This is a genomic window from Colwellia sp. BRX10-1 (assembly GCF_014077545.1).
In the GTDB taxonomy this organism is placed as follows: Bacteria; Pseudomonadota; Gammaproteobacteria; order Enterobacterales; family Alteromonadaceae; genus Colwellia_A.
Genome location: NZ_JACGWC010000006.1, coordinates 115,343 through 173,013 on the forward strand (window position 1 = coordinate 115,343; position 57,671 = coordinate 173,013).

A 57,671-nucleotide genomic window follows, 5' to 3' on the forward strand; every position below is an offset into this window, starting at 1 on the left:
CACCTGACAAGGCAGGGTGCGCTAACATCGTTGATAAGTGGCGTAAACGTGCAACCTGAAAAACACCTTCATCAGCACCCGTTGAGAGGAACTTGTCTCTAAAGGCGATGGCTTCATCATAATACAAATCAGAAACAACACTAACAACGGTATTACCGGTAGCCAACGCCGTTACAATAGATAGTACCCAGAAGTGAAAGCTCACTGTCGCATCGGCAAAACAAATAATATTACCGCGGTTTTCCAAATACAACACATTAGACTCACCCGTTGGTCCTGGTAAGAATGTTGGCTTTTTCAAACGCTTTTCAATATCAATCAACTGTGAACGAGCGCCTTTTAAGGTCAGATTTAAATCGTCGGCTAAATCATCAACAATATCAATATGCGCAATTTTGGCTAACAGCTGACGAACACAAGAAAGACGGGTATTTAACTCAGTTAAGCGCCAGCCTTTTTCTGCTGCATTTGCTTTGTCCATAAACAAAGTTGAGGCTTTATCTGATTCTGCATCACCGTCTAAGGCTTCTACCTGCGAAGGTAGCAAGTTAAATTGTTCGGCATCTGGCGTAGCTTTTTCAATAACTAAACGTGTTAAGTAATTGGGTCCACCTGCTTTTGGTCCCGTACCGGACAGACCACGACCACCAAAAGGTTGTACGCCAACAATGGCGCCAATCATATTACGGTTAATATAAACATTACCTGCGCGTGACAGCTTAGCTAAATCTAAGGCACGGTGTTCAATACGCGTATGAATACCCATAGTTAAACCAAAACCTGTACCATTAATTTTATCGATAACCGCTTCTATTTCATTGCCTTTAAAACGTACAATGTGCACACAAGGGCCAAAGACTTCTTTTTTAAGGACGCTAATATCTTTAATTTCATAAAGACGAGGCGCAAAAAAGAAATGCTCGTTACCTGCCACTTCAGCTGATATCTCACACTGATATAACAATTGACCATGGGTTTGCATATAGTCACTGTGTGCATTGAGCGCGCTGAGGGCTTTGTCATCAATTACTGGGCCGATATCTGTGCTTAAATATTCTGGGTTACCGACATGCAATTCTGCTAAGGCACCCTTAAGCATAGTAATGACATTATCAGCGATGTCTTCTTGTAAAAATAATACGCGAAGCGCAGAACAGCGCTGACCTGCCGATTGAAATCCTGAAGAAATAACATCGTCAACAACTTGCTCAGGCAAGGCTGTTGAGTCAACTATCATACAATTTTGTCCACCGGTTTCAGCGATGAAAGGGACTTGATCGCCACCTCTATCAGCCAACGTTTGTGAAATTATTGTGCCGGTTTCAGTAGAACCTGTAAACATAACGGTTTGAATACGAGCGTCAGGCACAATAACACTGCCCACTTCGCTTCCGCGAGCAATAACCGCTTGAACAACACCTTCAGGTAGTCCAACCGACTCCATTAGTTCAATGGTGCGCAAGGCAATTAAACTTGTTTGTTCAGCAGGTTTTGCTAATACGGTATTACCGGTAGCGATTGCCGCAGCAACTTGCCCTAAAAATATCGCTAATGGAAAATTCCATGGGCTGATACATAGTACAACACCACGAGCTTCTAAGCGTTCATCTTCTTCGAGTTCAATCGCTTGGTTAGCATAATAACGACAAAAATCGACGGCTTCTCTGACTTCATCAATACCATCTTGCGCAATTTTACCCGCTTCTTTAATACATAAGGCGATAAGTTCGTCCATATGGCGTTCAAGAATATCGGCAACGCGACATAACAAATCGGCACGTTCAGATACCGGTGTTTTCGACCACGAAGCAAATGTTGCTTGTGCGGTGTCGATCATTGCCAGCATGTCATCTTTAGTGTGGTGTTGATGGAAACCTATGACTTCACTATGGTTGGCGGGGTTTTTAACCGCTACCGAGCCTGAAGGCACATCATTTTCATTGATGTGATGATCGGTAAACCAGTTATCTAATGATAATTTTAACGGCGCTATAGCATTAATATCGGTTAAGTCTAGCCCTTTAGAATTATCACGGCCCAGACCTTTCGCATCATGATACAAGGCGATAGGTTTAACTATTTGGTGGTTATATTTATCTTTTAAACGCTGGGTTTTTTCAACGGGATCGCCCAATAAAGACTCGACTGGCTGAGACTCATCAACGATAGCATTAACAAAAGAAGAGTTAGCGCCGTTTTCTAATAAACGACGCACTAAGTAAGCTAATAACTCTTCATGATGACCAACAGGAGCGTAAATTCGACATTGAATATTTTCACTTGAGACAATTTGGTCATATAAAGAATCGCCCATGCCATGTAAACATTGAAACTCAAAACCTTCTTTATCATCGCCAGCTAGCTCAACAATGGTTGCCGCTGTGTAAGCATTATGCGTAGCAAATTGTGGATAGATACTATCTCTATATTCTAGTAATTTATTAGCACAGGCGTGGTAAGAAACATCGGTAGAAGACTTACGCGTGAAAACAGGGAAATGCTGAAGACCATCTTTTTGAGCATTCTTAATTTCAGTATCCCAATAAGCGCCTTTAACCAAACGGATCATCATTTTTCGGTTAGTACGTAGGGTTAAATCACGTAACCAATCGACGACAAAAAGCGCACGTTTTTGATAAGCTTGTAAAGCCATGCCAAAACCTGTCCAATCGCCTAACTCGCTATCGCTAAAAACCGCTTCAATAATATCAAGTGATATATCTAAGCGTTCAGACTCTTCGGCATCAACGGTTAAGCCAATGTTATAACTTTTTGCTTGTAAGCAAAGTGCTTTAAGTTTTGGCACAATTTCGGCCATAACGCGGGCTTTGTGGGTAAACTCGTAGCGAGGATGAATGGCTGAAAGCTTAACCGATATACCGGGCACTCGGCGAGGATCATTTTTACCTGAGGCGCGAGCAACAGCGCCGATGGCATCGATTGCAACTTGATAAGATTTAAAGTAACGATCAGCATCCGCCATGGTGCGAGCACCTTCACCGAGCATATCGTAGGAATAGACATAACCTTGCTGTTCTTTAGTGGCAGCACGCGCTGTTGCCGCTTGAATAGTTTCGCCCATTACAAACTGCTTACCCATTATTTTCATGGCGTAGTTCATTGATTTACGAATAACTGGCTCGCCTAAGCGACCAATGACTTTTTTCAATAAACCAAAGCTGTCTTTTTTACGTTTATCGGCATAATTAACCATAGTGCCGGTAATTAATAAGCCCCATGATGAAGCATTAACAAACAGTGAATCACTGCTGCCTAAATGACTGCTCCACTGGCCTTGAGAAATTTTGTCACGAATTAAGGCATCTTGAGTATGTTTGTCTGGCACACGTAATAAGGCTTCTGCCAAACACATCAATACCACACCTTCTTCACTGGAGAGTGAGTACTCTTTTAATAGGGAATCAATTGCGCCATTCCCAGATTGGTCTTCACGAATTTGTAAAACCATTTTGCGAGCTCTTTCCCAAGCTCTACTTCTAGCACTAACATTAACTTCTGCCACAGGTAGAATATGATCTACTGCTATATTTTCATCAATACGATAAAATTCACGGATTTTCTGACGAATTGGGCAGTCTGTGCTAAACGAACCATTAAAAAGCATATACTCTTCCTCAAAATGACTACATAACAGCTTGGTGCTATATAGCGATAGTTACAATAGAATTTGTTTGTTTAATTCTGATTTGCCTAATTATAAATGTCGCTATAGTACAATACCACCATAGAATGTATTTCCTGGTCAAATAAGATATAAAATATACGGTATAATATATATAGTTGCCTAAAAATACTGCTGTTTACGCTAAGTTGCCATGGCATTTACTTAGCATTTACTTGCTATGGTTTAGTCAATATTTAGTGAGTGTTTTGTATTGCTAAGTCATTTCTTAATGCTGAAATTAAACCAACCCCTAACGCTTGCTACCGAGCGGCAAACCGCCTTATATTTGTATCATTTTTATGTAAAAAAAAGCCCAGACATGCTGGGCTTTATCAATATTAACGCTAAATTTTTAAAGGTTATTCACCTTTTGGGTTATAAATCCACAGGGCGTTGTTAACATGCTTACTGGTGTCTTCACCAATTAAAACACGACCATCATCCATCACCGCTAAATTATCAGGGTTGGATATACCATTAACATCGCATTTGTTGCCATTGGCATCGCCGTCTGAATTATAAGCGCCACCGACAACGACTGGTTCCATGCGATTAACGTTAAAGTCTGTTTGGACACCAAAGCGATATACCGCGCCACAGTAAGCTGATGAATCAAGCTGAATATCACCTTCATTATCAACCATACCTTTTCCTACTTCAGACATAGCAACATACATGTAAGGTACGGCACCACTGGCAACACCATCATAATTAATCACCACACCTTCCATTTTACGAAATTCAGTGGTCGCGCCTTTGGCTTTAGCTGCTCGTAACGTTTCTAAAAATGCGTAACGGTCGTCGCCAGCTCCATTTATTGCCCAATCATCTATTTCTGTTTGAGTGATATAGCTGGTTTCACCTTCAATATAATCAGCTTCAGTAATACCGTTATATGAATTTATCCAGGTTTTTATTTCGGTATTATTACTGCTACCTAACTCAATCCACTGAATATCAAAGCCGGCTTTTGCTGGCGCACTTGTTGCGTCTTGCGTTAATTTAGCGGCATATAAAGTGCCGGCGCTTAAATCGCCTGCGTTAGTGGCAACAAATTTATAAAAGGCTTTATTTGAACCATCATCAGTGGTGTAAACTGTTTTCCAATCAGGCATTACCACCGAATTTTCATGGGCAACACGACCTAAGGTAAAATGCTTTACTGGCGTTGGGCTCGTTGAAGTTGGGTCTGTAATTTCAACTATATAGCCGTAATCATAGGGGTTGGGTAATGTTGAACTTGCTAAATAGCTTTGTAAGTTTTTAACATCTGGGTAGCTAGGATAGCCATCTAAGTAAGCGGTGTTATTCCATTGCTCGGTATTTTCAGCTTCGTAGTTTTCTTCTGACGTTAAAGGGGTATTCCATGGTGATAGCGTACCAAAACAATTAATGATTGTGCCTAATACCGCTGAAAAATCAACGTTAATCGCATCACCTATTGTCCAAGTTCCACTGTCTTCTTTAGATAGTTCTATACGGCTCATTGCACCTGGGCGATCTTCCCATGCGGTGAATAAAAAACCTGTGTCACCACTGGCAGAAGTTGGAACGAAGGCATTAAAATCAGGATCTTGAGATTGCTTAATCTTAGTGGCTTGATCAGCACTAGCAATCGCGCCTAAACCATGAGGCAATTGGTTATTCAAGGTATCACCCGCTTGCCCCAAAACTTGGTAGGTTCCGGCAACGACCCGTACTGCCATTTTTTCTGTATCGGTTGTTGGCACTGATAAACTCTCAGTCATAGGGTCAAGCGTACCCCAGTCAAATCCCGTTACTACGCCAACTTTTGCTGGTGTTTCGTTACCTGACAGATCTGAAGGGTGTTGTACATTAAAGAAAAGTTCATCGTTATCCGTTAAAAACATACCCGTAATTTCTGCACCTACTGGCACGGTTGCTAAGCGGGTTAGTTTTGCTGCAGCTGTCAGGTTTTGCCCATTAGCCCCATCACTCCCGTTAGCGCCATCAGTACCATCAGCACCGTTGACACCATCATTGCCATTGCTACCATCTAATCCAATGACCCCATTAGAACCGTTTGTACCATTTTTACCGTCATCACCACCACACGCTGTTAACATTGACGAACCGAGAATCACTGCTATGAGTGTCGCTATTTTTCTTTTTTTTAGATTCAGCATTTTATCTTCCTAGAGTTATGTGTAAAAACGCTATTAAAGTAATATCGGGGTGTGACATTTAGGTGACGTCTTTTTGACTTTATTGTTAAGAAAATATGAAAGTGCGCTTCAAATAACTGTAATAAAAGCCTTGTATAATTTACTGAATATATAAATGAGGGGCTATTAAAGCTTATGAAAAATTACGTATTAATATTTAGTTTACTAGTGACGATTTCCTTTATTGGTTTTTCGAGTTTATCAAAAAGTGAAAAAATGACTCAGGGCTTATTACCCGAAGTAGACATGAGTGAAATAATCACGCCAACAGCGAATGGCAGCATTAATGAAGAAGCACCTATTCCATCGCAGTGTTACACCAAAACTGCAGGGAGTAACAATCCCTGTTACACCTGCCATCAAACCTATAGCCATACTGAAACTGATAGTTACCGCAATAATTTACGTAATGACGGGGTTAATCAGGGTCTTTACAATTTTTCGGATGAAGGTGAAGGTAATAGCTGGAAAAACTTATTTGTTAACCGCGAATCCTGGATAGCAAAAATATCTGATGAACAAATAGCACAATACATAGATCAAGATAACTACAGTCAATTGTCGACGACATTAAAAGATAATAACTGGCAAGGTTTTATTCCCGACTTGGAAAACTATAATTTAGCCGGTGAAGCCTTTAATGATAAAGGTATTGCTAAAGATGGCACAGGTTGGGTGGCGTTTAATTACAAACCCTTTCCGGGAACCTTTTGGCCAACGAATGGCGCCACAGATGATGTATTAATTCGCTTATCAGCAGAGTTTAGGCAACTTAATGGCGAATATAATGAAGATGTCTATTTAATTAATCTTTCGTTAGTTGAAATGAGTATTAAGGCTTTACCACAAATAGATATTTTCCCAGCCGATGAAGTAAAGCTTAATAGCGACTTAAATATAGATGGTCAATTCACCAGACAAGTTGAATTATTGTTAGCTCAAGAATACTTTGTTGGCGATGCCAAGCAGATTAAAGTGCCTCGTCAACAATACCCGGTTAACACCGAAATTATGCATTCAGTTCGTTATGTTGGGGTTGATACAAAGGGTGAAACCACTATTCCGCAACGGATGAAAGAGTTGCGCTATATGACTAAAACGCAATTATTAAATGACTCGGCAATAGACAGTGCTTATCGGCGAGAGCGAAAAGAGAAACTTGATGAACAATTACCCAGTTATATCCGTGTTAAAGACCGTGGTTTTAATAACAAATTTGGCTGGCTTATTCAAGGCTACATAGAAGATTATAATGGTGAGTTACGACCTCAGTCTTATGAAGAAACTTTCTACTGCATGGGTTGTCACTCCGCTATAGGTACCACGATTGATCAAACGTTTGCTTTTCCAAGAAAAGTAACTGGACGAGCAGGTTGGGGCTATATCAATTTAAAAGGCATGAAAGATGCACCATCGAAAGGACAGCAAGAGGGAGAAATTTTACAATATCTGCAAATTAATGGTGGCGGTAATGAGTTTCGAGAAAACATGGAAATGCACAGCAAGTGGTATAAAAAAGATGGCTCTGTTGATAAGGAGAAAGTAAAGCAAGCGGATGTTTATGCGTTAATTACCCCGTCCAAGCAACGTGCTTATGCGATGAATAAAGCCTATACCCAAATTGTCAGAACGCAGAGTTTTATTCATGGCCGCGATGTCAATATTACGCCTGCAATTAACGTTCATAAGACGATCGATGAATCAGTTGCACCATTAGAGCCAGAGCATCGAGTAGAAGGGTGGGATATTCGTTTAGATTGGTCAGATAAAGCTATAAATTAAAAAATAGTCCTATAATTCATTATTGTTTTGTGTCGCTTAAATTGACTTTTAATTAATGGAAACTCACCTTTGTAAAGGGCTATTTTATTTAACATCTAGCCCTTTTATAAGAGTTAAGCGTAATTTATAGCGGGCTTTTCAATAATTTTTATAATGTTTTTTTTGATCTGTTATCGAATCTCAATGCGTATAAAACTAAAACTAACCAGATAAAATAATTTAGCTTAATGACCACCTTGTTGGTTGAATAGTGTTCGATATAAGGCTTTTATTTGAGTTATTGTGTTAGCTATTCAAACAGTTGTTTGGAGTTTGAGCTCTAAAATAGTACTTGGAAAATCAGCCTAGCTGATCTATCTTCTCTTTACAAAATGTGTTTTTTTTGGTATTTTTACACCACTTTTTTGATTGGTAAGACCAATTTACCTCTTGGTTTTTTAGAAGATTTACAAAGAAAGTTTAATCACTTTTTAGTTTTATCTAACTCTAGGCCAATAAAACTATAGGTTAAGCTGTTAGTTATGACATTGTCAGGTATCCAAAAGCCAGTTAAGCAAGCAAAATTGTCGGATGTAATTTTACGACAATTAGAAGCCTTGATTCTTGAAGGTAGCTTGCAAGCAGGTGAAAAATTACCACCTGAACGAGAGTTAGCAAAACAATTTGATGTTTCTCGACCCTCATTACGCGAAGCTATTCAAAAGTTAGAAGCTAAAGGCTTAGTAAATCGTCGCCAAGGTGGTGGCACATTTGTTAGTGACCAAATTTTATCAGGCTTGTCTGATCCGTTATTTGAGTTAATGTCGAAAAGTAAAGAGTCGCAATTTGATCTCTTAGAGTTTCGTCATGGTATTGAAGGTATGTCGTCATATTATGCGGCGATGCGAGGCACGGAAAATGATTTTGCTGAAATACAGAAAAAGCATGACGGTATCGGCAATGCCCAGTTAGAAAATGATTTACGTTTAGAGGCTGAAGCTATATTCGACTTTTATCTTGCTATATGTGCTGCGTCACACAATGCGGTCACCCTGCACTTAGCGCGAAGTATGTCGAGTTTGTTGATTGATAATATTGAGCAAAATCTTACTGTTTTAGCTAAGCGCCCAGATATATTTGCGCAAATGGCTGAATTTAGAAAACGCTTGTTAGACGCAATTATTAGTGGTCAGCCACAAAAAGCTTGGGGGGCAAGCCACCGTCACCTCGCTTTTATAGAAGAAGTGCTACTAAAAATGTCACAAGAAGATAGTCGCATGGAAAGATCAATGCGCAGAATGCAACGTAGTGAATATTAATAGCTATTACGTTGCAAAATAAAATTTAGAAAATAACTGTTTAACGTTAATCAAAGCATGTAAATATGCAAAAGTTGACTATCTTTAAACACAGAAATTTAACTTATAGCTATCATAATTTAAGATGTTGAAGTTTAGTGTGAGTGCAAAATTATAGATACAAGGCATTCGTTTGCAGCAATGGTTCGCTATTGCAACAATGAGTAACGCCGTAGTGCTAGTTTTGAAACGCAATAAACCTGCATATAGAGTAATGATGACTATATATACTTACTAACTATTGGAAACTAAGTAATTATGTCTGAGCTCCCAAAAATTGATTTAGATTCATTGGAAACCCAAGAGTGGTTGGAATCTATGGATTCTATTCTGGAAAATGAAGGTCCAGATCGTGCACATTTCATTTTAGAAAAACTTATTGACCGCGCTCGTCGCAGTGGCACACATTTACCTTTTGAAGCAAAAACAGCTTATGTAAATACCATACCTCCTGGGCAAGAGCCTAATATGCCAGGTGATCAAACGATTGAAGCACGCATTCGTGCAGCTATTCGTTGGAACGCTTTAGTGCTGGTACTTCGTGCGTCGAAAAAAGATTTAGACTTAGGTGGACATATAGGCAGTTTTGCTTCTTCTGCGATGTTATACGATGTCGGTTTTAATCACTTCTTCAGAGCGGCTTCTGAAAAAGACGGTGGTGACTTTATTTTCGCACAAGGACATATCTCTCCAGGTATTTATGCGCGTGCCTTTATGGAAGGTCGTTTAACTGAATCTCAAATGGATAACTTTCGTCAAGAATGTGATGGTAAAGGGTTATCTTCTTATCCTCATCCTCATTTGATGAAAGATTTCTGGCAGTTCCCAACTGTTTCTATGGGGCTAGGTCCATTACAAGCAATTTATACTGCGCGTTTTCTTAAATATTTAACCGATCGTGGTATCAAAGATTGTTCAGCACAACGCGTTTACTGTTATTTAGGTGATGGCGAGACCGATGAGCCAGAATCATTAGGTGCTATTGGTTTAGCTTCGCGTGAAGGTTTAGATAACTTAACATTTGTTATTAACTGTAACTTACAGCGTTTAGATGGCCCTGTTCGTGGTAATGGCAAAATTATTCAAGAGCTTGAAGGTACTTTCCGTGGCGCTGGCTGGGAAGTCGTTAAAGTTATTTGGGGTTCTTACTGGGATGCCCTTATTGCCCGTGACACTTCAGGTAAACTTTTACAACTTATGGAAGAAACGGTTGACGGTGAATACCAAAACTGTAAAGCCAAGGGTGGTAAATATACCCGTGAGAACTTTTTCAATAAATACCCTGAGACAGCGGCATTGGTTGCCAATATGTCTGATGAAGATATTTATCGTTTGAATCGTGGTGGCCATGATCCTGTTAAAGTTTACGCCGCTTATAAAAAAGCGATAGAAACTAAAGGTCGTCCAACTGTCATTCTAGCAAAAACAGTAAAAGGTTTTGGTTTAGGTGCCTCAGGCGAAGCATTGAATGTTGCTCATAACGTGAAGAAAATGGATGTTGAGTCTATTAAGCTTTACCGTGATCGTTTCAATATGCCGATCAATGATGATGAAATTGCTGATTTGCCTTTCTATCGATTCCCTGAAGACAGCGAAGAGTTCAAGTACATGAAAGCGCGTCGTGAAGCGTTAGGGGGTTCTTTACCTGCTCGTCGTGTACAAGCAGATGAAACGTTAGAAATCCCATCTCTTAAAGTCTTTGACGCAATATTGAAAGGCTCTGGTGATCGTGAAGTTTCTTCAACAATGACCTTTGTTCGTGTATTGAATGCACTATTAAAAGATAAAAAAATAGGCAAGCGTATCGTGCCTATTATCCCTGATGAAGCGCGTACTTTTGGTATGGAAGGTTTATTCCGCCAAGTGGGTATTTACGCAAACGAAGGGCAAAAATACATTCCTCAAGATGCTGATCAAGTTGCTTATTATCGTGAAGATAAAAAAGGTCAGGTTTTACAAGAAGGTATTAATGAATTAGGTGCTATGGCGTCTTGGGTTGCAGCGGGTACGTCTTACTCTACTTGTAATGCGACAACAATCCCATTTTACATCTACTACTCTATGTTTGGTTTCCAACGTGTTGGTGACTTAGCTTGGGCAGCAGGTGATAGCCAAGCAAAAGGCTTTTTACTAGGCGCTACTGCCGGTCGAACAACCTTGAATGGTGAAGGTTTACAACATCAAGATGGTCACTCACATGTGCAAGCAGGTTTGATCCCTAATTGTGTGACGTACGATCCTACTTATGGTTATGAAATATCGGTTATTGTGCGTGAAGGTTTACGTCGCATGTATGAAGAAAATGAAAATATTTTCTTTTACTTAACCTTGATGAACGAAAACTATAAACATCCGGCGATGCCTGAAAATAAAAATGTTGAAGAGCAAATAATTAAAGGTATTTACAAGCTTGAAACGGTAGCAGCGAAGAAAGCTTCGAAAAAACCAAAAGTTAACGTGCAGTTGATGGGCTCAGGCACTATCTTGGAAAAGGTACGTGAAGCGGCACAAATTTTAAGTGCTGATTACGGTATTTCAAGTGATGTTTACTCAGTAACTTCATTCAATGAATTAGCCCGTGACGGTCAAGATGTTGCACGCTGGAATATGCTTCACCCAGAAAGTAAGCAAAAACAAGCGTACATTTCTAACGTTATTACCAAAGAAAATGGTCCTGCAATTGCAGCAACTGATTATATTAAAAACTATTCAGAGCAAGTGCGTGCCTACATAGACACCGAATACCGCTGTTTAGGTACCGATGGTTTTGGTCGCAGTGACAGTCGCGCTAATTTACGTACTCACTTTGAAGTGAATGCTGCTTATATTGTTGTTGCGGCGTTATTTGAGTTAGCTAACCGTGGTGATGTTGAGCGTTCAGTAGTTACTGAAGCGATTAAACGCTTTGATATTGATACTGAAAAACTTAACCCACTTTACGCATAAGCAGACTAGGAGAATTAATATGTCAGATAGTCAAAAAATTCTAGTCCCTGATGTTGGTGGCGACGAAGTAGAAATTATTGAAATTTGTTTTGCTGTTGGCGATTCAATCGAAGCAGACGAAGGAATTGTTACCGTTGAAACTGATAAGGCATCAATGGATATCCCGGCACCATTTGCTGGAAAGTTATCAGCATTATTGGTCAGTGTTGGCGATAAAATTAAAGAAGGTGATGTGATTGCTGAAATGACATCATCGCAAGCAGCACCTGAAACGGCTGAAACTACAGACGAAGCGCCAGCAGAAGCTGTAGAAGAAACTGTTGCAGAAGTTGAGTCAACTCCTGCACCTGCTGAGGCTCCAGCTAAAGCGGCGGTATCAGCACAAAGTGAAATTATTGATATTGCAGTTCCTGATATTGGTGAAGACGGTGAAGTTGAAATTATCGACGTTTTAGTGAGTGTTGGTGATGTTATTGAAGTTGAAGATGGTTTAATCACCTTAGAAACAGATAAAGCTACAATGGACGTGCCTTCGTCACATGCGGGTACCGTTAAAGAAGTATTGGTTAGCGTTGGTGGCAAAGTAAAGCAGGGCGCTATTGTTATTAAGCTTGAAACATCAAGTGGCTCACCGGTTGAGGTCGCTGCTCCTGCTCCTGTTGCTGAAGAAGTTGCTGAAGCACCGAAAGCTAAACCCGCACCACAAAAGGCTGCTCCTGTTCCGCATCACCCACAAGCGGGTAAAGTGGCTTCATCGGGCAGTATCTATACTTCGCCATCGATTCGCCGTATTGCACGTGAATATGGTGTTGATTTAACCTTAGTTAAAGGAACGGGCAGAAAAAATCGTATTTTAAAAGAAGACGTACAGTCTTACGTGAAATACGAACTGTCTCGACCTAAAGCTAACGCGGGTAGCTCTGTTGCTGCGGGTGAGGGTGGATTACAGGTCGTCAGTGCTAAGGCTATCGATTTCTCGAAATTTGGCGAAATTGAAACGAAAGCACTTACGCGTATTCAAAAAATATCAGGTCCATTTCTTCATCGTAATTGGGTAACTATTCCACATGTTACTCAATTTGATGAAGCTGATATCACTAATGTTGAAGCGTTTCGTAAAGAACAAAATGTTATTTGTGAAAAGAAAAAGCTAGGCTTTAAGATCACGCCATTAGTCTTTATTTTAAAAGCGGTTGCTGATGCTTTACGTGAATTCCCTGCGTTTAACTCAAGTTTGAGTGAAGACGGAGAAAGCTTAATTCTCAAGAAATACATTCACATCGGTGTTGCTGTTGATACGCCTAATGGTTTAGTCGTCCCGGTAGTACGTGATGTCGACCAAAAAGGTATTCATCAACTCTCTCGTGAACTTCTAGAAATTAGCATGAAAGCACGAGATGGCAAATTGAAAGCGACCGATATGCAAGGTGGATGTTTTACTATTTCTAGTCTTGGTGGTATTGGTGGTACAGCATTCACGCCGATTGTTAATGCTCCAGAAGTGGCAATTTTAGGTGTTTCAAAATCAGAAATAAAACCTAAGTGGAATGGTAAGGATTTTGAGCCTAAACTTATGTTGCCATTATCAATGTCGTACGACCATCGTGTTATTGACGGTGCCTTAGCCGCGCGCTTTACGGTACACTTAGCCAGTGTAATGTCTGATATTCGTCAATTGATCTTATAATTGATAGAGTCTTTGACGCTAAGATAAAAGTGAGCAGGCAGAAGTGCCTCTCACTTTTTACTACTTTGGTCAAAGAAGGTGCGATTAAAGATGGTACTTTGGTAGGAGTTTAAGTAAAATTCCGCCCAGTAAAGTATAAATAATATTATATTTGTGGCTTTCCATATTGGCAAAGCGATAAATGACAAAACAACAAGTTAATTGAGGTAAACATGAGTAACGAAATTAAAACTCAAGTAGTAGTATTAGGTTCAGGCCCTGGTGGTTATTCAGCGGCATTCCGTGCTGCAGATTTAGGTTTAGATGTAGTCTTAATTGAAAGCCGAAAAACATTAGGTGGTGTTTGTTTGAATGTGGGTTGTATCCCATCAAAAGCATTACTTCATGTTGCTAAAGTTATTGATGATGCAGCTGCAATGGCTTCACACGGGGTTACTTTTGGTAAGCCTGAAATTAATTTAGATAAAATTCGTGACTGGAAAGATAGCGTAGTCTCTCAACTTACTGGCGGCTTAGGTGGAATGTCTAAAGCGCGTAAAGTGACTACAGTTTATGGTTACGGCAAGTTCACTTCAGATAAAACCATTGAAGTTGAAGGCAATGACGGCGAGAAAACGACGGTTACTTTTGATAATGCTATTATCGCCGCTGGTTCTTCTGTTATCGATTTACCTTTTATTCCAAATGATGACCCACGCGTTATTGATTCAACAGGCGCTTTAGAACTTCATGACATTCCTGATGAAATGTTAGTATTGGGTGGTGGTATTATCGGTCTAGAAATGGGTACGGTATACAGAGCTTTAGGCGCTAATGTTTCAGTGGTTGAATTTGCTGATCAATTAGTACCAGCTGCAGATAAAGACATTGTTAAAATTTATACTAATTTCAACAAGAAAAACTTCAACATTATGTTATCTACTAAAGTGGTTGCAGTTGAAGCTAAAGTTGACGGTTTGTATGTGACTTTTGAAGGTAAAAAAGCACCAGCAGAACCGGTACGTTACGACAAAATTTTAGTGGCTGTTGGCCGTAAGCCAAATGGTCATTTAGTTGCTGCTGACAAAGCAGGTGTTAACGTTGATGAACGTGGTTTTATCAATGTAACGAATGAACTACGTACTAACGTTCCACATATTTTTGCTATTGGTGATGTTGTTGGTCAACCTATGCTTGCACATAAAGCGGTTCATGAAGCGCATTGTGCAGCAGAAGTTATCTCAGGTAAGAAACATACCTTTGAACCACGTTGTATCCCTTCTGTTGCTTACACTGATCCTGAAATGGCTTGGACTGGCGTAACAGAGACTGAAGCTAAAGAGCAAGGTTTAAACATTGAAGTCGCTAACTTCCCTTGGGCGGCTTCTGGTCGTGCTATCGCTTCTGGCCGTACTGAAGGTAAAACTAAGTTAATCTTTGAAAAAGAAACGGGCCGTATTCTTGGTGGTGCCATTGTTGGTATCAACGCAGGCGAAATGTTGGGCGAAATTTGTTTAGCCGTTGAAATGGGTGCTGATGCAGAAGACATAGGCTTAACCATTCATGCTCATCCAACATTAAATGAATCTATTGGCTTAGCGGCTGAAATTTTTGAAGGTTCAATTACTGATTTACCTAATGCAAAAGCGGTAAAGAAAAAGAAATAATCATTGTTTTTAAGTAAACGATAAACTTGCATTTATGCTGAAATGCCATTCACTATTGATAGTGAATGGCATTTTTTATGGCTTATTGTTTTAGTTAGCGCTTAATCTTTACTGAACTAAGTACCTAAGCCCCAATTCACCAACGCTATTTAGTGAGAGTCAGCGATATACTTTATTACCTTCCTTTTTTGATCATTATTATCAGTCATCTTTTTTTCAATGACCCACGTCGTTATTAGTTTGGATCGACCTGAATTATAAATATGGCAAGTTTACTGGCAATTTTGTAAATAATTTGTAAAGATATAGGTAAATGATTTTTATCGTATCATCGATAATGACAACTACCGCTAATCAACAAGTCGCTAGGATGCAGTAATGAAAAAAATAATAATCACTATTCTATTGCTCAGCGTGACCTTCTTAAGTCATGCAGAAAAACAAACGTTAACCTACAAGGAGTTTGGTCACTTACCTATAATTCAAGAACCTACCGTATCACCAGATGGTAAACATATTGCTGGGATATTTAACAGTGAAGATGGTCCGTCGGTTGTGATGAGTGACTTTGGCTCAAATAGCATTATAAAACTTGTTAGCCTTAAAAAGTCTAAAGACAGAATAGACTCGGTTATGTGGGCAAATAATGAACGTTTGTTGGTATCGTCGAGTTACTCTAAAAAGCAATGGGGTGATAGATTTCGAGTTAATCGATTATTTTCGGTTAACATTGACGGCAGTAAGTTGGTTGAATTAAATCGTGCAGCAAACCTTCGCAGTTTAACGGGTGCAGAAATCGCTATGTATGATTTAAACAGCTCTCAACAAGTTGTTTCGTTATTAAAAGCAGAAAAAGAATTTGTATTATTGCAGATGTACTCTCCTAAAGATAAAGGACAATCTGTCTATAAAGTTAATATTTATGAAAATAAATTTGAAAAGTTATTCGTTAATAAATATGACGTTTATAGTTGGGTTGCCAATAAAGCGGGTGATGTCGTATTGGGTGTAGGGTCTGACGATTATGACAGTACTATTACGAATATATGGTACAGAAAAGACAATAATGATGAGTGGAAGTTATTACACTCTAAAAAGGCGTTCGAAGGTGAAACTTTTTCTCCTATCTTAGTTAGTGATGATAAGGCGATTGTTATCTCTGATCACAAGTTACACAGAGACGCACTTTGGCAATATGATATTAAGTCGGGAGCCTACGATAAGCTATTATATGCTAATGATAACTATGATGTAGAAGGTGCTATTTTTAATGCGGATAGAAATGAAGTTATTGGTGCTATTTATTTCGAGCACTACCGTAAGAATCATTTTTTTACTGATGCTGACACTGAAATCTATAACATTGTAAAAAATAGTTTCAAGCAATACCAAGCCAGTATTTATAGTATGAGCAAAGATAAAAAGAAAATCTTAGTAGCTGCTCAGCGAGATAATTCACCCCCTAAGTTTTTTTGGTTAGATTTAGCTAAAAAATCAGGTGGTTTTTGGATCAGTCAATACCCCTATTTAGAAGGTAAGTCGCTGGCTAGTGTTCAACCGTTTCAATTTGAAGCATCTGATGGTATGTCATTGCACGGGTATTTAACGTTGCCAACAACGCCAATGAGTAATAATAAAAAACCACCCTTGATTATTCACCCTCATGGCGGTCCACAATCAAGAGATTACCAATACTTTAGTCCGTTTGTGCAATACTTTGCCAGTAAAGGTTATGCCGTACTGCAAGTTAACTTTCGTGGCTCCACTGGCTTTAGTAACGCTTATCAAACCGCTGGCTACCAACAGTGGGGAAAACGTATGCAAGATGATATTTATGAGGCGATAGACTGGTTAGCTGAGACCGAACTGGTTGATACTAATAATAGCTGTATTGTTGGCGCTAGCTACGGCGGTTATGTGGCATTAACGGCTGCATTTCAAAGGCCCAAGCAATTTAAATGTATTGCCAGTATCGCTGGGATTGGTGACTTACTTGAGTTAGCAAAAGATGAATACAGATACGAATCTAAACGACCTTTTATTGATAAAACCATTGGTAACCCAACGGACGATAAAATTATTGCCAGTCTTAAAGCGACTTCTGCAATTAACTATCTTAAACAGATCAAAGCACCGATATTATTGATTCATGGTAAACATGATACTCAGGTAAGGTTTAGCCAATCTGACGATTTTTATGATGCGGCTAAAGACGCTGATTTAGATATCGATTTTGTTGAGTTTGCTAATGGTACACATTATCTCGATGAAAATGAAAATCGCATAGAAGCATTTAAGGTGGTGGGTGAATTCTTAGAAAAGCACTTGTAAATGCTTGACTAACCTCATATAAAAACCAGCATTTTTGCTGGTTTTTATGTTTAGGAACCGTGAACTGTCTCAGCACCATCGCCATACCTTGGCAGCTATGTTGTCTCAGCATTAGTACATTTTTGGTTGTCGATGGTAGAGTACAGCTGCTTTATACTATAAATTATTATTTGAAAAGGACTTATGATGCGTTTATTTACTTTAGCTATTACTTGTTTTGCTCTATCTGCTTGTACCAACATTGTTTCTGAAAACGGAGCTTCACAATGGGATTTTGATCACAATATTCAGTTTGAACAAACAAAACTCTCTGACAATAAATATCACTTAGTGGTTAACCCTAAGTCTGATACTCATTTTGATAAGCTGGCTACTTTTATGATGAGACAGTCTTACGAGATTTGTGGCACTTATGGTTTTACCATTGAAGTGTTAAAAGGTATTGAAAAGTTTGATGACAGAAAGTCGTTTCCAAATTTAATTATGCCTTCGTTATCTGCTAATATTGAATGCGCTAGTCAGTAGAAGCATTTCTGTTCAATGTAAACTTCTCTCACGTGCTCACTTAATTACAGACCCAGTTAAGTGAGGATAGTCCTTGCATGGCTGTGCCATTTTTAATAACTAGAAGATTAAAATAAAAAAGGATTACTTATTTTAGTTGATAGTAAGTTTTACCTCACTCAACCAAAATAAATAACCCTTATATTTCTAAGTCTATTTTAATGTATCGCTTAAAATAGAGTCCCTTATTAAGGACTCTATATCGGTGATTACATTACTGTAATAGGTACTGCTTGAGCAGTATACTTAGTCGTCATCTCATGCGTAGGAGGAGCAAATCGAGTTAAGTCGATACCCTCTACTGCTGACTTGTACTCTTCGATTGTTGGGAAACGACCAAGCATCGTTGAAAGTACAACTAACGGTGTAGAGCCAAGTAACGATTCGCCTTTTTTCTCAGCAGTATCTGCTACAACACGACCTTGGAATAAACGTGTTGATGTTGCAATAACCGTGTCACCAGGTTCAGCTTTTTCTTGGTTACCCATACATAAGTTACAGCCTGGGCGTTCAAGGTACATGATGTTTTCGTACTTAGTACGTGCAGCATTTTTAGGTACAGCATCGTCAAATTCGAAGCCTGAATATTTTTGTAAAATCTCCCAATCGCCTTCAGCTTTAAGCTCATCAACAATATTGTAAGTTGGTGGTGCAACAACTAATGGAGCTTTAAATTCTATCTTGTTACCTTGTGCTTCCATATTACGGAACATTTGAGCGATAATTTGCATATCACCTTTGTGAACCATACAAGAACCAACAAAACCTAGGTCAACTGATTTATCAGCGTAGTATGAAACAGGGCGAATAACATCATGAGTGTAACGTTTAGAAGCATCGTCGTTGTTTACATCTGGATCAGCAATCATTGGCTGGTCGATAATATCTAAATCAATTACTACTTCTGCGTAGTATTTAGCATTTTCATCTGGTGCTAATGCTGGCGTAGTGCCTGATTTTATTCCTTCGATACGTTGGTCAGCTAAGGCGATTAAACCGTTAAGTGTTTTCGCTTCGTTTTCCATACCCTTGTTGATCATTATCTGGATACGGCTCTTAGCAAGCTCAAGTGATTGAATTAGTGTTTCATCTTCAGAAATACAGATTGAGGCTTTTGCCTTCATTTCTGCAGACCAATCAGTAAAGGTAAATGCTTGGTCAGCTAATAATGTACCGATATGCACTTCAATGATACGACCTTGGAAGACATTTTCGCCATCAAATTGCTTAAGCATTTGCGCTTGAGTAGAATGAACTACATCACGGAAATCCATGTGGCCTTGCATCTTGCCTTTAAAAGTAACTTTTACAGACTCAGGGATTGGCATAGCCGATTCACCTGTGGCAAGTGCGATTGCTACTGTACCCGAGTCAGCACCAAAGGCTACACCTTTAGACATACGAGTATGCGAGTCACCACCAATGATGATTGCGCGATCGTCTACGGTAATATCATTTAATACTTTATGAATAACATCAGTCATTGCATGGTAAACGCCTTTCGGGTCACGTGCAGTAATAAGACCGAACTTGTTCATGAATGCCATTAATTTAGGAATGTTAGCTTTAGCTTTGCTATCCCAAACTGACGCTGTATGACAACCTGATTGGTATGCACCGTCTACTAGTGGAGAAATAGTAGATGCTGCCATCGCTTCAAGCTCTTGACATGTCATAGGACCTGTTGTGTCTTGAGAACCAACAATGTTAACTTTAACGCGAACATCTGAGCCTGCATGTAATGGTGTGTTCGATGTTACACCAACAGCATTGTTATTAAATATTTTTTCAACGGCGGTTAAACCTTGACCTTCATGAGAAATTTCTTTTGAAGTGGCATATACAGGTGGTGTTGCTACGCCAAGTGTTTCAGCTGCGAACGTTTGTAATTTCTTACCAAATGTTACCGCGTAAGAACCGCCAGCTTTCATGAATTCTACTTTCTGTGGTGTAAAGGCTGAAGATATATCCGCAAGCTCTTTGTCACCGTTGTATAATTTTTTCGCTTTGGTATCGATAGTTAATACGGTACCAGTCGCTACAGAATAAGCTTCCTCTAAAACTGCATCACCATTTGCATCAACAACGGCGTTGCCACTTGCATCGACTTTCTTAACCCAGTTTTTAAGGTCAAGACCAATACCGCCAGTTACATCAACGGTTGTTAAGAAGATTGGAGAAATACCATTAGTACCCGCAACTATAGGCGCAATGTTAATAAACGGTACGTATGGACTTGCTTGTTTACCTGCCAATAGTGCAACGTTGTTAACACCCGACATACGAGATGAACCAACACCCATAGTGCCTTTTTCAGCGATAAGCATGACTTTCGCTTTAGGGTACTTAACTTGTAATGCTTTAATTTCTGCTTGAGCTTCTGGAGTGCTCATGCATTGGCCATGTAATTCACGGTCAGCACGTGAATGTGCTTGATGACCTGGAGATAATAAATCAGTTGAGATATCACCTTCACCGGCAATATAAGTGACTATTTCAACTTTTGCTTCAACTTCAGGTAACTTAGTGAAAAATTCAGCTTGAGCGTAGCTTTCTAAAATATCTTTCGCCAGTGCATTGCCTGCTTTAAATGCAGCTTCAAGACGTGCTGTATCAGCGTCATATAAAAATACTTGAGTTTTTAAAACTTCTGCTGCTGGTTTTGCTACTGCTGCGTCATCAGATAATGCTAAATCAAGAAGTACTTCAATTGAAGGGCCGCCTTTCATATGAGATAACAATTCAAAAGCGAACGTTGGGGTAATTTCTGCGACAACTGACTGAGCTAGAATAATTTCTTTTAAAAATTCAGCTTTTACACCTGCAGCACTGGTTGTGCCTGGTAAAGTGTTATAAATGAAAAAGTTAAGTGAATCTTCGCGATGCTCATTTGCAGAATCTTTAATTTGAGCAATGATTTCTGATAATAGATCAGCAGAATCAATGGGTAGAGGAGCTAATCCTAGCTCATTCTTACGATTTTCAATTTCTTTAATGTACTCTAAATATAGACTCATTTAAAACTCTCTCTAGTTCTAATGGGCTAATAACATTATCATCATTAGCAAGGAAAAATTTTGCTTATAGTTTACCTGATTTTTGAGCTACTACGAATCATTTGATTAAATAAGTACTATTCACCGCAGTGATAACTAATAGAAAGTCTAGTTGTAGTAGTTATTTTGGTATTGTTGTGCGTTGATAATATTGTAAAAGTGAGGTGAATTTCACTCTCAGTCGAAAGGTTTACTTTGCGATATACAGCACAACTGCTCATATTATAACCTAAGTATAGATTGGGCATGGTCATTTATCGATGCTTTTTAGCTGCTACGGTTGGTTAATCTTTTATTAATGGCCTAACTTTTTAAGGACATTTTTCATATGCCTTTTAAAGTTTTTCTCATCTTTTGATAAACCACAGTTAAATTGTGATGTCGTTTTGCCTTGAAGGCCAATAACTGATAAATCTTCAGTTAACGTACAAGTACCGTTATCACCTTTTTTGACACTAAAGCCATTCCCCACCTGACTAGCTGTTGAGCCAATCTTCTTCTTTTGTGTATCTTCAACAAAAGAGTGCGGAACATAACTCGGTGTACCATGCATTAACGAGCCTGTATTAGGTTTAGCGAAGTTTTGCATGGCTTGGTCGATTATTTGCTGATTAATTTTATCTTTAAGGCGAGATAAATTTTGGGAAGTTGTGTGGTGTTTTACCTCTTCAGGCTGTTGTTTTTTTAGCGGAGCAGTTATCGCTTTTATTAAAGGACTTGATGGTTTAATTTCTATCTTTTGCTGTGCAACGTCTTTAATGGCTAATTTTTTTTGTGCTACTTTTTTCTGTTCACTATCAACGGAAATGACTTTTTCTTGTTTATTTTCAATCGGTTTATAATAGATAAAACTATTAATAGGTACTATTTTTGGTGTTTTGGTGAAATTATCGATCGGTTTGTCTTTCGTATTACTTAACAGTAAAACAACAAAAATATGGAAAATAATAGAGAAAAAAATAGCAAACTTATAACCTTGTATTGTAAACCTCCTTGTAAATACCGTTTTTATATACCTGTTTACGTTATTGATTTTAATAAAAGCACTTATTATTAAACATTCAAGTTAACGACTTATTACTCGGCTAAATAGACCATAGATAAAAAGGTAAGTTCATCTTCTTGATGGTTTTTATAATTAAGTGGAATTTAGCCAGAGTTAAGGTTGTCCATCAACCGAAGTTAATTTATGTTGATTTTCCCTTAAAGCGCACAAGGTTTATTTACATATTGTGCACTTTACATCAATAACAGATTTAACTAAGGATAATGACTACTGAGTTGGGCTGTTAATTAAGCTTACTGTCCTGCCAAAACTTAGTGCCTTTTATTGTTGCCTGCAGGGCTAAGCCATTTTCAGTAAAAGTGTAGACAGTTACATCACCGTAATACATTTCTCCTTCAACTGAACCGCCTTTATCACCCGCTTTTGCAGCGGCATCAACATTACCACCAAAGCTCCAACCTTGATTAACAAAATCATTCATTGCTTGTGCCGTATGAAATACCATAACAATACGGTAATCTTTAACACCAAGACCAAGGCCTATACCACCTTCAGCCATATTCATATAAGTATATTTAGCTGAATTATTACTTTTAACAACACCATAGCCTGTACCAGCTGCCATAAATATTAAATTGATATTAGCATTCGAAAAGACAGCATAACCTGCCGCTGAATTAATTTGGCTACGGGTATCTGGTTTATTAGCAAAAAGTTGGTTAAGCACCGTATCTTTCATCGTTATAATTTCTTGCTGTTGTTCTGCTTTACTACCATCTCCCATTGAAGCACAAGCAACCAAGGTTAAGCTAAGCATTAAAGAGAACAATTTTTTAATTGAGAACATCGTTTTTTTCCTTTTGTAATTGATTATCTACAGTTTAGAGCAGTGTTAACTTTTTTATAAGTCAATTTAATCAATAGTAGCTATTTGTTTTAGTGTCATTGAAAGGTTTGTTACCAACTCGCTTTTTTGTCACTTTCGTATAAGCGCCAAACAAAGCCAATACCGACGCTGTAAGTAATGTCTTCTTCATAAAGAGGACTATTCTGGTTGGCTGCACCTTGATGAAATTGTGCTGAGCCAGTGATAAATGCGCGGATATTTTTTCGTATGGGTAATGACAGACCCATAGAAAGTTCGGCGCCCAAATAGCCTCCTTTGGCATTATATTGTTGGCGATTGCTATTGGCGAATTTGCGATCAACCTGATAAAAGTAATCTTGTAATTTTTCAGTCGCAAAAGTTAAGCTAAAAGCGATATTTAAGCCTACTTCTTTAAAAATTGCACCACGCTGTTGGTATGAAATGGTTGGCTCTATAACAAAACCACGATCGTCGATGCGATCAAAATCAGTAGAAAATACCGCTCTTGCTTGCAAGCGAGCTTTGAGTCTTGCATCTCCACCTTGTGAAAATTTATAGTCTTTAATGCGATAAATTAATTGTGGCCCTATTTCAAATAAGAAGTCTAATTCAGGCATACCAGCTCGAGATGTATTGTCATCACTGTCGGCAGAGAATGCACCGCCAAAGGAGAGGTCTAATTCAAAATCACTTGTTTCAACAACAACTGCACGCATGCCATCACCACCCCCAACCCGAAATACATCGCCCCGATAAACGACATAGGGCGCGGCTAATGCAATAAAATTTCGCTCGCTTGATGCCGGGTAATTAGCGACTTCTATAGCGCCACCACCAAGTCCAAACTCCCATAAAGGCTGACTTTCGTTGATGTTCTCAAAGCCAGTTAGCCCGCGAACAGGGGACTCGTCTTTGTCATTAGCAATAACGGGCGATACGAAGATAACAGCAGTAAAAATCGCTAAAAAATACAGTTTTATAAAAGACATTCAACAACCTTGTTAGTAATAAAAACTTTATATATTAATCGTAAACCATAGTGTGCGGTGATTAAAACTATTTTAATTATTTTAGTGGTAGGTGTTTAATGTCGATACTGAAAAAAAATGTTCGTTCGATAGATAGCGTTTCTGTGGCGACTTAATAAATAATTCAAAATATTTTTTACGGATAAAATTCTTATACTTGCTAGTAATCATAACTCGTTACAATTGAATGTTTAATAACCCTCAAAAGCTATTTGTATCTTACTTGCCGATCCGGATAAAATGACATTAATTATAATTATAAAACAACGGACCGTTATGCACCTCAATTCACTAGCAACTTCATTATTATTATCACTATTCTTAGTCACAGTGTTAAGCGCTTGTAATGAAGAAAAAGTAGCAGACAAAGAAAAGAAAGTTTATCAGGTGCCCGTAGAAACTACTCTTGTTGACAATAGAACGATCACTAATACTTATCGAACAACTGCTGTACTTGAAGCAAAAGCTGAAAGCAAAGTCACCAATAAAGTCACAGGCATGATTAACAAGATATTAGTTGAAGAGGGAATGTCGGTTACCAAAGGACAAATTTTAGCTGAAATTGATTCTGAAAATTATTTATTAGAACTTGAACGTACCACTATAGATGTCGACTCTGCGGTTGCCGAATTTAACCGCAGTAGACCAATAGATGGTGAACAACTGATATCGGTTAAAGATCTAGAGAAGCTTGAGTTTTTAGTGAAAACAAGAAAAAACCAACAAAAAGTGGCGGCGATACAAGTACGTGATTCAAAGGTAAGAGCGCCAATATCAGGTGTTATTGCTTCAAGAATGGTGAAAGAAGGCAATATGACCGCTAATGTTGGTGGTGAAATGTTTACCATTGTTGCGCTCGATACCTTGCAAGGGGTTGTTTATTTACCCGAATCAGAAATGAATAATGTTCATGTTGGTCAACAAGCGTATTTAAACTTTCCGGCAAATGCAAAAGAAGTTCCTGCAACGGTTGGCTTAATCTCACCAATCATTGATACCGAGTCGGGGACTTTTAAAGTGACCTTAAAAGTTAATAACGATAACCATGTCTTAAAACCAGGGATGTTTGCCAAAGTGTCACTAACACTTGATGTTCATGATAACGCGCAAATTGTGCCACAAAATGCCTTGCTTGTTACCGACACTGAAACCAGCTTATTCGTTATTCAAGATAATAAAGCTAAGAAAGTTACAGTGGTTACCGGTTTTGAACAAGATGGCTTTGTTGAAATATTAACGCCACTAAATGCCCTTGAACCGGTAGTGATTGTCGGTCAGCAAGGTTTGAAAATTGATAGTGCTGTAAAAATAATAGGTGAAGAAGAAACCCAAAAGAAGAACGTTGAACTAACTACTGATAATAACGCCATTAAGGAAAATGCTGATAATCAAGCAACACAAGACTAATAAGTTGTGAACTAGCTTTTACCTAATCATTAAATCTAAAGGAATTATTATTCATGAGTATTGTTAGTACTGTGGTTAAACGCCCGGTAACAGTAGCGATGTTTACCCTCGCTGTGATGTTATTTGGCATGGTGGGGTTTTCTCGACTCTCTGTTGCCTTGTTGCCCGATCTTTCTTATCCAACGTTAACCGTAAGAACCGATAACGCCGGCGCCGCACCTGCTGAAATAGAACAATTGATCAGTAAACCCATTGAAGAATCAGTTGGTGTTGTTAAAGGGATACGCAAGGTTCATTCTATCTCAAAAGCTGGACAGTCCGATGTTGTTATTGAGTTTGAATGGGGCGTGGCGATGAATTTTGCGACGCAGAATGTCCGTGAAAAGCTTGACATAATTGCATTGCCAAAAGATGTTAATAAACCCATTATTTTACGTTTTAACCCCGCACTAGACCCCATTATACGTTTAGGGCTGTCCACTGAAAATAAGCATCCTCGGGCATTAAAAAAGATACGTACTTTTGCTGAGCAAGAAATAAAACGACAGCTGGAAACTATTTCAGGTGTTGCCGCTGTGCAGCTTGGTGGCGGTTTACAGCAAGAAATACAGGTTGTATTTGATCAAGAAAAAGCTGCGCGCCGAGGTATAACAGCACAAAGTATTGTTGCACGTATCCAAAGTGAAAATATTAATATGTCGGCAGGTCGTGTTTACGATGGTCAGCAAGAGTATTTAGTTCGAACAGTGAACCAATTCGTCTCACTCGAGCAACTTGGCAATATGATTGTTAAGCAAGCCGATGGCAAAACTATTTATCTTAAAGACATAGCACAAGTTATTGATGGCGAAAAAGAACGCACCGATATTACTCGTATCAATAATAATGAAGCGATAGAACTGGCCATTTATAAAGAAGGCGATGCTAATACGGTAACCGTAGCAAAAGCGGTAAATAAAAAATTAGCCGAGCTTGAAAAGACTTTACCCGAAGCACTGACTTTTACGGTTATTTATGACCAATCTGAATTTATTGTCAATGCGGTAGACGAAGTTAAAAGTGCGGCTATTATTGGCGGATTACTTGCCATGTTGATTTTATATTTATTCTTGGGTAATTTTTTCAATACGATTATTATTTCACTAGCGATACCTATTTCAATTATCGCGACCTTTAATTTAATGTTTGCTAATGACATTAGTCTTAATATTATGTCGTTAGGGGGCATTGCCTTAGCGGTTGGCTTATTAGTTGATAATGCGATTGTCGTGCTAGAAAATATTGCGCGCTATCGCGAAAAAGGCGCCAGTATTATTGAAGCGGCAATAAAGGGTACCGATGAAGTCTCGGGCGCTGTTATTGCTTCTACACTGACCACTTTAGCAGTGTTTTTTCCTTTAGCTTTTGTGACCGGTTTTGCCGGGCAATTATTCAGTGACCAAGCGATGACGGTGACTTTTGCGTTACTCGCTTCTTTAATCGTGGCGCTAACCTTAATTCCTATGCTGGCATCACGTCAATTTAGCCAAAATAAAGAAATGCCTACAAATGACAATAATGATGACTCATTAGAAAAACAAACCGATAAAGTGCCGCTAACTAGAAGAAAGAAAGTCGTTAATATCGTCGTGCACATTTTGGCCTTTCCGCTTTTATTGGTTTTTAATTACTTACCTTTATTATTAACCAAAACTTTGTTATTGATTACTAATTTAATCACTAAGGTCGTCAGCTTTATTTTTAAACCGGCACATAAAGCTTTTAGTTATTATTTTGAAAAACTAGCGTCAGCCTACAGTCGGTTATTAAAAGTCGCCTTGCAAAATAGAGCTATTTTAGTGGCACTTAGTTTAGTGTTTGCGCTTGCGGTCAGCAGTTTATTACCAAAAATTGCGGTTGAACTTGTTCCTGAAGTGGCAAAGTCGGAGTTTACTATCGAGTTAACCTTGCCACAAGGAACGCCCATAGATGTTACTGATCAACGGCTAAAAGACCTTGCTGCGACTATTGCCGAAGATAAACGTGTCAAGCACAGCTATTCGTTAGCAGGTAGCGGTAGCTTAATGATGAGCTCAGCCAGTAAAGGCGGTGAAAACTGGGGACAACTGTTAGTGGCACTTTACAGCAGTGATGATCTTGAATCAGTTAAAGCTGTGGTTCGCGCGAAAGTTGCTCAAATGGCTGATGTCACCGCTGAAATAGCGCAAACAGAAATGTTTACAACAGAGCGTCCTTTGCAAATTATTTTGTCAGGATACGACCTGGTGGCTTTGAAAAAATACAGCGACCAATTAATGCAAACAATGTCGATGGATAATCAGTTTATTGACCTAAACAATAGTTTACGCGCCGGTCAACCTGAGTTAAAAATCAGCTTTGATAATGAGCGCTTAGCAAGTTTAGGGTTAAAAGCGTCTGATATAGCCGATCAGTTAGTCACTAAAATTGCTGGCTCGGTGGCGAGTAAATACAACTTACAAGACCGACAAGTTGATATCCTAGTGCGCGCCGATGAAAACGCGAGAAATTCAGCACAAGCTATTCGTCAATTAACGGTTAACTCGCAGCAGGCCAAATCATTACCACTAGCCGCCGTTGCCGATATTACCGAAAGTATTGGCCCTAATGAAATCAACCGTATTGACCAAAGTCGTGTTGCTATTATTTCCGCATCACTGGCTTATGGCGACTTATCTGCAGCGGCTGCCAAAGCCGAAAATCTAGTGAAAGAACTCTATTTACCTTTTAATATTAAAGCACGAGTCGCAGGGCAAAATGAAGAAATGGAAAGCTCTTTTTCTTCCTTAATGATGGCGTTAGCGTTAGCGGTATTCCTTGTTTATTTAGTGATGGCTTCACAATTTGAGTCGTTATTAAATCCATTTATTATTTTATTCTCTATTCCATTAGCCGTGTTAGGTTCGGTATTAGGCTTATATGTTACTGGGACCAATATCAGCGTTATCGTACTCATAGGTATTATTATGCTAACGGGTATTGTGGTGAATAATGCCATTGTTTTAGTAGATAGAATTAATCAGTTACGTCATCAAGGTGTTGATAAACTTGCTGCTATTATGGAAGCGAGTCGTTCACGTTTTCGCCCGATTATTATGACATCTTTAACCACTATTTTAGGTTTAGCGCCGTTGGCATTTAGCAGTGGAGAAGGCTCTGAATTAAGAGCACCTCTTGCCATTACGGTAATGAGCGGTTTACTGGTTGCAACAATGCTAACGTTACTTTTAATTCCTGTTTTGTATAGCTTGTTTGACCGAAAAACCTATATTGTCGAAAGCGATGAACTTGACAATGATGGTTTTGAAAGCCAGCAAGCTAATAGCGCATCGTCTAATAATGTAGCCGAGGCGTAAGATGACAAATTCAACGTCTAAAAAGAAAACAGCTAAGCAAAGCATTTTTGACTTACCAGTAACTGTTTGGTTAACCGCTTTAGCGATAAGGCGGCCTGTTACCACGGCTATGTTGATGTTGTCGCTTTTTGTTACTGGGCTTGTCGCCAGTAAATTATTGCCACAAGAAAGCTGGCCATCACTGAATATTCCGATGGCTTTTATTAATGTGCCGTATAACGGCGCCACACCTGAAGAAGTTGAACGCTTAATTACCCGGCCGATAGAAGAAGCCGTTTCGACTTTAGGCGGTATTACTGAAATGCAGTCAAGAAGTCGGGCCAACGGTGCTTCTATTCAGGTAATGATGGATCTTAGTAGTGATCTCGATAGTAAAATATTAGAGGTACGAGAAAAAGTCGATATGGTGCGCCATCTTTTACCTGAAGACGTGCAAAACGTAATGGTACAAAAGTTCTCTACTGAAGATCTACCCATCATGAGCTTGGTGTTATCGGGTAATAAAGATCTCTCCACCGCTTATGACTTTATCGATAAAAAACTGAAAAACCCGCTAGAAAGGCTTCAAGGTGTCGGTAAAGTTGAAATGCGTGGCGTTGTTCAACCCCATATAGAAATTCATTTGGACAGTATTAAGCTCGCGATGAATCGTGTTGATCAAGCAAAGTTATTGCAAGATCTACGTGACAGTAATTTTTTAGTGAAGTCAGGCTCTATTCTCAATGGAGGTAGAAAGTTCAGAGTTTCTCCTGACGGTGAATATCACAGTTTAGACGACATTAAAAACTTTCAAGTTAAAGTGGGTGTTCGGTTAAGTGAAGTAGCGACAGTGAGTTTAACCGCTCCTCCTAAGAATAGCGAAATTAGAACAGATAGAAAGAAGTCAGTTGGCTTAGAAGTCTTTAAAGAGTCTGATGCTAATGTTGTCGAGGTGACAAATAACATTGTTGCTTTAATTGAAGTGCTTCGCCAAGAAGATGACTTTAAAGCGATTACCATTGGAATTAAAGATAACAGCGGTGAAGAAATTCAAGAATCATTAGGTGATTTGTTAAAGGCGGGCGCCTTAGGTATTGTCTTGTCTTTTATTGTTTTATTTATATTTTTGCGCAATAGCCACATTACTTTTATTGTTGTTGCTTCTGTGCCGATTTCGTTAAGTTTTGCGTTAGCTGGCATGTATTTTATGGGCTACACCTTAAACATGCTCTCACTGGCGGGGCTTTTTATTGCCGTTGGTTTACTGATTGATAACTCCGTCGTTATTTGTGAGAGTATCCTTCAACAACAAGATAAAGCCTTAACCTCAATAGACAAAATTCTTCATGGTGTTGATAATGTCAGTATTGCCATTATCAGTGGCACACTCACCACCACCATTGTATTTATGCCTTTGCTGATGGGTGAAAAAAACTTTATTACCATCTTAGTTGAGCAAATAGCCGTGGCGATTTGTTTACCTTTATTGGCATCATTAATTATTTCAAAAACCGCCATTCCATTAATGCTTAGTCGTGTTAACAAAAAGGCCTTGTCGTCAGTTGTTACCCAAGGAAAATTAGATCGCTGGTATCGTCCTAATTTAACAAGAATACTGACTCACCCTAAAACAACCGGGGTTTTCATTTTATTACTTTGCATTAGTGGTGTGTTAACCAAGCAAATGGTCAATATTAATGGCGAAAAGGGTAAAACTGTCAAAGAAATCAATATTGTCTATCATATCCAAGGGCAACAAAAGTTAGCTGATGTCAGTAAATTAGTCGATGAGATGGAGCAGTACTTATACGATAATCAACAAGCCTTCGAGTTTACACAAGTCAATAGCCGGATTTGGTCAGATTTTGCCATGTCTCGCATAAAACTTAACGATGGTTATTCAAAAACACTTTATGATTTAAAAGCAGAGATTAAAAAAGGTTTCCCCGATACGGCCATTGCAGAACCATCATTTGACTGGTCAGAACAAAAAGAAAATTTGGTCAAACTTACTTTAAACGGCAGCTCAACCAAGCGTTTAATACAATTGAGCGAATCTGTGATCAGTCAGTTGAGTAATGTTGAAGGTTTTGCTGAAGTTGGCATCGATAACGAAGATAAAAACATGGAGTTAGTACTGCGTATCGACCGAGAAAAAGTGTCACGTTTAGGTTTAAACACCCAAGATATCGCTAGTCGTATTTCGAGTGCACTGCGTGGGACTAACTTGCGTTCGTTTCGTGATGCTAAGCTAGGTGAAGTTGATATTCGCTTGGTCTATCACGCTGAACAGGCTGTGCCGCTCGAACGTATTAAAGAGTTACCTATTTATGAGAGTAACGGCAGAGTTATTACCTTACAGCAACTCGTTGTTTTTGACACACAACCGATAATGCAACAAATTACGCGCTCAAACAGAAGAACCACCTTAGGAATTTCTATTAATTTAGCTGACTTAAGCCGTGTTGAAGCCTCGATGAAAATTAAAGAAGTGATGGAGAATATTGTTTTTCCTTCGGGTTATGATTGGAACTTAGGACGCCAATTTGCGCAAGACGAAAAAGCAGCGAAAGACATGATGATGAACATGATGCTTGCCTTAGCGCTTATTTTTATTGTTATGGCAGCGCTGTTTGAATCGCTATTAATGCCAATCGCTATATTGTCTTCGATTGGTTTAGCTTTTATTGGTGTTTACTGGACCTTTGCTATTTTAGGCATGGGGTTGGGTGAAACAGGCCTGATCGGTATGTTGATTTTAATGGGTATAGTGGTGAATAACGGTATTGTCCTTATAGATCAAATCAACAAGTTAAAAGTAGACGCTGAGAATATAATGACGCCGATTATCGACGCTTGTGTTAGCCGTATTCGGCCAATATTTATGACAGTTGCAACAACTATTATTGGTATGGTGCCGTTAGCATTAGCATCAAGTGATAGCCAAGCTTACCCGATGGCGGTTGCGATTATTGGAGGTTTGTTGTTTTCAACCTTTACCAGTTTGTTTTTGGTACCGTTTTGTTATTTGATGCTGGTTAAATTGGGCGAACGGTCAAGCAAGCGTTTTTCTATCGCCAAAGCCTTTGCCGATAAAAAAATTCCATTATAGTTTATCACTCGTATCGTTTCATCGAGGGGGATAAGAGTAAATGTTAACTCCCCCTTGTGCGATAAATATTCTATAATAAAGATATCAAAAAATTTCCGAGTTATCCCATGGAATACGAATTTATAAACGACCCTACTACTCGCTATGCTAAAGCAAAGTTCTCTTTTGAACATGAAGTTTTTGGCCCTTGGCTTGAAGTTGAAGTAGGTAACGATCCACAAAAATTAACCGCGTTGTTAACGCTCATCGATAAAGCCGAGCACGCAAGTGCACAAGAGCAGGAAATTGTTGGCAGTGAGTACACGGTTAGAATCATTGAAAAAGATGTTTCGATTGCCGCTAACGCGAGCTTAAATGGTATTGAAGCTTTACCTGAAGCACTCAGTGCTGATGATATAGACTTTGACGATCAAGAGTCAGCAAGTTGTGGGCTAGAAGACTTTCGCGAATTATTATTGTCTTGGGCAAGATTCACCACACGTTAACTCACTCGGTTAACCTCAAGTCAGTCATTCGTTATTGATAGATGAATAACGTTTTCATCCTATTTACGCTTTTATTATTAATAGTTTTCTGACAACAATGACTTTTGGCACTGTTGTCTGACGCCACTTTTTTTTATTCTTTTACAAACTTTGTAGGAGAATAAAATGCCGATAACACGTAAAACCCCTTTCGAACTTTCTAAGCTGACTATTGATAGATCTCCGCAAACTAAAGCTGTGGAGCTATCAGCCAACTATACTAGTATCTTGATTGTTACGTTACTCAGCACAAGTTTATATTTTGTCGGTCAGACACTGTTTTTTCCAACAAGTGCTGCTGAAATTATTAATCACCTTGAAACTGATAACAAACGAGTAAATGAGTCAGTTAACGTCGATATTAAACAACATTTCCCTACCACCCATGATGTAAATACAGCAGAACCCATAAATAACAGCGTACTTGATGCGAGCGGCCATGTGGTTGCGAGGCGCATAGCCACAGTATCTTCTCGTGTAACGGGTAAGCTAAACCGCTTAAATATTGAGGAAGGACAAACGGTAAGTAAATCAGAAATACTCGCCGAACTTGATGATAAGCAAGCATCGATTTCATACCAACTTGCTTTAGCGGAATTATCAGCAAAGCAAGCGGGTTTTGACGAGTTCACTTTACTTTTCAAACAGCAAAATCAGCGATTTAAGCGTGATCAGACGCTGGCCAGCAAAAAGCTGATCAGTGAGCAATTACTTGAAGACAGTGCCTTTAAAAATGCACAACTCGCCATCCAAATACGTCATAAAAAAGCCATGGTTGACTCCGCAAAGCAACGAGTTGAATTGGCGCAGTATCAGTTAAATCAGCATAAAATTCGCGCGCCATTTGATGGTGTCGTGATCAGTAAAAATGCCCAAGTGGGTGAGCTTATTTCAGCGGGATCTTCTGGTGGTGGTTTTATTCGTACCGGTGTCGGCACTATTGTTGATATGAGCTCGTTAGAAATTGAAGTTGAAGTAGGTGAGAGCTATATCAATCGTGTTTATCCTGGACAAAAAGTATTCGCTAGATTAGATGCATACCCGCAATGGAGTATTAGCAGTGAAGTCGTTGCTGTTATACCTACCGCAGATCGTCAAAAAGCGAGCATTAAAGTCAGGGTGAAATTGTTAACAGCAGATCCTCGGATTTTACCTGATATGGGGGTGAAGGTTAGCTTTATGAAAAACGATCAACACTCGTTAGATGTTTTCCCTAGTAGCTCAAATAACCACGTAGATATAGCCGCACTTTAATGAAAGCCTCTCTGCAGATTTTAGGAAAAAATGATGAAAAATAGCTATAACATTACATTAAAAAATATTAACAAAAGTTACCAGAAAGGTAAAAACACGGTAGTCGTTCACCACGATTTTAACTTAACGATTAAATCAGGTGAGTTTGTCGCATTAATGGGACCATCAGGTTTAGGAAAAAGCACCTTATTGCATTTAATGGGCGGCCTTGATCAACCGACATCAGGTGAGGTTATTATTGGTACACAGCGTATTGATCATTTAAAGCAAGCGGCATTAACCCAATGGCGCGCTGAAAACATTGGTTTTGTTTTTCAGTCACATCATTTATTACCGGTGTTAAGCGCGCAGGGTAATGTTGAACTGCCACTCGCGTTAACCTCGTTAAATAAAAAGCAACGACAAGAACATGCTAGTTATGCGCTAGAGCTCGTTGGTATGAGTGAGCGTGCTAGTCATTTCCCCAAAGAGTTATCTGGTGGGCAAGAGCAGCGAGTTGCTATTGCACGCGCTATTGTCAGTGACCCGCATATATTATTATGTGATGAGCCAACGGGAAATTTAGACCGAAAAACAGCCAATGAAATTCTGGCATTACTTGACCAACTTAATCGCGATTTTGGTAAAACCATTGTTATGGTTACACATGATAAAAAAGCAGCTGACTACGCAAGTAGATTGATTAATTTAGAGTCTTATATTGGCGAAGAACATAACTGTTATATGGGGGAAAGCAGATGAACCTACTGATATTAGTTTGGCGGAACAGCTTTCGTAAAAAAGTACGTTTTTGGTTAACCTGTACTTCTGTCATGGTGGCTTTTTTCTTATTGACGACCTTGTCTGGAGTAGATCAGGCGCTTACGGCTAATGTAAGCAGTAGTAATCAATACCGTTTAATGACCAGTCATAAAATATCAATGACACAATCTCTCCCCATTAACACTCAACAAAAGATTGCGGCATTACCGGGCGTAAAACAAGTGAGTTATGCATCTTGGTTTGGTGGGTACTTTCAAAATGAAAAAAATCAGCTACCCGTAACTGCGGTTGACCATCATCATTATTTCAATTTATTTGATGAATATATAATCCCTAGTGAGCAACTAGCGCAATGGAAAAAAACGCGCACAGGTATTGTTATTGGTCAGGGACTTGCTGATAAATATGGTTGGAAAATCGGTGATACCGTGCCATTAAGCTCTTCTATTTGGATGAATAAAAGTGGTTCATTTAATTGGTCGTTTACCGTTTCTGCCATTTACCAAACAGCTCAGCATTCATCTGCTGATAATAAAGTGTTTTTCCAACATGCTTATTTTGATAAAGGCCGTGCTTATGCTAATAATTCTTTGGGGTGGTTATCGACTGAAATAACTGAAAATGTCAACGTAGATGACGTTATTGTTGCTATCGATTTATTGTTCTCACATACCAACAATCCAACCCGTACCACGACTGAACAGGTTTTTATTAAAGAACAAGCACAACAGTTTGTTGATATGGCTATGGTCATTAACCTTGTGGTTATTGCGGTATTCTCTACTTTATTACTGATTGTTTGCAATACCATGATCCAAACTATTCGTGAGCGTAATAATGAAAGCGCAATGATGAAAGCTTTAGGGTTTTCAGCGACACGTTTAATTCAAGGTGTTTACCTAGAGGCTTTGTTATTAATTGGCTTAGGCGCTTTGGCGGGCAGCATTCTTGCCTCTTTATCTCTAGCATTGGTCGGCCAGAGTTTTAATGATTTTTTACCGGGTATATCGATTGCGCCAAGTCATTATATAACCGTATTTGCCTGGGTAAATATTGCTGCCGCTTTTTGCACTGTATTTCCGGCGGTAGCGATTAAACAACTTGTTATCAGCAAAACGTTAGGAGACAAGGCATGAATATTTCATTAAAGGCGCAGCATTCATTGTTTATCAATATAAAACAAGCACAAGCGTTAACGGTTATTAATTTTAAAAGTTTCCCGCAGCGTATTATTGCTTCTATGGTGAGTATATTAAGCATTGCTTGTGTTGCTGGCGTTATTTTAAGTGTTCTGGCAATGACTGAGGGAATGATGAAAACACTGGAACGTACTGGTTTAGATAATACCGTATTAGTGATGCGCGCGGGAGCCTCTTCAGAATTGCAAAGTGTGATGTTTCCAGTAGAAGTTAATATTTTAGCGAATAATCAAAAAATTATTAAAGATGAACAAGGGCTGGCGCAAGTATCCGCTGAAATGTTTGTTAATGCTGAAGTGACTTATATTTCTAATCTAGATACCGTAGCTCAAGAAACAAAAACGAAAAGTTTAGCGTTGCGAGGTATCAGCAAATCGACTCAACAATTTCGCCCTAATTTTCGTTTAGTCAAAGGTGAAATGTTCGCTACGGGTGTGCGTCAGCTAATTGTTGGTCAGGCAATAACGCGTAGAATGCCAGAGTTAATTGTTGGCAAAGTTATCACCTTAGGTGGAGCAGCGTGGACAATCAGCGGGATTTTTTCTGATGGTAATAGTGTTTTTGAATCAGAATTGTGGGCTGATATTGGCATGGTACAGAGTGATTATCGTCGAGGAAATACGCTACAGTCTATCCGCTTAGCATTAAAAGATATTAGCGATTTACCACAATTAGAAAAAGAGTGGCAGGACGACCCTAGGTTAAACATTCGAGTGTTAACAGAAAAACAATTCTTTGCTGATCAAGCCAGTAACTTAACACGCTTAATTCGTTGGTTAGGTTTTCCTATTGCTATTGTTATGGCGTTAGGCGCAATAGTGGCTGCACTTAATACTATGTATGCCGCCATAGCAAGTCGCTCTAAGGAAATAGCTACGCATAAAGCGATAGGTTTTAGTCCTTTTGCAATTTCAATGTCGATTCTTTGTGAAGCCTTGCTCATTGCTTTTGTTGGTGGGGTGTTAGGCATACTACCTTTATATTTTGTCTTTGATGGCTGGACGGCTGCCACGCAAAATGCCAGTAATTTGAGTCAAATGATGTTCAATTTTGATATTACGGTTTTGTTGATGATTAAAACAATGTCGTTAGCGTTATTGATTGGTTTATCAGGCGGGATATTACCAGCAATAAAGGCGATGCGTTTACCTGTTACCGAAGCTTTACGTGACTAATCCCCCCTCAGGCACACATTAGCGGTGTTGATGATTAATGTGTTTTGTATCGGTGCTGATACCTTCTTCTTCGGCCAAAAGTCATTTTTTTTATAAGCAAACCATGACTTTTGGCACCTTTGTTTTAGCTTGTGAAACGTTATTATTTAAAATAAGTAAATAGTTAATCACTCAACGACAAGGCAGCCCGTATGTTAAATAAACTCAGTGCTTTATTACAATTTCTCCCACTTTCACTTTTTTCAATGATTGGTTTTTGGCAAACCGAAACATCCAATGAAAGCTGGTTATTGGCTTTTAAAATAGCTGCATTGGTGGGGATTTGTCAGTTAGTATTAATCAGTAAACTTAAAATAGTGATGAGCCGTTTAATACTATCAGCGAATATTTATTTGATTTTAGGTGGTTTAGCGGCATTTTTTCAACAATGGTGGTATTTATCGTTTTATAGCATGTTGCAAGAGTCGGCCATTTTTATTGTGATGATTGTTGTTGGTATTACCACCATGCTCTTTTCAAATCATGGTTTTGTTGGGATCAACAAAACACAGATCAAAGAAACTAAAGATCGGATAAACATTAATAAAAAATCAGCTTACTTATTTATCGCCGTACTGATATCGCTCGTTCTATCTTGGTTGTTTAAAGGTAATATCGCACTCTCTGTTATCGCACCTATTGTGATTCTCGCACTCTTTCAACGTTACCTTGTTCATCTTCATAACCAACAATATTCTTATAATGTCCTTTAACCTTTAGGTGCCAGAAGTCATGTTTTACTGCTGTGAAAATGATGACTTTTGGCACCTGTTTAACAAAAGCTTTAGCTTTACACTGATCATGAATTAATAAACAAATTTACTTATCCTCTTTCAATTTATATAAATAAAGGAATCATTATGATTTTTAAAAAATTAATCTCTTTGTCAGTAACCAGTTTAGCGCTTTCTGTAATAAGTGCATTATCGATGATTTTATTATTAAGCCAGCATGCCGTTGCCGCTGACTTAACGGTCAATATCAGTGATATTGAGCAAGGGAAAGGTCACCTTTTAATCGCTTTATATGCCTCAGAAGAAGATTATAAGATAGATAAAGCTAGTTTTTATGCAAAAGTTAAAGCTAAAAATGGCAAGGAAATCGCTATTTTTGAAAATGTACCTGATGGCGACTATGCGATAAAAATGTATCAAGACGAAAACGACAATAACAAAATGGATTTTAATATGATGGGGATCCCAAAAGAAGGCTATGGCTTTAGTAATAATGTCGGCATGTTTGGTGCGCCGAAATATAAAGAAGCTAAATTTATGGTGAAAGAAAACACAGCAATTACGATTGATTTGTTTTAAAATCATATGATTATGAAGTTTTAAATGTGCATGTTAACGGTTCAGACTGCACATTTTATCTAGGTATTTATTTATGTTGAAGTCACCATTACCAGAGCACTTACGCAAAGACTGGCTACTACATTTTTCTGGCTTTATTACTTGGTCAGTTATTTGCTATTTGTCTTTAGTCAATCTTGATTTTGGTCAGACGTTTGTATTGAAATTGTTGGCATTTATTATTTTTTATCTTTCATTTGCATGGATTATTTTTTCTGATAAAAGGGCAGAGTCGAAGATAAATAAACGACTGCTGGTGGTTGAAGTAGTTACGGTATTATTGTTAATTTCATCAGATACTTATAATGTTGCCGCTATTTTGTTAGTGTTGATTGCGACGCAGTTACCATCAATGTTTACCCGAAAAAAAGCATTGTTGTTGATGTTTTTTATTACAGTCGCTCATTTTACTATTGTTTATGATGGCAGTTTTATTTCTGGATTTTTTCAGGTCATTATCTATTTTATGCTACAAGTTTTTGGTTTCTCTGCCATAGAAACAATCTTGCGTGAAGCAAAAGCTAAAGAAGAGTTAGCGGCTATTAATCAAGAGTTGTTAGCAACACGATTTATGCTGAAAGCTTCATCGAAAAAGCAAGAAAGATTACGAATATCTCGAGACTTACATGATGCTATTGGTCATCAGCTAACGGCGTTGTCTTTGAATTTAGAGGTCGCTAAACATAAAGTTTCCGAAGAATTTAAACCCTTACTGCAAGAAAACTTACAACTGGCTAAAACACTGCTAAGCAACGTTCGACAAGTGGTAAAAGAAATGCGTGAAGAAGAACAAATAGATCTTGTTTCGTCGCTTGAAAACCTCATTAATCAATTGCCTAATTGTCAGTTAACTGTGAAATCATCCATTGATATTAATTCACTGCAACTAAAGCAACAGCTGATGTTTTGTTTACAAGAAGGTGTGAGTAATGCGCTTCGACATGGCAAAGCGAACCTATTTACTTTAGCCTGTGAAAAAATGGGCAATAGCTTAGTCATTAACTTGTCTGACAATGGCACGGTTACCAACAAGAATAACGAAAACTTTGGCAGTGGTTTAGCTGGCATGAATGAACGATTGATTGATTTTTCTGGCAAGGTAGATCTTATTGTAAATGACAGTGGTTTCACCTTAAAAATACAAGTAGAGGATTGTTATGATTAATGTTGCGCTTGTTGATGACCAACAGTTAGTTCGACAGGGAATTGCAGGGTTACTTTCGTTAAGTGACGATATAAGTATTATTTGGCAGGCCGAAAACGGCGAACACGCTCAACAAATGTTGGCCAGTGAACCAACGCCTGATGTGTTGTTACTCGACATTAGAATGCCAAAAGTGAATGGTATTGAGTTAGTTAAAATTCTAAGAAGCCAAGGCAGTACCTTGCCTATTTTAATGTTAACAACTTTTGATGATAGCGAACTGTTTATGCAAAGCTTACAAGCAGGTGCTAATGGTTTTTTACTTAAAGATGTTTCCTTAGATAAACTCGTTAATGGCGTTAAAACACTGGCCAATGGTGGTTTTGTGGCTGAGCCCGTGGTGATGAAACAATTAAATAAAGGCTTGAATGAATCTAAAGTTATTGAAGCCTTGTCTGAAAAAGAACAACAGATTTTAAAGTTGGTGGCGGGTGGTTTCTCTAATAAAGAAATTGCTAGTAGTATTTTTCTTGCTGAGGGCACAATTAAAAATCATGTATCAACAATATTATCAAAACTTAATACCCGAGACAGAACACGGGCGGTATTGATTGCACTTAACCAAGGGCTTATTTGACAAACTTATTTAAGGTAGCTTCAAGGGTTAATCAGCTTTTACATCGAATGATTCGCTGTCTTCAAGATAATCTTGATAGTTGTCTTCATCAATGTCGAGTAAGGTGAAAATCATCTCTTGCAAATAAGGCCAGTCAGCAGAATCTCGACAGTGCTTATGATTGTGTACTAGGTTTTCTGCCAGTTTTAATATTGCATAGTAAACTTCTTGACCACGTGGATTATTCATTTTGAGAAAATCACGGTCGTGATGTATTAAAATTAATTCGCAAATATCTTTAGGTAATCGCCAAGAAGAGGCAACGTAATAGCCAATGGTTGCGTGGTTTACACCATAAGCCTGGTCTTCAGTGATGGGGAGTGTTTTATCTGGGGTGCTGTAAGCAAGTTGGTAAGTATCGCTGTAGTCACTATACTTCATTGCCATAATGGGAATGCCGCAATCATGAAATAAACCAAGAGAAAAGAGCTTATCTTTTGAGGTTTTTTCTTTAATCGTTTTGCCAATATGAACACAAGTGTTGGCAATATGTGTGGCACTGTCCCAAAACTCTTCTAAAGCGATACTACAATCTTGTTGGTCAAAACTACGTTTAATCAAGGTGTTGGTTACTAATGAGTTTATTCCCTGCAAACCGATATAACGTACTGATTTGTGAATGTCAGATATTGAGCGCGACAATCCATAAAGGGGCGAGTTAATGGTTTTCAGAATAATTGAAGCGACACCGACATCTTGTGAAATAATATCGGCTAACGCATTTACGTCTGGCTCGTCTTCGGCCATTATTTTTTGTAGTTTAATTAATAAACTTGGCTGAGCCGGAATAGAAAATCCACGGCGTATATCAGCGAGTACTTTATCATCAACTTCTAGCATAAGAATTTACTGTTTTATTAATCAATTAAGTATTATCACGGCTATTTTTATTATTCTACTATCGCTGAAGTTGGCGGTATTTACAACTTAATGACTGACAATTTTGTTGCTTTGTCTCTTTGTCAGTGTTTGATGTTTATCACTTGTTAAATATTTGAAAATATTGAATAGTAGCGCTATGTTCACTTAAAATAATAATTATCATGCTATCAATTCTTTCAATATTACCAGAAGTTAAAGTAAGCACTCGCTTAATTCGTATCTTAAAATCTCTTAGTATCACGACTGTCTTTTACTCGGTAATTGCCAGTAGCACTACTATCGTTGATTTGCCGTCTTGGCAACATACGGTGCTGCCAGGTTCACCTTCTTTGCGCGGAAGTGCTGTTATCGATAATTCATTGTGGGTTAGTGGTAGTAATAAGACTGTTTTTGTTAGTCAAGATGGAGGTAAAACTTGGTTGGATAAATCAGTAGATAGCCCTATAAAAACAGGTTTTCGCGATATTGCCTTATTCGATAAGCATACCGCTATTGTTATGGGGGTTGGCAGTGGAGAACAATCTGTACTTTACAAAACCATTGATGGTGGCGATAGCTGGCAGTTACTTTATCAAAATGAAGATAAAGATGGCTTTTTTGACTCCATCGCTTTTTGGGATGGTGATAATGGTTTGTTGATGGGAGATCCTGTCGATGGCTTTTATGTTATAAAAAAAACCAGTGATGGTGGCAAAACGTGGCGCCGTATCGAGCAGAGTAATATCCCGAAATTTGTTGAAAAAGAAGCCGCTTTTGCGGCCAGTGGTAATACCTTAATTGTTGGTGACAAAGGTAAAGCTTGGCTTACTACGGGTGGATTTTCAGCATCAGTTTATAGCAGCGTCGATTTTGGTGAAACATGGCAACGTGATCGTGTGCCACTGTACTCTAAAACACAAACCGCCGGCGGTTATGGTTTAGCATTAAATGCCAAGCAACAACTTTTTGTTGTTGGCGGAGACTATGAACAGCGTCCTGCAAGTTACCCTAATATGGCAACTTTTACCGATAACCAATGGCAGTCAGTCAATGCTGGGCAATATGGCTTGCGCTCAGCAATGAGTTGTCAGGGAAATATTTGTCTTGCTACAGGAAAAACCAGTAGTGATATTTCGCTTAACGCAGGAAAAACGTGGCAAGTACTAGCAAACCCACAAGGTAAAAAAGACGATAAAGGCTTCTATACCCTTGCGAGCGATAAGATGATGTTTTTGGCGGCAGGCGCGGAGGGTAAAGTTGGCGTTTATTCATTTAGACAAAAGTAATATTTCATACTTGCTTATCAACATAGGCTGCAAGTGATAATCAAACTAAACTTTATCGTTAAAGCGTTACGCTAGTCGATAAAGTTTAGTGTTTTCTGACAATTAACTCTGTTTAGCGGTTGAATCACGGACAATCAACCTTGGTGTGTAATGATGAACACTGTCCGTTGAAAGGCCGGTTTGTTGTGGGTTATATATTGCGCTAAGATTTAACTCAATGAGCAATTATCAATTAGCTATGTTTACCGGTTGAATCACGGACAATCAATCTTGGTGTGTAATGATGAACACTATTTTGAGGGGTTTGTTTACGCGATTTTGCAATCAATAAGTTGGCTGCATCTTCAGCGATTTTTTGGTTCGGCTGATTTGCTGTCGTTAAACGTGGCCATGTTTGGCGAGAGAAGGGCGAGTTTTCAAAACCAGCAATAGAAAGTTGATCAGGTATTGATATCCCCATTAACCGAGCGGCAAACAAAGCACCCGCCGCAATTTCATCGTTACATGAGAAAATAGCAGTTGGGCGAATATCTTCAGACATTAATTGCTTTGCGCCAAGTACGCCAGATTCAAAAGAATACTCGCCATTAATAATTAACCGCTCATCAAGTGCAATGCCATTGTCAGACAAGGCTTGTTTATAACCTCTTAAACGTTCAACAGTTGACATATGTGCTGCTTCACCGGCAATAAAACCAATGTGTTTGTGGCCTAAATCAATGAGGTGTTGAGTAATACTTACCGAAGCCGCATGGTCATTTACCATAATGCAGGGGGCTAATTCATCGGGTGCTACATCGCCAGACATTATCCGAACAACATCAACATTTAGGTCGATAATTTTTTGGACAAATTCAGGCATTTCAGAAAAAGGTGGAGTGAGCACTAAACCAGCGACTCGTGTCTTTCTAACCATGTCGGCAATTTCATCAAGTACATGTACTGATTTTGCTTGGCAAGGATGAATAAGTAATTCAAAACCTTGTTGTTTACAAGCCGCTAAAATACCATTTTGCATATCAATGACATAATATGCGTTAGGGTTATCATAGATAAAAGCAATGCTGTATGCCTTAGTACCCGCTAAGTTTCGTGCCGCTAAGTTGGGCTGATAATGTAAATCATTTACGGCTTCCATGACTTTATCTCGAGTCAATTGTCGTACAGATGATTCATTGTTCATTACTCTTGAAACGGTTTTTATCGAAACACCCGCTTGTTTGGCAACATCGTTTATTGTAGCTTTCATCGGTTAAAACAGCCTTGTGTATTATTCTTGTTATGTAACCCTACTGCAGCGCAACAGAATATTGTTTCTTTGGCACGGCGGCAACTACTTATTTTAAAATAACTCAAACCTTTATACTAATCTATAGAAATAAAGGATAAAAATTCAAATTGACAGCGCTGTCATTATCAAATATGGTACAACATTGAAGGGTTAAATTAATGCACTATAGGAATATTTATGTCAAGTCGTCAAACACTCAGTAGTTGGAAAAAGCTGACTCAGCTTGCTCAACAGAAACAATCTCAGCACATGAATGATCTGTTTGCTCAAGACAGTGAACGCTTTGACAAGTTTTCTATAGAGTTACCTAGATTACTGTTAGATTATTCAAAGAACCTCATTGATACTGAAACAATGGATACACTGTTCAATCTGGCTAGTGAATGTAAAGTCGTTGAATGGCGCGAAAAAATGTTTATTGGTGCAAAAATCAATAAAACAGAAGACCGTGCTGTTCTTCACACAGCTTTACGCCGTAAAAGCAAAGAGCCTCTCATTGTTGATGGTGAGAATGTCACCACCAGCGTTCAAGTACAGTTACAGAAAATGGAAGCTTTTGTTAATCATGTTCGTGAAGGTAAGTGGTTAGGTTATTCAGGAAAGCGTATTACTGATGTGGTTAATATTGGTGTTGGTGGTTCCAACCTTGGTCCACAGATGGTCACCGAGGCGTTAAAACACTACAGTGATAAAAGCATTAATGTTCATTATGTTTCTAATGTAGATGGCGCGCAAATCGTAGAAATACTTCGTCCGCTTGACCCAGAAAGAGTGCTATTTATTGTTTCCAGTAAAACCTTTACCACGACCGAAACTATGACAAATGCTAAAACAGCAATAAGGTGGCTTACCGCATCGTCGTTTGATGATAATGCGGTCGGTAAACACTTTGTTGCAGTAACAGCGAATAAAGAAAATGCCATGGGGTTTGGCATTAAAGAAGAAAACATCTTCGGGATGTGGGATTGGGTCGGAGGGCGCTTCTCATTATGGTCAGCAATCGGTTTAGCAATAGCGTTAGATCTGGGCTTTGATAAATTTATAGAATTGCTTGATGGCGCTAATGAAATGGACGAACACTTTCAAAGTGCACCACTAGAAAAAAATATGCCGGCAATAATGGCTTTACTCAGCGTTTGGAATACCACTTTTCTAGGAGCTAGATCTCAAGCGATCCTTCCTTACGATCAAACCTTACATATGCTCTCTGCTTATTTACAACAAGCTGAAATGGAGAGTAATGGTAAATCTGTTTCGTGGAATGGCGATGAAGTTGACTATGCCACCGTACCTTCTATATGGGGTGAACTGGGTATTAATGGTCAACATGCCTTTTATCAGTACCTGCATCAAAGTAATAATGTTGTACCAGCTGATTTTATTGGTTCGGTTGCCAGTGTTACGCCGGTGTCTGGTCATCACGAAACGTTAATGTCGAACTTTTTTGCACAGACACAAGCATTAATGACCGGCGTCAATGAAAAGCAAGTTCGTGCTGATTTAAAAGCAAAAGGACGGACAGCTGATTACATCGATAAGGTGGCTCCTCATAAAGTGCACAAAGGGAATCGTCCAACCAACACTATTCTTTTAAAACGTATAGATCCTAAGACGTTAGGCAACTTAATTGCACTCTATGAACATAAAATATTTGTGCAGGGTATTGTGCTGCAAATATGCTCTTTTGACCAATGGGGCGTTGAATTAGGCAAGGGCTTAGCAGAAAGTATTCATAAAGAGCTGCAAAGCGGTAATGTTTCGCCGAGTCATGATTGCTCTACGCTTAACTTGATGAACTATTATAATAAAGCTAAATAAGCTTTAATTTTACTTTAAAACGCTGATAAATTGTCAGCGTTTCTATTTTTGAAACAATGAAAATTAATAAAATTACCTTTTTAGACTTCATTAATGACATTAAATTATAGTATTCACTAAAGTAATTCTTTATTCATTAAACGTTACTTTAAATGAATAAAGCAGTGCTAAAAACGTATAATAATTGCTTGTGTGTACGAAAATAATACAGGGTGTTTACAAAAAAACTAAAATAAAACTCTATTGTTTACAGTTCGTTGCATTAAAGGTGCTGATTAAATCGTAATCAAGTGTAGCCAGATGGTCATTTATTGTGTAATGTTTTACCCGACCTATGACAACGCTGTCATGAATTAAAAAGACAGCGCTGTCTTTGATAGGGTTATAAAAACATAACTATTATATTTAAAAAAAACGTGTGTAAGGGAAAGTCGATGTCAATTCAAAAATTTAAAAAAGGCATGTTAGCGAGTTCAATCGCTCTAGTGCTAGCGGGCGGTGCTACACCATTCGCAATGGCTGCTGAAGAAGTTAAAGCTGCCGAGCAAGAAACTGAAGTAATTGAAGTTCGCGGTATTCGTGGTTCTTTGAAACAAGCATTAAATCAAAAGAGATTTTCTAACGCGGTTGTTGATTCAATTTCTGCAGAAGATATTGGTAAATTTCCCGATAGAAACATTGCAGAGTCACTACAAAGAATACCTGGCGTAACGATTGCCAGAAGTTTTGCTGGTGAAGGTGGTGATGTTTCTATCCGCGGTACTAACTCAGAATTAACCCAAATCAGTATGAATGGTAACTATGTTGCTTCAACAGGATGGTTTTCACAAGCAGCAGCAAAGCGTTCTTTTGATATGGATTTATTACCACCAGAACTTGTCGCTGGTGTTGATGTTTATAAATCGCCAACAGCAAGCCTTGATGAAGGTGGTGTTGGTGGTACTGTCGTTGTGCGCACTCGTAAGCCTTTAGAACTAGACTCTAACACCTTGTTTTTATCTGCTGAATACCAAGATAACAGCCTTTCTGACGAAAATGGTCAAGGCTTAACGGGCATGTATAGCTGGAAAAACGATCAAGAAAACTTTGGTGTTTTAGCGAGTTTATCTACGCTAGAAACTGTTGGGCGTGCGCACAAAGCAGAAAACTATATGGATGATGGTTGGGCGGGTGCAGGTATTTCAGAATTCGCGCAAACTCGTGAACGTGATGCGGTTGATCTAACTGTTCAGTATTCACCCTCTGAAGATTTATCAATGAATGTGCATTACTTTCAAGTTGATCTTGATTCTGCTAACAGTAACCAAAACTATTTAATTATTGCGGGTACAGATCCAACCGGCTTTAATGACCAAGTTACTGGAGCGACTAAATTCTCTCCGACTAATGGTTTTGCGCTAAATGGTAACTATTCTGGTGCGCCACTTGATGATCAGAATACCCGTAATGCTGAAATGGATACCGAAGTCATCGCATTTGAAGTTGATTATACGGCTGATACCTATTCAATTAATGCCAAAGTTGGTTCTACTGAAGCAACAGGTGGTGACGGTGGTAACTACAATGCTGGTTGGGTTTCAAGTAACAGTAATACCTCTATTGATTTCGATATGAGTGGCGATAATGCGATGTTGCTTTCTCCTAATGGTACAGATCCAAGCAACCATTCTGAATACATTTTAAGTAGTGGTGCTGTTACTGCTGGCTATCGTAAAGACGAAGAGACTTTCGCACAGTTTGATGTTGATTTTAACGTTGAGTGGGGCCCAATTTCTAACTTTAAAACCGGTGTTAAGTTACGAGATCATCAATTTACAAGTTACTCAGATGCATGGACGTTTGATGATAGCTTGACTACAGGTATCACTAAAGCCACATTTGCGGATGGTCATTTTAATCACTCTGGTGCAGGGTTACTTTCGGGTACTCCAACAAACATTGCGCGTGCAGATGGTGCACAATTAAGAGCGCATTATGATGCTCACAAAACGGGTTCATCATTAAACACAAACAGTTACGGTGTTATTAAAGAAGATATTTTTGCTTTATACGGACAAGCTGATTTTAGTGGCGATAATTATCGCGGTAATTTCGGTTTACGCTATGTGGCTACTGATACCTCTGCTGATTATTACGGTTATGTAGATACCGCTACAATCGTTACAGAAGACAGTGATTACTCAGATTGGTTACCTAGTTTTAACTTAGCACTAAATCTTCATGAAGATGTCATATTACGTTTGTCTGCTGCTAAAGTAATGAGTCGTCCTAATTATTCGTTCTTAAATCCAGCGGCTAGCGTTAACGAGACTACTCGAAGCATTGCTCGTGGTAGTATTGCGCTTGACCCATATCGTGCCAACCAATATGACATTGGTTTAGAATGGTACTTTAACGAAGAATCTTTATTATCAGCAACCTTGTTCTCTAAAGATATTCGTTCTTTTATTATTAACGGTGCTAACGAGTCTACTGTTGATGTCAATGGGGTAGATTATATTCTACGTGAACCCGGTCAAGGTTTAGGTGGTGAACTTCAAGGTATAGAAGGTCAATACCAACAGCAAATGGGTGAGTTTGGCTGGTCAGCTAACATTACTTATACTGAAGGCTTTGGTTTACAGAATTTAGGCGCTGATGGCGGGGGTATTGTTGAAAGACCATTACCAGGGATGTCTAAACTTAGTTATAACTTAAGTGCCTACTATGAAACTGACCTTATTTCAGCTCGAGTTGCTTACACCTACCGTGACGAATTTATCGCTCCGTCTACCGGTATCGGTGGTAACACTGCGTGGGATGCCCATGGTTTTTTTGACGCGAATGTTACTTGGCATGCCACTGAAAACTTAGATGTAAGTGTTGAAGGTTCTAACTTATTCGAAGAAACGACTACTCAACGATTTGGTGAGGGTTTCACCGCTATGCGTTTAGCGGCAGATAATGGTCGCAACGTATTCTTAAAAGTATCTTACCGCTTATAACGGGTAATTTGTTTCGATGAGAGGATAGGTTTTACTTCCTTTCATCGTTATTCTAGGCTTAGTATATATTTTTCCTAAATATCTATTGAGCCTCAATTTTATACATGAACTCCTTTCAACCCTTCATTACATGATGAGCTTTCACAATGACTACAGTTAATAATGATATTTTAATTATTGGCGGCGGAACCGCTGGTTGGTTAAGTGCTGCTATTTTGGCTAAAAGCTTAAATTGCAAAGCAGAAAATGGCATAAAGGTCACTGTCGTTGAATCACCAGATATTCCTATTATTGGTGTTGGAGAGGGGACATGGCCTAATTTAAGAGCTACATTACATAAAATAGGCGTGAGTGAAACTGACTTTATTCGTGAGTGTGATGCAACCTTCAAGCAAGGAGCTGAATTTATAAATTGGGCTACAACACCTAAACAGAATGAAAAATCAAGTTATTACCATCCACTTGGCACGGTAAGTCACTCTTCTTATGACTTTAATTTAGCTCCCTATTGGTTGTTAAAAAATAAAACGACTAGATTACCTTATGACCAAGCAGTAGCTTCTCAGGCAAGAATTTGTGACCAAGGTTTAGCGCCTAAGCAAATCGTTATGCCCGAATACAGTGCTGCTCAAGAATACGCATACCATTTAAATGCCAATAAATTTTCTAACTTTTTAAAAAAACATTGTATTGATAATTTAGGGGTGAAATTTGTTAGTGCTAATGTGACGAACATCGTCTTGGATGAAAATGACTTTATCACACATGTTGAAACAGATTATTGTGAAGAAAAGCAAATATCCGCAGATTTTTTTATTGATTGTAGTGGCTCTAAAGGGCTTATTATTAAGCAAACTTATAATATTGAATGGCATGATATTAGCGATGTTCTTTTTAATGATACGGCTTTTGCTGTTCAAGTTCCTTATGCAGATAAAAAGCAACCAATCAAAACACACACCTTATCGACAGCACAAGAAGCTGGATGGATTTGGGATATTGGCCTACAAGAAAGGCGCGGCGTAGGTCATGTTTTTAGTAGCAAATATATTAGTGATGAAAAAGCTAAACAACAGCTCATCGACTATATTGGCGAAGATTATACCGACGATCTGGTTATTCGAAAAATTCCAATAAAGCTCGGCTACCACCAGAAATTTTGGCATAAAAATAGTGTTGCCATTGGCATGTCTGCAGGTTTTGTTGAACCACTAGAAGCCTCCGCTATTTATTTGTTTGATGCGGCAGCTACCATGATTGCAGCGCAATTTCCTCGTGACAAAAAGCAAATGCTTTATGCGGAGCAACAGTTTAATCAAAACTTTAAAATTCGTATGGAACGAACGGTTGAATTTATTAAGTTACATTATTGCATTTCAGCGCGCAGAGATTCGCAATATTGGATTGATAATTGTGAGCCAACCACAATACCAAATAAGTTAAAACAAAGACTCGAATTCTGGAAAAATCAACCACCGACAAAGTTCGACTTTGACCATGCATGGGAACCCTTTAACTTAGACAGTTATTTGTATGTATTGTATGGCATGCATTATCAAACAGATTTATCAGGCAATCTTTCGGCTTATCCAGATGTTAAAAAAGCTGAAAAATTATTTTCTAATGTTGATCGACAAAGTGAATTATTGAAAAATCAATTACCCAAACAACGCGATCTCATTGAAAAAGTAAAAGAATTTGGATTTAACAAAGTATAAAGGTGTTATTGAATGGATGATGGAATGATTAATCAAGTTGTTATTGTTGGGGGAGGCACTGCTGGCTGGCTAACAGCGGCTAAACTTGCAAAGCATCTTGGCTCGAATAAGTCAGATGCAGTGCAGGTTACTCTTATTGAATCACCTGATATTCCAACCGTGGGCGTCGGTGAAGGTACGTGGCCAACCATGCGAAAAACATTGGCTGATTTAGATATCGAAGAACATGACTTTATTAATTATTGTAATGCCTCTTTTAAGCAGGCAACAAAATTTGTTAATTGGCGAACGCCTGCTAAAAATGGTCAAGACTCTGTTTATTATCACTTGTTTAGTTCTGTTGCCCATGCAGATGAATTTAATCTCAGTCCTTATTGGTCTTTGTCAGATCAGCAAATAGATTACGCTAATTTTGTTAGCCCTCAGGCGCTTATTTGTGAAGGTGGTTTAGCACCAAAAACAATAGCTAATAGAGGTTACGATGGTTTATTAAATTATGCTTATCATTTAGATGCAGGCAAATTTGCTGATTTTTTAAAAAAGATAAGCTGCGAACGTTTCGGTGTTAAGCATTTAGCGGCAAATGTATTATCCGCAAATTTGAATGCTTTAGGTGAAATATCCTCTATTGAGACAAAAGAGTTAGGGCGTATTGAAGGTGATTTTTTCGTAGATTGTACGGGGGGGCGCTGCTTATTGTTAGGTGAAGCTTTAGGGGTCGGGTTTACGCCAATTAATGACGTTTTATTTACCGATAATGCGATAGCGATACAAGTACCTTATCAAAATGAAGAGGATGCTATAAGTAGTTCTACTATTTCAACAGCACATTCTGCGGGTTGGACATGGGACATAGGGTTGTCAAATAGGCGTGGTACTGGCTATGTTTATTGTTCTGATTTTGTCAGTCATGATCAAGCAGAGCAAACATTACGTGATTATATTGGTCCACAAGCAGAACAACTGTCAGCGCGAAGGTTAAAAATCTCATCAGGGTATAGAAACAAATTTTGGGAAAAAAACTGTGTGGCAGTAGGCATGTCTGCCGCTTTTGTTGAGCCCTTAGAGGCTTCAGCTATTTTTCTTATTGAGGCTTCAGCCAATATGCTGTGTGAATTATTTCCTCGTAATAAGCGACAATTACCTGCAGTTGAAAAAACATTTAATGACTCATTTCACTACCGTTGGAAAAGGACGATAGACTTTATTAAGTTACATTATTTTTTATCTCAACGACAAGAAAGTTTTTGGTTAGAAAATAAGTCTCTAAATTCCGTACCAGAAAGTTTATTAGAACAACTCGATAATTGGAAACATCGTCCGGTGAGTAAATATGATTTTCAAAATACCTTTGAACCTTTTATTCAAGACAGCTACCAATATGTTTTGCACGGCATGGGCTACGTACAAGCATTAGAATATAACGCTTCAACGTTTAATGAACATCGTATGCTTGAAAGCATTTTAAAGAAAAATGCTAAATTAAAACAACAGCTACAAAATAATCTGCCAACCAATAGAGACTTACTGAATAAGGTAAGGGCTTTTGGTTTTCAAAAAATATAAAAATATAAAAATATAAAATAAATATTACTGGAGAAATACATGGCTAACTTATCGCCACTCAATAAAAGTCAGCATCAAGCACTGAAAGTAAAAGTAGACCCTAGTTATGCACATAGTGCTAATAGCCATGTTACCCCTATTTCCGTTTTTGAATTGCCGCAAGTTCAGGCGGAATATCCTATTGTTTTTATTAAGGATGCAGAAACAGGACGTTTCCACTTAGTTGCGTTACTTGGCTTAAAGCCGCAGGAAAATTTGTTTCATAAAAAAGAGGGCTGGAATGCTTTATATGTTCCTCAGCATTTGACTAACTTCCCTTTTGTATTATCGTCGTCTGTTGAACAACCTAATAATTTTGTTGTGGGTATTGATTTAGACAGTCAAACGGTATCAGAGAGCGATGGCGAAGCATTGTTTACTGATACGGGTGAGCAAACAAAGTATTTAGTACAAGTCACAGAAAATCTTGCTCGAGCTAATTCACAGCTTAATGCAACGCAACTTTTTATCAATACAATGGTAGATAAAAGTTTACTCTCTTCTCAATCATTAACGATTAAACCTATTAACGCTAAAGAGTTCACGGTAACGGGGTTATATTCCATCGATGAAGAAGCCTTTAAAGATTTAAATGATGCAGACTACCAAGAATTAAAAGACAAAGGGTTTCTTGCTGCGATATATAGTTGTTTGTTTTCTACCCAGCGGATCGCGAAGTTAATTAGCCTTAGCGAAAACTAAACATCAATATCGACTAATTACAATGGAGCCTGAACCCCGAAGAAGTTTTGGCATTCTATTGATTAACCTAAACTTGTGAGTAAGAAAAACATGAACAGACAACTCATTGTCTTATTTTTGGTAACGAGCATAAATTTATTCGGCTGTGAAAAATCACCAACTCATTCCGCTACGACCAATGACAAGACCCAGCAAGATGTATTACTTAAACGCTTAGTTAAAGCGACTCAAACTGATATTGACAAGATTGCTGAAACGCTCAATGTTAAGTATAAAGTATTGACCAATATACCCAGTGATAAGTGTGATATAAATATCGCCGACGGTAATTGCTTTGAAGTTGAGCTAAGTTTCACCGCGACTCAATCTATAACTAGTAATGATTGGCATATTCACTTTAGCCAAATTGCGCCTATTCAATCCTTTGAAAGTGATGAATTTTTTGTTGTTCATATTAATGGCGATTTACATAAAATATTGTTGAATGATAAGTTTAAAGGCTTTACTGCAGGTGAAACCAAAACCTTATTGTTTAGAGCTATGTTTTGGTCGTTGTCTGAAACAGATGCTTTACCTAACTATATTGTCAGTTCAAATAATTTACAGCCACGCGTTATAGCCAGTACCAAGCCATATTCAAACAGTGAAACAGGATTAGAAGTACTCCCTTATGTGGTGCCGTTCACTGATGTTGAAAAGCAGTTTAAACGCACCGCCCAAGATTCTACTCAGTGGCTTGATGCGGCAAGTTTATATCAAAGAAATACTCAATTAGGTGAGCAAAAGCTCGATGTGAGCAAGGTGATTATACCTACGCCGAAGTCGGTTATTTATAGTAAGAATAATGCTCAGCTTAGTCTTACTTCTGGTATTCATCTTGATTATGGCAATGTCGACAAAGATGATGTTATCGTAGCCATTACTCGCTTAGACACCTTAGGTATTGCTAATAATACTCAAGGCAAGCCTGTCACGTTAAGGCTGCTTGAAGACAACAGCAAAATGATTGGCAGTTACCAATTAGACATCACCACAACAGATATTAAGATCACAGGTGTTGACGGCGCTGGTGTTTTTAATGGCTTGCAATCACTATCAAGCTTAATCACCTTAGGTTCAACGCAAGTACCTGTGTTAACGGTTAATGATGAACCTCATTATGAGTTTCGCGGTTTGTTAATTGATGTTGCGCGTAACTTTCACGATAAGACGTTTATTTTAACCCTGCTTGATCAAATGGCAGCTTATAAACTTAATAAGCTACATTTACACTTAGGTGATGATGAAGGCTGGCGATTAGAAATCCCCTCGCTCCCCGAGTTAACCGAAGTGAGTAGCAGGCGCTGTTTTGATTTAAACGATAAAAATTGTTTATTACCACAACTGGGCGCGGGTATTGACCCTAAAAGTGAAGTCAATGGCTATTATTCTGTGGCTGACTATCAAGAGATATTACAAGCAGCAACGGCTCGCCATATTCAAGTGATCCCCTCTTTAGATATGCCAGGGCATTCACGTGCTGCAATTAAAGCGATGGCAGCGCGTACCAAGAAATACGCCATAGCTGAGCAAGATGACAAAGCAAAACAGTTTATCCTCCATGATGCTAATGACCCAACGGTCTATTCATCCGTGCAATTTTACAATGATAATACCATCAACGTTTGTTTAGAGTCTTCTTACGATTTTGTGACTGAAGTGATGACTCAAGTTAAGAAAATTCATGCTGATGGTGGTCAACCGTTAACGCGTTATCACATTGGCGCAGATGAAACTGCGGGCGCTTGGATAGAGTCTCAAGCCTGTAAAGACTTTATTGCCAATAACGATAAAGGTGTTAAAAAAATGAGTGAACTTGGTGCTTATTTTATTGAGCGTGTTGCTGGTATTTTATCAGCATTAGACATAGAAACCGCAGGTTGGAGCGATGGTATGGAGCATACCCGCAAAGAGAATATGCCGGCTATTGTTCAGTCGAACGCTTGGGATACGTTAGCGTGGGGAGGTCATAACAAAACCCATCAATTAGTCAATAGAGATTGGCAAGTTGTGCTGTCATCACCTGATGTACTTTATTTTGATTTCCCTTATGAAGCTGATCCCAAAGAACATGGTTATTATTGGGCCTCTCGCCACACTAACACCGAAAAAGTCTTTCAATTCATACCCGACAATTTACCTATTCATGCGGAGTTTTGGTTGGACCGTCAAGACAATCCTTATCAAGCCGATGATAGCCAAACCCCGATGAAGTTAGGTAATCGTTTCCTCGGTATCCAAGGGCAGTTATGGAGTGAAAATACTCGTACTGACCATACGGCGCAATATAAATTATTTCCACGACTGTTTGCTTTAGCCGAGCGTGCATGGCACTTAGCTGATTGGGCAGTTCCTTATAATTATCAGGGGGCTAAATACAGTCAGGCAACTAAATTTTTTACTGCAGAGAAAAAAGCCCTGCGCGATCAACAGTGGCAATTATTTGCGAATACTATCGGTCAAAAAGCCTTAATTAAATTAGAAAATGATAACATTTTTTATCGATTACCTACCGTAGGTGCCATCGTAAAAGAAGGGAAACTTTATGCCAATATTGCTTTTCCTGGTATCGCTATTGAGTATCAAGTATCGGCGGGCAATTGGACTCGTTACCAAGGGCCAGTAGCTATCGAGGGCACAGTAAACGTTCGCAGCATTAGCTTTGATGGACAACGTAAAGGTCGGGCAGTAACGATTAATAACCACTAATTTATGGTTTACGCTCTTGGCGGGCTAGTTAATAAAGCCCGCTTAATCAGACTATTCATTATTTATTTTGTAATAGAAAAATAAAAAAAGCATTTTTATTAAAAAAACAAATGACAACGCTGTCATTTGTGGTTAAGATAAAATCAGATTACATTTTAGACACTGGCTGTTTATTAAGCATTGTGATTAAAATAATAAATATAGAGACATGAGGTCAACATGCTGAGCAGCAGCGGCAACAACGAAATATTCTTAGGCATAGATGGCGGTGGCAGCAAATGCAAAGCTATCCTAATGTCGAATGATAATAAAATATTAGGTACTGGCATTGCGGGGCCTGCTAACCCGTTGCACGGTTATGAACAAGCTATAAATTCAATTGCTGAGTCGGCTAAATTAGCACTTAAAAATGCCGGAATTGATGAAAGTGAGCTCGGTAATATAATTGCCGGTGTTGGTCTTGCTGGGGTGAATTTACCGGTTTTATTTGAGCAAATGTCAAACTGGCAGCATCCGTTTAAAAAGATGTATCTTGCCACTGATTTACTTATTGCTTGTCTTGGAGCTCACGATGGTAAAGACGGTGCAGTGATGATAACGGGGACTGGTTCATGTGGCTTTTCATATGTTGATGGCCATCCTTATATTGTTGGCGCTCATGGTTTTCCTCATGGGGATAAAGGTAGCGGTGCATGGTTTGGGTTACAGGCAGCAAAACAATCTTTGTTATCACTTGATGGTCTCATTCCTCATTCATCCATTAATGACAAAGTATTAGCGTTATTAAATGTCAAAGATGATGTTGAATTAGTCGAAGTGATTGCTGGTAAGCCAGCCGCTTTTTATGCCCGTATGGCTAATTTGGTTTTTGACTCTGCAGAAGAAGGTGACAAAATTGCGTTAGATATTGTTGCACAAGGCGCTGAATATATTAGCCATGTGGCCAGGCAGTTATTAAAGCAAAATCCACCTGCCATTGCATTAATTGGTGGCTTAACACCAAGAATAAAGCCTTGGTTAGATAAAGATATTAAACGACAACTGATCGAGCCAAAGCATCCACCAGAAGTTGGTTCAGTAATTTACGCTAAACAACAACTTGCTTTACAGTAAAGCCTAGCCAATTAATTGATAGAATTTAAGGAACAAGCATTGCTATGACTATATTTCGTCTTTACGTTAAAAAATTATTTGATGGGCAAAATTTTATTGACCATCAAGTGTTAACGATCACCGATGGAAAAATCACAGCATTTGATAATAATATCTCTGACGTTGATGATGTGCTTGATGGTTTAGTGGTCCCAGGCTTTATTGATCTACAGGTCAACGGAGGTGGAGGTGCACTATTTAACGACTCACCATCATTAAAAAACATTAAAACTATCATGGCCGCTCATGCCAAGTTTGGTACTACAGCGATGTTACCTACCCTTATAACCGATAAAATATCAGTGATGCAACAGGCTGCAGAAGCAATGGCAGAAGCAATGGCAGAAAAAACACCTGGTATTATTGGTATTCACTTTGAAGGCCCACATTTATCTGTTGCTAAAAAAGGTGCACATATCGAAGAGCACATTCGCGCCATTTCACCACAAGAGTGGCAAGTGCTTGAACGTAAAGATATTGGGCAAATACTGGTGACACTTGCCCCTGAAACGGTAAATGTTGATGACATTGCTCGCATGGTTTCGTTGGGTATTAAGGTGTGTTTAGGCCACACCAATGCTGATTTTAACACCGCACAAAAAGCGTTAGAAGCGGGTGCTGACGGATTTACTCATTTGTATAATGCTATGTCGGCAATACAGGGCAGAGAGCCGGGTGTAACGGGTTGTGCTTTGCTCAATGATCAAGCAAGTTGTGGCTTAATTGTTGATGGTCATCATGTTAATTACGAGAGCTGTAAATTAGCGCTGAAAACTAAACCTGCAGGAAGGGTTTTCTTAGTAACTGATGCAATGCCACCGGTAGGTACAAGCGATGTTGAGTTTACTTTAGTTGGTAAAAAAGTGCGGCTTAAAAATGGCAAGTTAACGTCAACAACAGGGGAGTTGGCAGGGTCGGTGCTGAATATGGCGCAAGCAGTAGCTAATACTCATTTAGGCCTGAGGTTACCTTTAGATGAAGCGCTTAGAATGGCCTCAAAATACCCAGCCAATTATATTAAGCAAAGTGATATTCGTGGCAGTTTAACAATAGGTAGTCAAGCTGACTTTGTTGAGCTTAACGATAATTTTACCGTGAAATCGACATGGATCTCTGGGCAAGCTATTTATAGAAACTAACTAACTTAACCTATCATAAAACAATAATAACAAGATAAATATTGAGGAATATATGGAACAGATAATAACAAGTGATAAACCAAAAAGTAATGCACTGCCTATGGCAATTGTCGCGGTACTCTTTTTTATACTAGGCTTTGCGACATGGCTTAATGGGTCATTAATGCCCTACCTTAAACAAATACTCCAGCTGACACCATTTCAAGCATCACTAATATTATTCTCTTTTTACATTGCCGTTACTTTTA

37 protein-coding genes (2 of these 37 running past the window's edge) are annotated in these 57,671 nt (G+C 38.7%); 29 read left to right on the plus strand and 8 right to left on the minus strand.

The features are described 5' to 3' along the window. Together putA and H4J75_RS07585 are read right to left on the minus strand one after the other, a co-directional pair. On the minus strand, nt 1–3,625 hold the 5' portion of the coding sequence (putA, locus tag H4J75_RS07580) for a bifunctional proline dehydrogenase/L-glutamate gamma-semialdehyde dehydrogenase PutA (RefSeq protein WP_182221778.1). Its footprint begins 200 nt before the window's first position; 3,625 of the gene's 3,825 nt are visible here — the first part of the coding sequence; its start codon is at nt 3,623–3,625; its stop codon lies off the left edge, out of view. Nucleotides 3,626–4,044: 419 nt separating this feature from the next. Next, nucleotides 4,045–5,832, minus strand: a complete 1,788-nt coding sequence (locus H4J75_RS07585; protein WP_182221779.1) for a PhoX family phosphatase — start codon at nt 5,830–5,832, stop codon at nt 4,045–4,047. A 174-nt stretch (nt 5,833–6,006) separates the two neighbouring features. On the opposite strand from H4J75_RS07585, the gene H4J75_RS07590 reads away from it, so the two are divergent. The 7 genes from H4J75_RS07590 (at nt 6,007) to H4J75_RS07620 (ending at nt 18,125) form a co-directional block, all read left to right on the plus strand. Further along, on the plus strand, nt 6,007–7,653 hold the full coding sequence (locus H4J75_RS07590) for a hypothetical protein (protein WP_182221780.1): 1,647 nt from the start codon (nt 6,007–6,009) through the stop codon (nt 7,651–7,653). Between the two features lie 536 nt (nt 7,654–8,189). Next, nucleotides 8,190–8,951: a pyruvate dehydrogenase complex transcriptional repressor PdhR gene (gene pdhR, locus H4J75_RS07595; RefSeq protein ID WP_157471132.1), complete on the plus strand. Its 762-nt coding sequence runs from the start codon at nt 8,190–8,192 to the stop codon at nt 8,949–8,951. Between the two features lie 297 nt (nt 8,952–9,248). Further along, complete coding sequence (gene aceE, locus H4J75_RS07600; protein WP_182213654.1) at nt 9,249–11,936, plus strand: pyruvate dehydrogenase (acetyl-transferring), homodimeric type; 2,688 nt, start codon at nt 9,249–9,251, stop codon at nt 11,934–11,936. A 19-nt stretch (nt 11,937–11,955) separates the two neighbouring features. After that, nucleotides 11,956–13,623 (plus strand): dihydrolipoyllysine-residue acetyltransferase, encoded by a 1,668-nt coding sequence (aceF, locus tag H4J75_RS07605; RefSeq protein ID WP_182221781.1) that lies wholly within the window; start codon nt 11,956–11,958, stop codon nt 13,621–13,623. 212 nt (nt 13,624–13,835) lie between these two features. Further along, the gene (gene lpdA, locus H4J75_RS07610; protein ID WP_070375807.1) at nt 13,836–15,269 is read left to right on the plus strand and encodes a dihydrolipoyl dehydrogenase; all 1,434 of its coding nucleotides are present in this window, start codon (nt 13,836–13,838) and stop codon (nt 15,267–15,269) included. Between the two features lie 378 nt (nt 15,270–15,647). Next, entirely contained in the window at nt 15,648–17,600 is a 1,953-nt protein-coding gene (locus tag H4J75_RS07615; protein WP_182213651.1) for a S9 family peptidase, read from the plus strand. A gap of 183 nt (nt 17,601–17,783) precedes the next feature. Beyond that, nucleotides 17,784–18,125 (plus strand): hypothetical protein, encoded by a 342-nt coding sequence (locus tag H4J75_RS07620; RefSeq protein WP_182221782.1) that lies wholly within the window; start codon nt 17,784–17,786, stop codon nt 18,123–18,125. 248 nt (nt 18,126–18,373) lie between these two features. On the opposite strand, the gene H4J75_RS07625 is transcribed toward H4J75_RS07620, so the two are convergent. The 4 genes from H4J75_RS07625 to H4J75_RS07640 form a co-directional block, all read right to left on the minus strand. Then, nucleotides 18,374–21,181, minus strand: a complete 2,808-nt coding sequence (locus H4J75_RS07625) for a bifunctional aconitate hydratase 2/2-methylisocitrate dehydratase (protein WP_182221783.1) — start codon at nt 21,179–21,181, stop codon at nt 18,374–18,376. Between the two features lie 334 nt (nt 21,182–21,515). Beyond that, complete coding sequence (locus H4J75_RS07630; RefSeq protein ID WP_182221784.1) at nt 21,516–21,809, minus strand: hypothetical protein; 294 nt, start codon at nt 21,807–21,809, stop codon at nt 21,516–21,518. A 700-nt stretch (nt 21,810–22,509) separates the two neighbouring features. Further along, the gene (locus tag H4J75_RS07635; RefSeq protein ID WP_182213643.1) at nt 22,510–23,073 is read right to left on the minus strand and encodes a YSC84-related protein; all 564 of its coding nucleotides are present in this window, start codon (nt 23,071–23,073) and stop codon (nt 22,510–22,512) included. A 110-nt stretch (nt 23,074–23,183) separates the two neighbouring features. Continuing rightward, entirely contained in the window at nt 23,184–24,083 is a 900-nt protein-coding gene (locus H4J75_RS07640; RefSeq protein WP_182213641.1) for a MipA/OmpV family protein, read from the minus strand. Nucleotides 24,084–24,398: 315 nt separating this feature from the next. On the opposite strand from H4J75_RS07640, the gene H4J75_RS07645 reads away from it, so the two are divergent. The 12 genes from H4J75_RS07645 (at nt 24,399) to H4J75_RS07700 (ending at nt 40,080) form a co-directional block, all read left to right on the plus strand. Continuing rightward, nucleotides 24,399–25,529, plus strand: a complete 1,131-nt coding sequence (locus H4J75_RS07645; protein ID WP_182221785.1) for an efflux RND transporter periplasmic adaptor subunit — start codon at nt 24,399–24,401, stop codon at nt 25,527–25,529. Nucleotides 25,530–25,582: 53 nt separating this feature from the next. Then, nucleotides 25,583–28,903 (plus strand): efflux RND transporter permease subunit, encoded by a 3,321-nt coding sequence (locus H4J75_RS07650; protein ID WP_182221786.1) that lies wholly within the window; start codon nt 25,583–25,585, stop codon nt 28,901–28,903. A 1-nt stretch (nt 28,904) separates the two neighbouring features. Continuing rightward, on the plus strand, nt 28,905–31,994 hold the full coding sequence (locus tag H4J75_RS07655; RefSeq protein ID WP_182213635.1) for an efflux RND transporter permease subunit: 3,090 nt from the start codon (nt 28,905–28,907) through the stop codon (nt 31,992–31,994). A gap of 107 nt (nt 31,995–32,101) precedes the next feature. Beyond that, nucleotides 32,102–32,479 carry a YacL family protein gene (locus H4J75_RS07660; RefSeq protein WP_070375813.1) on the plus strand — a complete coding sequence of 126 codons (378 nt, stop codon included), beginning with the start codon at nt 32,102–32,104 and terminating at the stop codon, nt 32,477–32,479. Between the two features lie 165 nt (nt 32,480–32,644). Beyond that, nucleotides 32,645–33,772, plus strand: coding sequence for an efflux RND transporter periplasmic adaptor subunit (locus H4J75_RS07665; RefSeq protein WP_182221787.1), 1,128 nt, complete (start codon nt 32,645–32,647; stop codon nt 33,770–33,772). Nucleotides 33,773–33,802: 30 nt separating this feature from the next. Further along, the gene (locus H4J75_RS07670) at nt 33,803–34,513 is read left to right on the plus strand and encodes an ABC transporter ATP-binding protein (RefSeq protein ID WP_259368900.1); all 711 of its coding nucleotides are present in this window, start codon (nt 33,803–33,805) and stop codon (nt 34,511–34,513) included. Further along, nucleotides 34,510–35,670, plus strand: coding sequence for an ABC transporter permease (locus H4J75_RS07675; RefSeq protein ID WP_182221788.1), 1,161 nt, complete (start codon nt 34,510–34,512; stop codon nt 35,668–35,670). Before H4J75_RS07670 ends, H4J75_RS07675 begins: the two co-directional genes overlap by 4 nt. Next, nucleotides 35,667–36,908, plus strand: a complete 1,242-nt coding sequence (locus H4J75_RS07680; protein ID WP_182221789.1) for an FtsX-like permease family protein — start codon at nt 35,667–35,669, stop codon at nt 36,906–36,908. Before H4J75_RS07675 ends, H4J75_RS07680 begins: the two co-directional genes overlap by 4 nt. A 191-nt stretch (nt 36,909–37,099) precedes the next feature. After that, nucleotides 37,100–37,660, plus strand: coding sequence for a hypothetical protein (locus tag H4J75_RS07685; RefSeq protein ID WP_182213626.1), 561 nt, complete (start codon nt 37,100–37,102; stop codon nt 37,658–37,660). A gap of 147 nt (nt 37,661–37,807) precedes the next feature. After that, entirely contained in the window at nt 37,808–38,260 is a 453-nt protein-coding gene (locus tag H4J75_RS07690) for a DUF2141 domain-containing protein (protein WP_182221790.1), read from the plus strand. 73 nt (nt 38,261–38,333) lie between these two features. Further along, nucleotides 38,334–39,464, plus strand: a complete 1,131-nt coding sequence (locus H4J75_RS07695; RefSeq protein ID WP_182221791.1) for a sensor histidine kinase — start codon at nt 38,334–38,336, stop codon at nt 39,462–39,464. Next, nucleotides 39,457–40,080, plus strand: a complete 624-nt coding sequence (locus H4J75_RS07700; RefSeq protein WP_182213621.1) for a response regulator transcription factor — start codon at nt 39,457–39,459, stop codon at nt 40,078–40,080. Before H4J75_RS07695 ends, H4J75_RS07700 begins: the two co-directional genes overlap by 8 nt. 27 nt (nt 40,081–40,107) lie before the next feature. Here the strand turns inward: H4J75_RS07700 and H4J75_RS07705 are convergent, their stop codons facing one another. Further along, the gene (locus H4J75_RS07705; RefSeq protein ID WP_182221792.1) at nt 40,108–40,959 is read right to left on the minus strand and encodes an HDOD domain-containing protein; all 852 of its coding nucleotides are present in this window, start codon (nt 40,957–40,959) and stop codon (nt 40,108–40,110) included. A gap of 203 nt (nt 40,960–41,162) precedes the next feature. On the opposite strand from H4J75_RS07705, the gene H4J75_RS07710 reads away from it, so the two are divergent. After that, nucleotides 41,163–42,266 (plus strand): YCF48-related protein, encoded by a 1,104-nt coding sequence (locus H4J75_RS07710; RefSeq protein ID WP_182213618.1) that lies wholly within the window; start codon nt 41,163–41,165, stop codon nt 42,264–42,266. 232 nt (nt 42,267–42,498) lie between these two features. On the opposite strand, the gene H4J75_RS07715 is transcribed toward H4J75_RS07710, so the two are convergent. Further along, a complete protein-coding gene (locus H4J75_RS07715) occupies nt 42,499–43,515 on the minus strand; it encodes a LacI family DNA-binding transcriptional regulator (protein ID WP_182213617.1) in 1,017 nt (338 codons plus the stop codon). Nucleotides 43,516–43,734: 219 nt separating this feature from the next. Here H4J75_RS07715 and pgi point away from each other — a divergent pair, with 219 nt between their 5' ends. From pgi to nagP, 9 genes are all read left to right on the plus strand, one after another. Then, nucleotides 43,735–45,375, plus strand: coding sequence for a glucose-6-phosphate isomerase (pgi, locus tag H4J75_RS07720; RefSeq protein WP_182221793.1), 1,641 nt, complete (start codon nt 43,735–43,737; stop codon nt 45,373–45,375). A gap of 434 nt (nt 45,376–45,809) precedes the next feature. Next, nucleotides 45,810–48,359 carry a TonB-dependent receptor gene (locus tag H4J75_RS07725; RefSeq protein WP_182213613.1) on the plus strand — a complete coding sequence of 850 codons (2,550 nt, stop codon included), beginning with the start codon at nt 45,810–45,812 and terminating at the stop codon, nt 48,357–48,359. A gap of 146 nt (nt 48,360–48,505) precedes the next feature. Next, the gene (locus tag H4J75_RS07730) at nt 48,506–50,077 is read left to right on the plus strand and encodes a tryptophan halogenase family protein (RefSeq protein WP_182221794.1); all 1,572 of its coding nucleotides are present in this window, start codon (nt 48,506–48,508) and stop codon (nt 50,075–50,077) included. Nucleotides 50,078–50,089: 12 nt separating this feature from the next. Then, nucleotides 50,090–51,643, plus strand: a complete 1,554-nt coding sequence (locus tag H4J75_RS07735) for a tryptophan halogenase family protein (protein WP_083278020.1) — start codon at nt 50,090–50,092, stop codon at nt 51,641–51,643. A gap of 39 nt (nt 51,644–51,682) precedes the next feature. Further along, complete coding sequence (locus H4J75_RS07740; RefSeq protein WP_182221795.1) at nt 51,683–52,384, plus strand: SapC family protein; 702 nt, start codon at nt 51,683–51,685, stop codon at nt 52,382–52,384. Between the two features lie 90 nt (nt 52,385–52,474). Then, entirely contained in the window at nt 52,475–55,132 is a 2,658-nt protein-coding gene (locus tag H4J75_RS07745) for a family 20 glycosylhydrolase (RefSeq protein WP_182213610.1), read from the plus strand. Between the two features lie 219 nt (nt 55,133–55,351). Then, a complete protein-coding gene (gene nagK / locus H4J75_RS07750) occupies nt 55,352–56,245 on the plus strand; it encodes an N-acetylglucosamine kinase (RefSeq protein ID WP_182213608.1) in 894 nt (297 codons plus the stop codon). 44 nt (nt 56,246–56,289) lie between these two features. Beyond that, nucleotides 56,290–57,423 carry an N-acetylglucosamine-6-phosphate deacetylase gene (gene nagA, locus H4J75_RS07755; RefSeq protein ID WP_182221796.1) on the plus strand — a complete coding sequence of 378 codons (1,134 nt, stop codon included), beginning with the start codon at nt 56,290–56,292 and terminating at the stop codon, nt 57,421–57,423. Between the two features lie 64 nt (nt 57,424–57,487). Further along, nucleotides 57,488–57,671, plus strand: partial view of an N-acetylglucosamine MFS transporter NagP gene (gene nagP, locus H4J75_RS07760; RefSeq protein ID WP_070377171.1) — the 5' portion only. It continues 1,109 nt past the right edge of the window; only the first 184 of its 1,293 coding nucleotides appear in the window; it begins with the start codon at nt 57,488–57,490; its stop codon lies off the right edge, out of view.

Excerpts from the sequence above, each read along its gene's own strand:
- H4J75_RS07585 (WP_182221779.1), bottom strand. The coding sequence starts at position 5,832 with ATGCTGAATCTAAAAAAAAGAAAAATAGCGACACTCATAGCAGTGATT.
- H4J75_RS07590 (WP_182221780.1), top strand. The coding sequence starts at position 6,007 with ATGAAAAATTACGTATTAATATTTAGTTTACTAGTGACGATTTCCTTT.
- aceE (WP_182213654.1), top strand. The coding sequence starts at position 9,249 with ATGTCTGAGCTCCCAAAAATTGATTTAGATTCATTGGAAACCCAAGAG.
- aceF (WP_182221781.1), top strand. The coding sequence starts at position 11,956 with ATGTCAGATAGTCAAAAAATTCTAGTCCCTGATGTTGGTGGCGACGAA.
- lpdA (WP_070375807.1), top strand. The coding sequence starts at position 13,836 with ATGAGTAACGAAATTAAAACTCAAGTAGTAGTATTAGGTTCAGGCCCT.
- H4J75_RS07615 (WP_182213651.1), top strand. The coding sequence starts at position 15,648 with ATGAAAAAAATAATAATCACTATTCTATTGCTCAGCGTGACCTTCTTA.
- H4J75_RS07620 (WP_182221782.1), top strand. The coding sequence starts at position 17,784 with ATGATGCGTTTATTTACTTTAGCTATTACTTGTTTTGCTCTATCTGCT.
- H4J75_RS07625 (WP_182221783.1), bottom strand. The coding sequence starts at position 21,181 with ATGAGTCTATATTTAGAGTACATTAAAGAAATTGAAAATCGTAAGAAT.
- H4J75_RS07630 (WP_182221784.1), bottom strand. The coding sequence starts at position 21,809 with ATGCAAAACTTCGCTAAACCTAATACAGGCTCGTTAATGCATGGTACA.
- H4J75_RS07635 (WP_182213643.1), bottom strand. The coding sequence starts at position 23,073 with ATGTTCTCAATTAAAAAATTGTTCTCTTTAATGCTTAGCTTAACCTTG.
- H4J75_RS07640 (WP_182213641.1), bottom strand. The coding sequence starts at position 24,083 with ATGTCTTTTATAAAACTGTATTTTTTAGCGATTTTTACTGCTGTTATC.
- H4J75_RS07645 (WP_182221785.1), top strand. The coding sequence starts at position 24,399 with ATGCACCTCAATTCACTAGCAACTTCATTATTATTATCACTATTCTTA.
- H4J75_RS07650 (WP_182221786.1), top strand. The coding sequence starts at position 25,583 with ATGAGTATTGTTAGTACTGTGGTTAAACGCCCGGTAACAGTAGCGATG.
- H4J75_RS07655 (WP_182213635.1), top strand. The coding sequence starts at position 28,905 with ATGACAAATTCAACGTCTAAAAAGAAAACAGCTAAGCAAAGCATTTTT.
- H4J75_RS07660 (WP_070375813.1), top strand. The coding sequence starts at position 32,102 with ATGGAATACGAATTTATAAACGACCCTACTACTCGCTATGCTAAAGCA.
- H4J75_RS07665 (WP_182221787.1), top strand. The coding sequence starts at position 32,645 with ATGCCGATAACACGTAAAACCCCTTTCGAACTTTCTAAGCTGACTATT.
- H4J75_RS07670 (WP_259368900.1), top strand. The coding sequence starts at position 33,803 with ATGATGAAAAATAGCTATAACATTACATTAAAAAATATTAACAAAAGT.
- H4J75_RS07675 (WP_182221788.1), top strand. The coding sequence starts at position 34,510 with ATGAACCTACTGATATTAGTTTGGCGGAACAGCTTTCGTAAAAAAGTA.
- H4J75_RS07680 (WP_182221789.1), top strand. The coding sequence starts at position 35,667 with ATGAATATTTCATTAAAGGCGCAGCATTCATTGTTTATCAATATAAAA.
- H4J75_RS07685 (WP_182213626.1), top strand. The coding sequence starts at position 37,100 with ATGTTAAATAAACTCAGTGCTTTATTACAATTTCTCCCACTTTCACTT.
- H4J75_RS07690 (WP_182221790.1), top strand. The coding sequence starts at position 37,808 with ATGATTTTTAAAAAATTAATCTCTTTGTCAGTAACCAGTTTAGCGCTT.
- H4J75_RS07695 (WP_182221791.1), top strand. The coding sequence starts at position 38,334 with ATGTTGAAGTCACCATTACCAGAGCACTTACGCAAAGACTGGCTACTA.
- H4J75_RS07700 (WP_182213621.1), top strand. The coding sequence starts at position 39,457 with ATGATTAATGTTGCGCTTGTTGATGACCAACAGTTAGTTCGACAGGGA.
- H4J75_RS07705 (WP_182221792.1), bottom strand. The coding sequence starts at position 40,959 with ATGCTAGAAGTTGATGATAAAGTACTCGCTGATATACGCCGTGGATTT.
- H4J75_RS07710 (WP_182213618.1), top strand. The coding sequence starts at position 41,163 with ATGCTATCAATTCTTTCAATATTACCAGAAGTTAAAGTAAGCACTCGC.
- H4J75_RS07715 (WP_182213617.1), bottom strand. The coding sequence starts at position 43,515 with ATGAAAGCTACAATAAACGATGTTGCCAAACAAGCGGGTGTTTCGATA.
- pgi (WP_182221793.1), top strand. The coding sequence starts at position 43,735 with ATGTCAAGTCGTCAAACACTCAGTAGTTGGAAAAAGCTGACTCAGCTT.
- H4J75_RS07725 (WP_182213613.1), top strand. The coding sequence starts at position 45,810 with ATGTCAATTCAAAAATTTAAAAAAGGCATGTTAGCGAGTTCAATCGCT.
- H4J75_RS07730 (WP_182221794.1), top strand. The coding sequence starts at position 48,506 with ATGACTACAGTTAATAATGATATTTTAATTATTGGCGGCGGAACCGCT.
- H4J75_RS07735 (WP_083278020.1), top strand. The coding sequence starts at position 50,090 with ATGGATGATGGAATGATTAATCAAGTTGTTATTGTTGGGGGAGGCACT.
- H4J75_RS07740 (WP_182221795.1), top strand. The coding sequence starts at position 51,683 with ATGGCTAACTTATCGCCACTCAATAAAAGTCAGCATCAAGCACTGAAA.
- H4J75_RS07745 (WP_182213610.1), top strand. The coding sequence starts at position 52,475 with ATGAACAGACAACTCATTGTCTTATTTTTGGTAACGAGCATAAATTTA.
- nagK (WP_182213608.1), top strand. The coding sequence starts at position 55,352 with ATGCTGAGCAGCAGCGGCAACAACGAAATATTCTTAGGCATAGATGGC.
- nagA (WP_182221796.1), top strand. The coding sequence starts at position 56,290 with ATGACTATATTTCGTCTTTACGTTAAAAAATTATTTGATGGGCAAAAT.